Below are 53,632 nucleotides of genomic sequence, written 5' to 3'. Positions count from 1 at the left end.
CTATCCACATCGCAGCAAGCTTCATCTTCTACCTCAAAGAATGAGTCCTGAGCCTAATCCTTGTTTATTGAGATATGTTGTTTCTTCTTTTACGGACATCAATTGCTTTGCTATCCACATTCTGTCATCTGACAGATAAGAGAGAGATGAATCTCCATAATCGCCTGTATACAGGCTGTTCCAAACTTTTTTGATATCTTTGCGTAATCCGATGAATCCTGTTCGAACGTTAGCTTCTCCATGGTCCTTGAAGAGATAACCAAGCACGCCATCGAAATATGTAATTTTCTGATTAATTGAGTAATTTTTCTTCCATCGTTCTTCTTCTTTTTGAAAATATTTGAAGAAAATTTTTGTAAGTTTATCTAAATCTTTTTTATTATCGTTATTCACGAAATATATAATATGTAGGTGTGGTGTTTCATCTTTATGTCCGTGAATTTTATATATTCCAAGCCATAGGATATCAGCACGTTCAGCATCGCGTTTAATACCATTCAATCTGCGATTAATTTCATCATTCGCTTGCTCAAAGGTCATGGAATGATATTTCCCAGGGAGTGTTAAAGAAATAAAATATCCTGAGTCATATGGGGAAGGTGTTAATCCAGCTAATCGTGCAGATGCTTCCAGGCATTCAGATATGGCCCAATCCCTAGCTTTGTTGTTTTTCTTTTTTCGATTAATGGAATCCTGAACACTAAATCCATTATATTTTATCGACTTATATCGACTAGCTTTATCAGCATCGAACTTCTGCTGAACTTCATCATCATCTTTAGAAATGCTCAGAGCTTTACGTATGTTGATACGAGCTTTATTGGCTTTGGCTGATAACTTTTGTCCTGTGATTCCGTAATGCTGTCTTAATTCTGCATATGAAAGAGATACCAATTCGAAGGTATCAACGACTGATTTTTTCAGTCGAGGAAGCATTTTAAGGACATTCAAAGCCCATTCACAAGCATCGCAATTATCTGATAAACGGCTGTTTTCTTTGATTTTCTGATATAGCTTATAGCGATAGAATGGATGAAGAGCTTTTAACGTATCGTATATCTCAATACTGTTTTCATATATGTGTTGCTCTAATAAATCATAACTCAAAATACTCCTTACACCAAAAAGTTTACAAATGTGCAGGAGAGAGTGCTATTATAAAGTAATAACTCTCGTGCATATTTGTTTTGTGGTGAAATTATTATAGCAGAGATTGTTAAGGGATAGAGAAATCTATCCCTTTTTTTGTATCTCTTGGACATTATCCTTATGTATTAGGTGCCCTACTTTAATTAGGTGACTATAAGATTCTGCTATGAGAGAATTAATAACATTATCAAATGAATTATTAAGGAAGTGTTTGCTTAGCTCGTGAGAAAAAATCATTGATGCGTCTATGAGCATCTTTGACGCCATTCTGAAATCATCTGCATTTGCTTCATTCATTGATATTTTATCATTGAATAAAAACTTGGACATGGACGCATACGATACATGCGAATGTAGGTTTGATATGAAGCTATAGTTATAATATATGTATTGGCAGACAGGCTCATCAGATACTTCGTTATAAAAATCGCCAACACCAAATTTTTTATGAGATTTCACATCATTAATTATTTTATCAAGCTCAGATTTAAGTGTTGATAATGTTTCTGAATATCCAGAATACATATCTTTTAAAATGTCTCTTGTGAAAATATCTTTTATTCTCTTGTTTCTAAAGTTTATGTCATCTTTATTCCCCATTTCGGCGAAAGTGTCTTCATCTTTTAGAAGGCATATAAAAGCCAAAAAACATTCATGCATGGTTCGAATTAGTGAAAACGTATCAGAATTAATTCCCATCTTCATTAGTATGATGGAAGACTGCATGCTTTGAATGGATTTATATGCGAGTATTTTGGAAACTCTTTCTTTTGGGGAGGATTTCTCATTCAATAGGTTTGTTATTTTTGTGAACAACTGATTTGCGTCTAATAAAAACTTGAACTCGACTGCATATTTCTTTTGAATCCGATTGCTATTTTTTAAGGCTCCTTCGCAGAGGAAGCCTTTTTCGAGAAATGAATTTCCCTTTTTCATTATTCTTCTCCATATTTCTGTTATTCACGATATAAGATTTCTGATATTCCAGAACTCAGGATATAAGACACTATCAGCGACCTTCTTGAGATTCTCAACATCAATCTCATCGAGATAGACTGTATTACCTACAGACTTATTCTGACCTTCATGGCCCAAGAAGTTATCAATCCACACTTCACGCAAACCACCATTCCCACTATCTGAGATATTCCTCAGCTTGGTGGAAACGTTATGCCTAAAGCTATGGAAATCCACTCCACGAGGAACACCATGGCGAAGCTTGAACTTGGAAAAGGACTGTTGGAATTGTGGAGAACGCTTTTTATCTTTTCCTGAAAATTTCAGCTGATTAAAAAGATAATAGCTTTTTATGTTATTCACGAAATCAAGAAAGCCAGCGTTAATAAGAGCCTGTCCTATGGGAATGACACGTTCACCAGCCTCAGTCTTTGGGTTCCATTCTTCCCAAGGACGATTTTTACGTGCTGTATGCTCTCTGATAAGTATGCAAGTGATACCCCTAATTTCTTGGATATCTTCGATACGTATCCTGCAAATCTCTTCAAGACGCATTCCACAATACGAACCCAAGCCGACTATATATGCATAGGTTTTTCGGGAGATTGTTGTGCTATTCCATGATGAATTCATCAGGATGGAAAGCTGTTCATCATTCCATCGAATTCTTTTAATCTTGGCTTTAGCATCGAACTTCCAGCCAACGAATATGTTTCTATCTACTAACTCACGAAGGAGATAATATCTCCATATTGCTGACAATCTTGCGAAGTGATTTTTGATAGTTTTCTCTGAAATCCTTGGGAGTTTAGATTTTTGGCAATAAGCAACAAGCTCCTGAACCGTCCTAACGTCCTTTGAACTTTTGCCATAATTCTCAGGCATCTTTTCCATGAGTTCCCTGAACTTTCCGGAATCTTCACCTGTATAATCTCTGATATCGTGGTCCCCACATACTTCTATGAATCTCTGAGCCGTATTGCGGAAACCTCTTACATCAGAGTCATTCATCTTTTCTGAATGGGATTTCAGATACTCATCTACTGCAATAGAGAATATGGGAGACTTCTTCTTTTCAGGGGGCTTAACCCATCCTTGTATCTGACTGAATTGTTGAGCCATATTTTTAATAGAATTATATGCAGAAAAATCTTTATGTTCTTTCATGTATGAGAGAACAGTATCTAATTCAGGCTTTGCAACATTGATAATATTCTCAACTTTTTTATATTGCTGATAGTCTTCCATGCGTTGCATGAAGTGTTCAGCTTCAGCCAGTTTGTATTGAATCTTTAGCTCTTTGATATGAGCTTCATATGTTTCGATGATATCTTTTATCAAAGCATTATCAGGATAGCTTTCAGCTATCTTAACAGTCTCATCATAGAGATAGCTCTTACTCAATGTGTTTCTCACGATAGAAAAAAATTGGCTTGTCAATCCAAAAATTGCACATCCTCGAATTTTTGCAACTTCGACATCAGAAGTTTCAAGTGAGTGCCACATCTCATTTTTTTTGAGAATCTTCCTCAAATCGAGCGGAACCCATCTGCGGAGATTATAGGTGGTTCCGATTCGCACGAGTTTCATTGGCATATGAAGCTCCCTGAGAAGCTTCCTCACTGTAGATACCCACTGTAGAAGCTACAGCGGGTGAGGTTATGGGAACCTCAAAAAACCCAATGAAATCAGTGAGTTATAATTGGTGCGAACTGCGGGACTCGAACCCGCACGCCCATACGGGCTGGAGATTTTAAGTCTCCTGCGTCTACCATTCCGCCAAGTTCGCATATGCTTTGTATGGCCTATGCGGCTGTTCTTTAGCATGCTTCAGCTATTGCGCAAATCTTCGGTTCATCTGGCTTGTAGCAGGAGGGGGCCCTTCTGGCGGAGCCATGCTTCGGCCTGTGTTTTGTGTGGTGTAATGCTTCTCACACATTGCCAGAAGAGCGGACCGTGGTTCATGTGCTGGAGGTGGCTTAATTCATGGGCAATCAGGTAGTGCCTCACCAGTTCCGGTGCCATGATCACGCGCCAGGACAGCATGATCCGGCCTGTTGAGGAGCAGCTTCCCCACCGGCTGGACGTGTCTCGGATATCCACCCGGGTCGGGCGCAGGCCAGTGTGTTGGGCCATTGCCTGCACTTCTCTTTTTAATACGGTCGCGGCATGGCTGCGGAGAAAATCGGTCACGCGTCTGTTAATAAATGCCGCATCCCCACTCACCATCAGGCGGTCGTTTTCAAGCCATGCGCCTCCCAGTTGTTCTGGGGAGTGGACAATCCGGTAGGGTGTTCCTTCAATCAGAATTGTGTTGTTGGCTGAAAAAGACGGTGCTTTTTCAAGTTTCTTCAAACGCTCACTAATCCATCCGTGATTTTTCTGGACGAATGCAAGCGCCTGAGCAGAGGTGCAGCCTTGCGGGATGGTAACAATAAGCTTTTGCTCGTGTGGAGCAATGCGTAGGGCAAGGCGCCTTGCCCGCAAAGAGTGCTTCCAGATGACCTGCAAAGGCTCCTGAGCGGAAAGGTTAATTTCCGTCGGGAGTTGTCGCAGGCTCTGCTGGCCAGTCAACAATGTAATCCTCCAGTGCTCCTGCACGTCTTTCACTAATGCATCGCCCCGCAGCGGATGCGCCGGAGGTGATAACCGTGTTGGGGTCCCCTGTGATCAGGGGGTGCCATGCGGGCAGGTCGAGACCGTCAGACAGTCGTTTATAGGCACAGTCCGGCGGGAGCCAGTCCAGATCCGGGATCATGGTGGGGGTTAAGGTTACGCAGTCCTGCACTTTGCGGTGGCGTTTGAGGTAGTCTGTGCACTGGCAGGTTTTTACATCCAGAAGTCTGCATGCGACAGATGTATAGTGGAGTTCTTCCGTGTCATCATCACGGAGTTTGTGCAGGCAGCATCGGCCACAGCCATCACATAGAGATTCCCATTGTTCGGTTGTCATGTCCGCAAGGGGAGTGGTTTTCCAGAAGGGGGGAGGGGATGGAGGTGTCATTGTACGATGCTAAAGAGAAGTGAGAGAAAAAGACTTTGGCAGGCAGCATTTTTCAGGAGTGGCAACCAGAAAAAACGGAGCCTTGCCTGCCGACCTGCACCGAGTTCCCGTGCAGTAGCCGACCAACCCTGCTGCAAGGTTCTGATGGGTAATGATAACGGAAACAAAAGTAAGGGAAGAAGGAAAAGTCCCTGCAAAAACGGTGTAGTTTGCGCATGGAAAAACAAAGGCAGCGCTACGGAAAGGACTGTGCAAGGAAGCAGAAGAAAAAGTGTGGCCGCATAAAGCCATTGTTCCACACGCAGGAGAATACTCAGTCCCAGAAGCAGGGCGGTAGCCATCAGACTGGTTGTGAGAATCAGCAGGCCATGGAGGCACGTTGTATGTGCATCAGCAAGGCCCCAGTAATACGGAATCATACGTGGTGAATCCATTGCTGGAAGCGGTCACTCAGCTTTTCCAGATTGGCCTCCCAGAAGGTGTCATCGACCATAATGGCAGGTGGAACGTGGCTAAGGCGTGGGGCCAGAGCATTCAGTTCCGTTATGGAGGGGAGAGAGGGCCAGGCATTGGCAAATGCCTGTTGTTGTGCTGGCTGTTCCAGCCAGGAGACAAAAGCCAGAGCCGCAGGGTTACGTGCTGCGGCGGTGAGCACTCCCCAACCATATTGGACCAGAAAACGCTGCTGCCAGTGCAGGCCAAAACGCTGGCGGTCTGGTCCGGATATGCCAAGAATTTCCCCCGTGGGAACACAGCCCATAAGAGCGCCGCCCGAAGTCAGGATGTGTCCAGCTTCTTCCGGCGTGGACCACCAGACAATATAGGGTCTGAGCTGCTCAAGTTTGAGGAAAGCGCGATTAACCCCCTCGGTCGTTGCCAGAACAGAGTAGAGCGCATTGGCGGGCACGCCGTCGGCCAGCAGGGCAATTTCCAGTGTCAGGCGGGGGTCACGGCGGAGGCTGCGGCGGCCGGGGTGGCGCGCAACATCCCAGAAATCGGGCCAGTTGGGGGCTGCGTCAAACCGGGCGCGGTCCCATGCCATGGCGTAATCTATGGCGGCGGAGGGCTGGCCGCAATTGCTGAGGGAGCTATCGGTCTGGTGGCGTGACAGAAGCTTGAGGTTGCAGCCAATGCGCAGGCTGCTGCTTTCCATCATGGCAGCAGCCAGAGGACGGTGTGTCTGCTTTATAACGTGCTCCAGATCGCTGATCTGCCCGTTCCAGCCATGGGGTATAATGGTCTGGTGGGTAAGCTGTTCATAAGGTTTGAACAGGATTTTGCTCTGTATCCCGGCAATTTTGCCCGAAAAGGTCAGGATATGCAGGCTTCTGGCGGCTTTGCTCTGCGGAGCAGGGTGCCGGGCCATGGCAGAAGCTGGGAGCAGGGGTGCTAGGCAACCCAGCCCGGCCAGCAATGCGCGACGGCGCGATAAAACGCCAAGAGAAGGAGCCTGCCCTCGTTCCTGGGAGGACACTGCCTGCCTGTCGGGTGTGTTCAGGAAAGGGAAAGAGAACAGGGTAAACCTCATGCGTCGTTTTTGTTGGCCAGTTTTGCCAGCCTAAATCTAGCTGGTTTTTTTATCCATCGGAAAGGCTGTTGCGTTCCGTGTTTGCCAGGCCAGCAGGGCGGGGCGGCCGGCGCTGAGCTCGCGCTGTGTATGCACGGGGGGGCGGTTAACAGTTATTTCCGTTCCATCCCGCAGGCGCATGCGCATGGTAATGGTGTGACCAAGATGATGGGCGGATACAAGGGTGCATGGCAGGTCGCCTGCTTCGGCAGCATTATCAGCCTCTACCTGCCGAGGAAAGAGAACGGAAAGCCGGTCGGGCAGAATACAGATGCTCGCCAGATCATGCTCCGCCAGATCCCCATCGGCCATTGCCTCGACTGTTTCGCCCGATGGCAGCCGGAGTTCGGCTGTATCATCGTCAAGGCGCAGGACCTTGCCGGTCAGGATATTGGCGTCCCCCAATGCCAGCGCCACGGCAGGCGTGGCAGGGCGGTTGAGCAGGGTGGGGGCATCCGCCACCTGTAGCAAATGCCCCTGATCAAGCACGCCAATGGTGTTGGCGGCCATGAAGGCCTCGGTCCGGTCCGAGGTGAGGAACAGGGAGGTCAGGCCAATGGCCTGGCGGAGTCGTTCCAGAAACGCCAGCGAGCGTTTTGCAGCCTGTGGGGGCATACCCTTTAAAGGCTGGTTGAGCACAAGCAGGTCGGGGGAGGTAATCAGGGCGCGAGCCAGTGCTGCGCGAAACACCTGCTCGGTGGAGAGTGCTGGGGGTAAGAATGTGCGCACGGCATCCAGCCCTGTCAGGGCCAGAACCTCATCACGCCTGCGGTTGATCTCAGCGGGGGAGAGCAGGCCCGTGGCGCGGAGGGGGAACAGAATGTTGTCGGTCACGCTCAGGTGGTCGAACAGCGGCGCATGTACCCCCACTGTGGCAATGCCGCGCCGCCCCTGCGGTTTGTGGCCGACATCCACCCCGTATACGCATATCTGCCCCGATGCCCGGCTGCGCCCTGCCAGGGCTTCGGTCAGTGCGCTCAGGTCGTGCGTGGTGGGGCCGATTCCCAGCAGGGCCATGCAGCAGCCGGAACTCAGACGTAAGGCAAGTGGAGGAGCTTCGGGCAGGACAGTAAAATCCGTAAGCGCCAAAGCCGGGAGTGAGCCATGCGCTGGCGGCATGCAACTATGTCCTTTTTTGTGGGTTACAATGGTGTTGTAATTTAAAACGGTAAAGTCAACGAGGTTTGTTTCATGTCATCAGATAAAATCAAAGACGTTAAGCTGGCTGGCGAAGCCGCAGCCGACACCGCGCGTGAAGAACTGGAGGCCGTTAAAGCCCATATCGAGCGTCTGGTTACACAACATATTGTTCCCGCACTGGGCCGTGCAGGCGGCAAGGCAGGTGATCTGACAGAACAGGCAGTTGCCAATGCCCGCGAACTGGCGGATCATACGCGCAACGATCTTGCAAAGCGTACAAGCGGTCGTTCGTCCTGGTTGTCCATTGCCATTTCCGGCGTGGTGGGGTTTATCATCGGGCGCATGTCTCGCTGACGCTTTGCGCGTCATCTGAACGAAGGTAGCTCCAGAGCCCATGCGCATCTTTGATCTTGGTAAATCCGCCCTATCTGCCCAGTCCTCCCTGATGCAGCAGATGGCCATCCGTTACGGTCGTCAGGCCGCGTTTTTGATCATGGCTGCGGTGTTTGGCCTTTTTGCCCTGATCACGGGGCATGGTCTGCTCTGGATTCTGCTTGTGTTTGTTGGCCACTTTGGGCCGGTTGGCGCATCCTTTACCGTGTTCGGGCTGGATGTGCTGGCCGCCCTTGTGTGCGTTCTGTTTGGCCGCCGCTCCTACCTGACCACGGATGAAGTGGAAGCCCGGATCATGCGTGACCGCTGCATGACCCAGATGCGCGACTCCGTAACCATGGCTGCGGTTACGGCCACCGTTGCAACCGCCGTTGGCCGCGGTGGCACCCGCAAGGTGTGGGATATTGTGCGCGGTAAAAAGGACTGAATCTGTCCAGTCTAGGTTAAGCCATAGGTTCCATTCCAAATTTGCATTGGCGCGCTGGATTGTTTCTGTAAATGATGGCGTCAGTCTTTTGTGAGTGTGCAAACTTTTTGCATACTCGCTAGTGTGAGCAGTGAATGGAACTTGAGCATAATCCTGTTGTGGACAACGAGACCCGCCGGTCCTTCGGTTACCGGCTGGCTCGACTTGCGTCCATGTGGCGGCGGGAAATAGATGCCGATCTGCGGGTATTCGGCCTGACCGATGCCACGTGGCGCCCCATTTACTATCTCAACTTTTCATCCTCATCCATGCGCCAGACCGATCTGGCCCGTTCCCTGTCACTCGAGGCCCCTTCACTGGTGCGGCTTCTGGATGTGCTGGAAAAACGCGGCTACGTCGTGCGTGAGACAGATGAGGAAGACCGGCGTTCCAAGCTTGTCAGCATCACGTCGGAGGGGCGGCAGGTGGCCGCTCTGGTCAGCAGCGTGGCAGATCAGGTTACGGCCCGGCTTATGGCTGGTGTGTCCGACCCGGAGCTGGAACAGTGCTGCGGTGTTCTCGACCGGGTAGAGCAGGCTGCTCAGGCCCATAAAGAGAGTTCCGATGCTGAAAAAAGGGACGCACGGTAATGCTGGTGTCCAGGGCGGTGTCATGCTGACGGAATTTAATCTCTTTGGTGTCTTTATGGCACCGATTGTTGTGTATGCGCTGGCAGCACTCCCGCTGACCATGTGTATCCGGTTTGCGTTGTGGTGGAGTGGCCTTTTGGGCTGGTTCTGGCATATCGCGCTGTTTGAAGTTTCGCTTTACGTCTGCATTCTCTGTCTGCTGATCCTCTACGTCTGACCTGAAAAGGCTTTTGAGTCTCTGCAATGCCCCTTCTGCGCACCCTGATACGAGTTGTTCTGACCCTGGCGGTCGTCTCTCTTGCGATTGTTCTGGGGATCACTCTCTGGAACGTCTACATGATCGCCCCCTGGACCCGCGACGGGCGCGTGCGTGTTTACGTGGTCGATGTGGCCCCCGAAGTTTCTGGCACCGTGGTGCAGATTCCGGTGGTGGATAACCAGTTTGTCCATAAGGGCGATCCGCTCTTTGTGCTCGATCCGGTCCGCTTCCGTCTGGCTATCCGCGAGGCACAGGCCCGGCTGGATGGCGCATTGGAAGACCTGAAGCTCAAACGTAATGACGCCAAGCGCCGTATGGGCCTGGGTGGTATTGTGTCGGCCGAAGAGCAGGAAGTGTTCAACTCCAACGTGGCAACCCAGATTGCCGCAGTGGACGCAGCCCGCGCCGCACTGGACGTGGCCAAGCTGAACCTGCAGCGCTCGGTTCTGTATTCTCCCGTCAATGGTTATGTGACCAACCTGAACCTGCGGGTGGGCGATTACGCAGCCGCCAGTCAGGCACGTATGGCCGTGATTGATGCCGACTCCTACTGGGTTTACGGGTATTTTGAAGAAACCAAGATGTGGGGCGTGCATGTGGGCGATGTCGCCCGCGTCAAGCTCATGGGGTACAAGCCAATCCTCACCGGGCATGTTGTCAGCATTGCGCGTGGTATTAACGATACCAACGGCACGCCGGACAAGCTGGGCCTACAGGATGTGAACCCGATCTTTACATGGGTCCGTCTGGCCCAGCGTATTCCGGTGCGTATCCATCTTGACCATGTGCCCGATAGCGTCACCCTCGCGGCAGGTATGACAGCTACGGTCAGCGTGGGGCCAGAGCCAACCGGGCGCAGGGGTACGTTGACCACCTGGCTGCAAGATCATCTCTGAGCGTGGGCCAAGGATGAAGCGCATGAAGGCTCGCCGTCGCTTTGGGTTATGTGCCGCAACAAGCATGTTTCTCTCCGCCTGTACCGTTGGGCCCAATTATCAGCCTGACCGTATGAAGTTGCCTGCCCAGTTCAAGGAGGCAGCGGAGGAACATGTTGCCACCCCTGAAGAGATTGAGCGCACAAACAAGGAAATGGTCGAGTGGTGGGCCCTGTTCAAGGACCCCCTTCTCTCCCGCCTTGTGCAGGACGCCATAAAGGGGAACTACGACCTCCAGATTGCGGGGCAGCGTATTCTGGCCGAACGCGCCATGCGTGACCGTTCCGCCGCGCAATGGTACCCGCAGATGGATGCCAACATGGGGGGCGGGGATGTCCGCTACTCCCTGAACATCGATAACTGGCCGTTGCGTCCGGGTAACCCGGCCAACCGGCCAGAAGCTTCCATGCTGACCTACGGTGCCACGGCATCGTGGGAGCTGGACATGTTCGGGCGTATCCGGCGTGATGTGCAGGCCCGTGAACACGCAGTTGAAGCCACAATTGAAGCCCGCCGTGCGGTGCTCATGGGGCTTTTGTCCGAGCTGGCGTCGGATTACATGCTGCTGCGCGTAACGCAGTTGCAGATCCAGATCGCCACGGACAACATCCGCGTTGCCAAGGATGCCGTGGACCTGACCAACAAGCTGTATCTGGAAGGTGTGGGGAACACCTTGCAGATCGCGCAGGCTCAGGCGGAACTGGATGCCCAGATTGCAGCGCGCGAACCGCTTAAAACCCGTGTTTCTCAGGTCACGCATGCGATTGCGGTGTTGCTGGGTAAAATGCCGGGTGAGCTGGAAGACGAACTGAAGCAGCAGCGTCCGCTGCCTGTTGTGCCGGAGTTCCCGGCGGTTCTGCCTTCTGTTGTCATTGCCAATCGCCCGGATGTGCGTATGGCGGAGCGGCGTTACGCCGTCGCCACGGCCCAGATTGGCGTTGCCGTTGCCAATCTGTATCCGCATTTTGTGGTGCCGCTGACCTTCAACCCCAATGCCTCTGCCATGTATCAGGCGTTTCAGGTCAATGCCATGAGCTGGCAGTTCCTGCTTATGGCCAGCCTGCCGCTGATGCACGGTGGTAAAATGACGTCTGAAGTCCGCGCAACGCAGGCTTCGGCCGAGGCAGCACGCCTGACATACCGGCAGACAGTGCTGACGGCCTTTAAGGAGGTCGAAGACTCCATGGCGGCCTGGCATGATGATATTGAATATGCCGAGCAACTGCACAAAGCGGCGGAAGATAGCGCAACAGCCAGTGATCGTGCGCGTAAACTGTATGGCGCGGGGCTGGTTGGCTTTCTGGAAGTGCTGACAACCGAACGCACCACACTGAACGCGCAGAACATGGAAGCTCTGGCCCGGCTTGAACGCCTGCGCGATGCGGTGAACCTTTACACAGCCCTTGGTGCAGGGTGGAAAGGTGTGGCCCTTACCAACTCTACCCTGCCTGTGTCGCTTGAAACGCAGAATATTCTGGCAAGAGCCTTCTCGCAGTAAGACACCCTGGTTCGTATGCTTTAAAAAACCGCCCGGTTATATGCCGGGCGGTTTTTTGTTGTGGGTCGGGGCTAAGTATCGGGGCGTGATGCTTGTTCCCCCCCTCTTGTATCTTGCATGCAAGGGCAGAGTGCTGCGTAGAGTTGCGGGCCCGGATGTGCCTTGGCCTGTGGTTGCGTCAACCTTGCGTGGTGCGGGCGGTAAGCTGTTGGAATGCGGGGCGGGTGGCCTGCTCGTGCAGAAAACGCAGCATGGCTTTGCGTGCCAGCCCGGCATCCCGCCCCAGAGAGATCAATCCACCAATTTGGGAAGGGTGGCGGAGCAGGGAGCGCAGCAGCAGGCCGATTTGCAACCCGCCATCGGGGGACAGAACACAGGCCGTAATGGGGGGGAGGGAGCGTGTTGCCGGGTCGCACACAACCCGCAGCACGGCAAAGGGCAAACCTGCTTCATGGGCTGCACGGGCTAAAAAGCCACTTTCCATATCCAGTGCGGCACAGTGCGTAGCGGCAAACAGGTCGGCTTTGTGCTGGGCCTGCAATACGACCTGATCACTGTGGAGGAGAGGCCCGCTGATAACCCCGGCTTGTTCCCCGCCCAGAATATGGCGCAAGGTTGGCTCGCTCGGCCAGACATTGCCCCATGCCTGTACGGCACTGGGAATAACAATGGTCCCAGGTGGCAGAGCCGGGTCTAGCCCTGCTGCAAGCCCGAAGGATAACAGGCAGTCTGCCCCACATGCGGCAAGCCGGTTGGCCTCACGCTGTGCGCCAGCACTGGTGGCACCACTTGCGGCAATGGCTGCGTGGGGGAATACACCCCGGATCAACTGTGCTTCCGCTTTAAGCCCGACCAGAATGCCAGGGCGTGTTGGGGCGCGGTGCGTGGTGGTTGACTGTGTCATGGATCAGAACTCAGGCCTTGGTGGAGACGAAAAACAATCGGAGTAAGCTGGCAAAATGACTCCGGCCAGCACGCAGGGTTCTGAACCCTCACAGATGGCCGGCATGGTTGCCTGCAATATTCTGGCCCCGGATCTTTGCTGAACCGCAGAACATATGGCTAGGGGCAACACACTCCCCGCAACCCGGATAACGCGCAGCGGGGGCAGAACAACAGCCGTAGTTTCAGGACGGTGTTTTCAGGCCCAGTGCGTGTACGGCGCGCAGGCCCGAGCGCATGGCCCCTTCCAGCGTTGCGGGCAGGCCAGTGTTGGTCCAGTCCCCTGCCAATGCCAGATTAACCAGAGGAGTGGCCGAGCCGGGGCGGCGGCGGTTCTGCTCCGGGGTGGCGGCAAAGGTTGCGCGCTTTTCCCATACAATACGCTGGGCATCCGGTGCGGAGGGGAGGGGCTGCTCCAATACCGCATCACACGCGCTGCGTAGCTCGGACCAGATGGTACGGGCCAGTTCCTCGTGGTCATGCTTGGCGTAGCGGTTGGCCGCACTCACGGTCACAGACAGGATATTCCCGCGCAGGAACACCCATTCGGTCACGCCGCCAATAACCCCCATAAATCCGCATTGGGCAAAAGAACCAACAGGGCGTGGGGCCTCTGCCAGACGGAAATGCAGGTTCAGAATGCTCTCAAACGCATTGGGGGTTGTCAGCCCGGCCATGTGCTGGCTCAGCAGCCCTTCGGCAACCGGTGCCGTGGTGGCGACAATCACCTTATCATGCTCGGACAGGGCAATGCTGTCCTGCGCGGTATGGAGCGTGGTTACGCGGCCTTTGGCAACGTCCAGCCCCGTAATGCGGGTTTGTGTGCGGATCTCGGCGTTCATGGAGGCCAGATAAGCAACGGCGGGGTCCACGAGAGACTCGGAAAGACCGTCACGCGCAAACCACGGCACGCAGGCATGCCCCCCGAGCGAGAGCGATTCCCGCACCACAGCGCCAAGCAGTGCCGCGCTGCCTGTATCGCTCAGGGTGTTCAGGGCGGAAATGGAAAAAGGTTCAAGCAGTCTGCGGGTAAAGGCACCGGGCAGCAGGCAGTCGGCCACTGTTGTCTGGTCGCCTGCGCGGATCAGGCGGTAGAGGCTCTGCAACTCGGGCAGGCGCATGTCCGGCACGCGGCGGTGAGGCTGGAAAACCCATAGGGGCAGACGCCCGCGGGACAAATCCAGCGTCCAGCGTGCATCCTCGGCCAGATCAACAAACGGGAAAATCGGCTTGCCCGGTCCGCTGAGCGTATCCAGTGCTCCCGTTATGCCAAGGTAGCGGAATACCGTGCTATTGGCGGACAGGAGCAGGTGGTTGCCATTATCTATGCGGCAGTCCAGATGCCGGTCATGATAGGAGCGGGCGCGCCCGCCGCATGTCCGCCCGGCTTCATGCACGATCACACGCGTGCCGGTACCCGCGACTTCTACCGCAGCGGCAAGGCCAGCCATGCCCCCGCCAATAATATGCAAAATACCAGACATGCCGCGTTTTGCCGTTATCTCAGGACGTGTAGGAAAGGGCAAACCAACGGGCTTTGCCAAGAAGGGAGGTATGGGGGCGTGCGCGCAGCACGTCTGCACCCCAGCCACGCTTGCACAGCGCCTTGAGAATGGACTCGTAGCTTGCACCCATAATGCGGGCGGGGAGCATGGAGCGGGGCTGGCAGATTTTCATGGTGGCAAAGGCAGTGCGGAAGTGGTCCTGCGCACGGGCAGCCATAACGCGGGCGACCAGTTCCAGCCCCGGAGCGGACAGAGCCTTGATCGGGTCTTTGGGCACGTCAAAGCGTTCCAGCAGGTCAGCCGGCAGGTACAGCCGGCCACGGATTGCATCTTCGGGAATGTCACGCAGGATGTTGGTGATCTGCAAGGCTCGACCCAGATGGAAAGCTACGAGGTCACCATTTTTGGAGCTGTCGCCAAAAATGCGGACAGACAGGCGGCCCACGGCGGAGGCTACGCGGTCGCAATACAGGTCCAGCGTTTTTTCGTCCGGGGCAACAATGGCGGTCTGCGTGTCCATCAGCATACCATCAATCACGGCATCAAAATCAGCCTGCTGGAGAGAGAAAAAATTGATGGTCGCCAGCAGAACCCGGTCCAGCGGTTCGGTCGGGAGGACAGCCCGTTCCGCAAAAAGCTCGGCAATGCGCTGGTGCCAGTCTTCCAGACCTTTGGTGCGTTCGGCCAGCGGGGCCGTGCCATCTGCAATATCGTCCACTACGCGGCAGAAGGCGTAAATGGCGTACATGCCGTAACGCCGCATGGGCGGAAGGATGCGCATGCCAGCGGCAAAGGAGGTGCCTGCCTGTTTGACGGTGCTTTCCACCCAGGCAAGATCAGCCGGATCGCATCCGAGCGGGGTCGGTTTGTCGTGCATCTGGATGTTTACGGCTGTCACGCGCTTTTCACCTGTTTTTCGTCAAGATTGAAGAGAACGGGTTTCTTTTTACAGAACTTTCACCGTTCGGGAAGGTCATGCCCATGCCCGCAGGGCCGCAATGGCTGCATGCATGGCGTCCGTCCGGCGCAGAGCCACCCGCCCGGCCAGCGGGTCTTCGCGGCGCAGGCGCTGTGTCAGGCGGTGGGCTAGTTCTACAATGGCCGCACATTCCATACGGAAACGCCGGCCCTTGATATGGGCTGGCAGGGCGCTGGCCTGCCGGTTAAGGGCATCCACCCCGTCTAGCAGGGTGTTGAACACCCCGCGCATGGCAGGGCTGGTCTGGCCTGCAAGCAGGTCCTGGGCGGAGGTGCCGGCACGTTGCATCAGCTCTGTGGGCATGTAGCAGCGCTGGAGCCGCTCCAGATCCTTGGCGCAGTCCTGCAGGTGGTTCAGAATCTGCAAGGAAGTGCACAGTGCATCCGATGGGCCAAAGGCTGCCGGGTCTTCCCCATGCAGGCAGATCAGGTAGCGCCCGACCGGGTTGGCGGAATATTTGCAGTAATGCAGCAAGTCATCCCATGTGCGGTATTCATGGCCGCGTGAATCATCACGGAAGGCGATCAGCAGGTCTGTGGCGGTTTCGAACGGCACGTTGGTCTGTATGAGCGAAGCCCGCAGCCGTGCGGCACTGAGCGCATCGGCCCGGTTAATGGCGCTACGCTGGCCAAGGAGGACCTCCTCCATGGCATTCAGCCGGGTGACCTTGTCTTCGGGGGAGAGGGTTTCGCAGTCTGCTATGTCGTCAATAACACGGGCATAATCGTAATAGGCATGCACATGCGGGCGCAGTTTGCGGCTGAGAAGGAGGGAGCCTACGGGAAAGTTCTCGTCAGACGCACCCTTGCCGGATGAAACGTCAGCTTTTCCCCAGATGCGTGTATCGTCAGTCATGCCGTGCCGTGTTCAAAAAAAGGGACCCCAAGGGCAGCTTGGTGTTTACATGAGCCCGCCTGCCATGCCTATCCCTTAATGCCGGAGGGCAGGTAGCGGCAAAAAAACCTACCGCCCGGGTATCTGTATTTTCTGCTCTGCGTCCGGGGTGCTGGCCCGCCCATTGTTGGGAATGGCCTCGGTATAGGCCCGGTTCTTCCACACCACACCGCGCCCGCGGTGGTGGTTAAGGGCGGAGCCAAGGGTGGCTGCGGTATAAAAGGCGGCAATCAGGGGCAAGCCTAGCGCCCAGAGGGGTGAAAGCCGAAAACGTCTGAGCGTAGGCAAAAAGGACAGGGTGGAGGCAAGCCACACCCCGGCACCAATCCATTGCGCAGCGCCGTGGGCGCATAGGGCCAGTGCAAGAGGAGCCATCCAGACCACAAGCATGGCCACAACGGTTAGCACCAGCAGCAGGGGAGAAAAATTAAGCTGCACGTAGGCCGTGCGCGTGATCATACGCCAGATATCGGCAGCGGATGGGTAAGGGCGGATGGAACGGGCAAGGCAGGAATGGCCAAGGTAGAGCCGTCCCCCGGCCTGCTTGACGCATGTGGCCAGTGTGCAGTCATCAATCAGGGCTCCTTTTAAGGCTTCAATCCCCCCGATCTGGCGGAGCATGTCGCGCCGGAGCAGGATGCTGCCCCCCGCCGCCCCAGCGGTTTTATCCTTTGGGTTGTTGACTTTGGCAAAGGGGTAAAGCAGCGCAAAAAAGAAGACAAAGGCAGGTACCAGCGCCCGTTCGGCCAGTGTGATGCACTGAAGTTCCACCATTTCGGAAACCATGTGCAGCCGGTCGGCCTGTGCCTTGGCAACAAGGGTGGAAATATGGACGGGGTCGTGAATAATGTCGGCATCGGTCAGGAACAGGTAGCCACTGCCATGTGGGGTCTGTCGCTCTGCCTTGTGTACACCCTGTGCTACGGCCCATAATTTGCCGCTCCAGCCTGCCTCGGGGTTTGCACCGTCCAGCACACTCAGCCGGTTGTGGGTATCGGGCAGGGCTCTGGCCAAAGCCCCTGTGCCATCAGTGCTGCGGTCGTTGACTAAAATGACCGAGAGCGCGCCGGGGTAGTCCTGTTGCAGTAGGGAGCCAAGTGCCGCCTCGATAGACTCCGCCTCATCACGGGCGGGTACAACCACGGTAACATCGGGGGCAATATCCGCCGGTGCGTCTGCCATGCTGGCGGGCTGGAGTATGGGACCAGCCTGCCAGAAGTGTCCGTGGCAGAAAATAAGACCCATCCAGATTATGGCGCATAGAATAGCCAGAGCCAGAATCATGATGGACCGCCCCCTTATTTCAGCATGCCGTTATTGCGGAACCATGTAATGGCGTCTTCCACCGCCATGCGGGCGGGGCGCGGGGCATAACCCAGTTCGCTCATGGCTTTTGCGGAAGAGAAGAACATTTTCTTGCGGGACATGGCGAGCATCTCCCGCGTGACACGGGGCGAGAAGCCAAAAGCGCGGGACAGCCATTCGGACACAATAGCCACCGGCCAGATAACCTCCTGCGGCAGGCTGATCTTGGGCGGGGGCACATGCGCGATTTCAGACACCATGGCAAATAGGTCGCGCAGCAGATAGTTCTCGCCACCCAGAATGTATTTTTCGCCAATTCTGCCCCGTTCAAGGGCCAGCGCATGGCCTTCTGCCACGTCATCCACATGCACGATGTTAACGCCCGTATCCACGTAAGCGGGCATGCGGCCTGCCGCGCAGTCCAGAATCATCTGGCCTGTGGGGGTGGGTTTGATGTCGCGCGGGCCAACGGGGGTGGAGGGGTTCACAATAACCGCGGGCAGATTCTGCTCGCGCACAAGGCGCAGCACTTCCTGCTCGGCTCGGTATTTGGAACGTTTGTAAATGCCAATAACGGCATGTTCTTCTACCGGTGTGTTCTCGTCCGCAATGGTGCCATCACCAATCAGGCCAAGGGCCGCCACGGAGGAACAGTACACAATGCGTTCAACCCCTGCCTGCTGGGCTGCCAGCATAAGCAGGCGGGTGCCTTCCACGTTGGCGGTCATCATGGGGGCGGGGTCGGGTACCCACAGGCGGTAGTCGGCCGCGACATGAAAAACATACCGGCAACCTTTGACTGCACGCGCAAATGTGTCCGGCTGTGACAGGTCGCCTTCCACCAGCTCGGCCGGAATGTCGGCAATGTTGCTACGGTCGCTTCCTTCTCGCACCATAAGGCGCAGGGAATGGCCGCGTTCCAGCAGTGTGCGAGCCACGGCGGAACCGACAAAACCAGTTGCGCCGGTTACGAGCGTATGAGCAGTCATGAAGGATGCGCTCCCGGTAGAGGGCTGAAAGAAAAACAGGTGTTGGGCATTAAGCCCGAACGGCTGGTCTGTTTCTTTATCCTGACACCCGAGGTGGCGCCAGACCCCGTGGTAGTGTAAGGGGGCGGAACATTCACACATGCGCCCGGTTGGGCTTCGGGCGTGCCCATGGGCGTGACGGAGCCGCGAGCGTAACAGGCGGACAGAGCTGAGGCCTTGAAGAAGCTTACGGTTTTTCTCACTTTTCTTGGACTCGTGGTCGTTACGGCAGCAATGGCGTGGAGCGGTTTCGATTCTGTTTTACGTGCTGTTATGCGTATTGGTCTTGGCGGCTTTCTGCTTATGGTATGCTGCCAGCTGGCCGTGGATGGCCTGCTGGGCATGGCCTGGCATGCTGCTTTTCCTGAAATCGGGTACATGCGCCTGCTGCTGGCCCGCATGGTGCGTGATGCGGCTGCAACCTGCCTGCCGTTTTCGCAGGTTGGGGGCATTGTTATTGGTATTCGCGCGACCTGCTCGGGCCATGGCGTGCACCGCGCCACCGACCGGGAAGTAGAACTGCCCGAAGCCGCCTGCGCCAACCTTGTGGATATTACAACCGAGGTCATGGGGCAGGTGGCATTTGTGCTACTGGCCGTGGCCTGTCTTGTTGCGCACCAGCGTTCCAGCCCGTTTGTGGTGCCGGTGGTCGGGGGGACCCTGTTCCTGATCGCGGGAACCGCAGGTTTTATCTGGACCCAGACGCATGGCGGCAACCTGTTCCGCAAGTTCGGGGGGATGTTTACCCGCAGTCTGGCCTCCCAGTGGCGGGACAGCATCCTGGCTGGTGCGGATAACCTGCAGGAACGTATGGAAGCCGCCTGGAGCCGCCCGTGGCATATCTGCCGTTCTGCCAGCTACCATTTGCTCGGCTGGCTGGGTGGTGCTGGCATGCTGTGGCTGACAGCGCGTTTTTTGGGTGCGCAGCTGACGTTCCCCGGCGCTGTGGCGGTGGAAGGCGTAACCTGTGCCATTATGTCTGTCGGGTTTTTGGTCCCCGGTAGTCTGGGCGTGCAGGAAGGGGCCTATATGGCGCTCGGGCATGCGTTTGGCATAGACCCGTCCCTGTCCCTTGGTATTTCCCTGCTCCGCCGTGGGCGGGAAATTACCATTGGTATTCCCGTTCTGCTGTTGTGGCAGTTTATGGAAATGCGCGGTCTGCGCCAGAATGCACCCCAGCAGCCTGCAGCTCCGGCACAGGGCGAAAATATTGGGTATTCTGCCCCTTCCAACACAATCAAGGATAGCTGAGCCGTGGCGGAAGAGCATCTTCAGGTCGTGTTTGACACGCTTGTTGTGGTTGGGCCGGGGCTTATCGGTTCGTCCGTGCTGCGGCGTGCCAAAGTGCATGGTCATCTGGCCCGCAGACTGATCGCGGTGGACAACAGTGCGGATGTCTGCGCGCGGGTCATGGAACTGGGGCTGGCGGATGAGGCAACAACAGACGTCGTCGCTGCTGCCGCACAGGCGGATTGCGTTATGCTGTGCGTGCCGGTCGGGGCCATGGGGCCCGTTGCCGCGCAGGTTATTCCCGCCATGAAGCCGGGTGCAGTGCTGACCGATGTGGGGTCCACCAAGGTTTCGGTCACCGAGGCCATTTTACCCAGCCTGCGGGCTGATGTGCCCTATGTGCCTGCACACCCCATGGCGGGTACGGAGTTCTCCGGCCCGGATGCGGGGCTGGCGGACCTGTTTGAAAATCGCTGGTGCCTGCTAACTCCGCTGGAAGCCACAACGCCAGAAGCCCTGCAGCAGATCCGCGAATTATGGACGCGTTGTGGTGCCCGCCTGCGGGAAATGACCCCCGCCCACCATGACCGTGTATGCGCCATTGTGAGCCACCTGCCGCATCTGCTGGCCTTTACCATCTGCGGTACGGCTGATGATCTGGCGGAAGAAACCCGCTCGGAAGTGTTGGACTTGGCGGCTTCGGGCTTCAGGGATTTTACCCGGATTGCGGCATCCGACCCCATTATGTGGCGCGATATTTTTCTGGCTAACCGTGAGGCCCTGCTGGAAATGCTGGGGCGCTTTATGGAAGACGCTCAGGCCATGGCCCGCGCGATCCGCTGGGGAGATGCGGATTATATTGTGAACAAGATCGAGCGTGGCCGCGAGATCCGCAAAAGCCTGATTGAAAACCGGCAGGCCTGAGCCTGCTCAGGTTGGCTGGCCAAACGCCTTGATGCGCAGGGAATCGGAGCGTTTGTGGCTCCTGTCCAGCATGGGGTTGAGGGCGGTTGCCTTTTGCCATGCTTTAAGTGCGGCCTGACCATCGTTCAGGTGTTCTTCCACACTGGCCAGCAGGCTCCAGCTCTGGGCGTCCTCTGCATCACGCATCAGGGCCTCCCCCAAATCCGCCACAGCGCCCTTCAGGTTGCCAGCAACAAGGCGCATCTGGGCACGGGTGCGCCACAGAATGGCCTGATCGGGCTGAAGTGCTAGCGCGTCTCCCATATCGTCCACGGCATCATCCGGTTTTTCGGATATCAGGTCTTTTTCCGCACGGCGGACCAGAAGTTGCGTGGTGGGGGAAAGGTGCGCTGCCCGTAAGGCCTCAAGCCTTTCTTGCAGGGTATGGGCCTCTTCGGGCGTTGGGGCTTGGGCAAGCTGCTTGACCAACAGGGCAATCTGCTTTGCAGTGCCAGTGCCAGCTGCTGGAGCAGGCGCTGCCAAGGGGGTAGGCTGGGTTTTGGGCGCTGTATCCGCCCATGCAGCAGGAACAGCCGTAATGCTGAGGGCTGTGGACAGGCCTAAAAACAAAAACCCGTTCCTTCGGGGACCGAGGGAACGGGCTTTATGCATGATCATCATGATAAGCTTGCCCGTAAGGGCCAGACCAACCATGAATTAGCCCTGACGGGCCTTCATGCGGGGGTTCTTTTTGTTGATGACGTAAACCCGGCCACGACGACGAACCACACGGCAGTCTTTGTCGCGCACCTTGGCTGACTTCAGGCTATTTCTGATTTTCATGGCCCGTATTCTCCGTCGATGCCGCTCAATGCATAAATAAGTTGGCTCGGCACATACCGGCCCCGTGCGCCTGAGTCAATATTCCGCGCATTTTTCTTGCGGATTTTGCTGCCTATAGTGCGTTTTATCGCATGGATGCGGGCAGATTGGGTGCTTAAGCCGGGTCCAGTGCGAGTGTGAGCAGCGTGCTGGCCAGAGTGGAAAAATCGGCAGCACGGGGGGAACGGGGCCGCCAGGCCAGACCAATGGTGCGCCATGCGGCGCCATCTGCAAGGGGGCGGGCAGCAATTTTACGGTTTTTAAGAATACCCCCGTTAATGGCTAGTGCTGGCATGATGGCGATTCCCAAACCCAGTTCTACCATTTCCGCCATGCTGTGGAGCGACATGGCGGTAAAGGTGGGTTCGCTCTCCCCTTCCGCGCCACTGCGGCTGGGGCTCTGGCGGCAGATGGCCAGTGTCTGCTCACGCAGGCAATGCCCGTCTTCCATCATAACCATGTTGTATTCGGACAACCGCTCCACGGGCACGCTCTCCAGTGCCGCAAAAGGGTGGTTGGAGGGCATGATCACATAAAAGGGGTCCTGCCACAGGGGGTGGGTTTCCGTGCCATCACACAGGCAGGGCATGGCCAGCACCAGCATGTCCAGCTGCCCAAGGGAGAGCTTTTCCAGCAGGTGTTCTGTGGTGTCTTCTGTCAGGGACAAAAGCAGGCGGGGGAAGTGCTCGCGCAGGATATGCACCGTGCGGGGGATAAGGAACGGGCCAATGGTGGGAATAACCCCGAGTCGTAATGGGCCAGTCAAAGGGGTGCGGGCTGCGGCGGCTAGTTGGGGTACGGCCTCCAGCGCGGCTAGTGCCTGCCGGGCTTTGAGTGCGATCTCGTGCCCCAGAGGGGTAAAAACCACTTTTTTGCCCACGGTGCGGTCCAGCAACGGGGTATCCAGCTGGCGCTCCAGTGTCATAATCCCGGCAGACAGGGTGGACTGGGTTACGGCACAGGCTGCCGCGGCCCGGCCAAAGTGGCGCAGTTCGGAAAGGGCGATCAGGTAGCGGAGCTGCTGTGCGGAGGGGAGGGGAAGCATGGCCAAGTCCTACCTGAAAACCCGAGAATGGTTAATCGATACTTTCAATTGTTCTTATATAAAATATTCATTGGATTAAATGAAAAAGGCGGGCCATACATACCTGCACCGCCTGACCCAGCCTAAAGCATGGTCAGGCACTGTGCCAGAAACAAGGAGCAAACATATGCTGACCGTTGGCGATAAGTTTCCCAGCTTTGATCTGACCTCCGTTCCGGGTGGGCCTGAAGGCCTGAAGGGCGAATTCGTTCAGATTTCCGACAAATCCGATGCCGGTAAGTGGAAAGTGGTGTTCTTCTGGCCGAAGGACTTCACCTTTGTCTGCCCGACCGAAATCGTGGCTTTTGGCAAGATGTCCAAGGACTTCGCAGACCGTGATGCGGTTGTGTATGGCGTGTCCATCGACAGCGAGTTCGTGCACCTCAACTGGCGTCTGCACCACGCTGACCTGAAGGATCTGCCGATCCCGATGCTGGCCGACATCAAGCGCGAGCTGACCGAAGGCACGGGCGTGATGGCAAAGGACGCTGGCGTTGCACTGCGTGCAACCTTCATTGTCGACCCGCACGGTGTGATCCGTCATGTGTCCGTCAACGACCTGTCTGTTGGTCGTAACCCGCAGGAAATCCTGCGTATCCTTGACGGCCTGCAGAGCGATGAGCTGTGCCCGTGCAACTGGAAAAAGGGCGAAGACTTTATCAAAGTCTGAGTCTGACGCACTGCCCGGTTCGCGTTTGCGGGCCGGGGGTGGTTGCGGTGGCATACCTGCGTATTCTGCCGCAACCACCACTCTATCTTTCAGAGCTGTTTAGCCCGCTCCCAGCCAGTTTCTGGCTGTGCCTTGTGCTCCAGGTTCCATGTATTGGTCTGGCACAGATTTTTCCAAAATAAATCATAACGGAAAAAGCCATGTCTATAGATGCACTCAAAGACCGTATTCCCGATTACGCCAAGGACCTGCGCCTGAATCTGGGGTCTCTGGCAAGCGATATTACCCTGACCCCGCAGCAGCTTGGCGGCACGTTCATCGCCTCCGCCCTTGCTGCGCGCAATGATGATGTGACGCGTGCAATTGTGGCCCAGTTCCGCGATACGCTGTCCGAGCAAGCATTGGCTGCCGCGCAGTCTGCCAACGCCATTATGGGTATGAACAATATCTACTACCGCTTTGTGCATATGGCGGGTGGTGAATACGCCAAAATGCCAGCACAGCTGCGCATGAGCGTGATTGGCAACCCCGGCGTGGATAAAGCGGATTTTGAGCTGTGGTGTCTGGCCGTTTCTATCATCAACGGGTGCGACCTGTGCGTGACCAGCCACGAAAAAATCGTGCGTGATGCACTTGGCGCTGCTGCGGTGCAGACTGCGGCACGGATTGCTGCAACAGTGCATGCGGTAGCCGTAACATTGCAGGGCGCGGATGCCTTGCAGCAGTAAGCATTACCCAGCGTAAGGGCAGTGTATAAAAAAAACCGGTCGTTCTGGCGGCCGGTTAGAGGGGGAGTTTGTGGGGAGCGCACAAGGGCGCTCGGCGCCACTTTCTGATACGATTGATTTGTAAAGGAAAGTGGCGCGAGTGACGGGGCTCGAACCCGCGACCTCCGGCGTGACAGGCCGGCGCTCTAACCAACTGAGCTACACCCGCATTTTCCAACGCTCACCAGTTGTGTGCGTCGGTATGTGGGGCTTTATAACGATGTTTTTTTCTTTGGCAACAGGCATTTCATAAAAAAATGCAAAGAAGTGCATTTTTGCGCAGGCGGTCTTGTACGGTCGTATAAAATTGGCCGCACAAGAGCCGCTTCAACCAAAACGGTAGCCCGAGAGCGCCTTGCCCAGCACTGTATCGCTGTAAATCTGTTGGCCGTAATCCTGTCCGGCGGCACCGGCGGCCACCATCAGCGGGAGCAGATGCTCCTCGCGGGGGTGGCACAGGCGTGCACCGGGGGCCTGTGCCCAGTGGGTCAACTGCGCGGTGCGCTCTGGCGGCGGCGCACAGACGCTACGCGTCAGCCACGCATCAAATGCCTTTGCAGGCTCATCGGTTGTGGGGGAACCGCTCATGAAGTGGGGCAGGTTATGGTAGCTCAGACCCGTGCCCATGATCAGCACGTTGTCTGCCCGCAGGGGGGCCAGTGCTGCGCCAATGGCCAGATGCTCGGTCGGGTCCAGCGCCTTTTGTAACGAGAACTCCACAATGGGAATATCGGCCTGGGGAAAAGCCAGCATGAACGGGATGAACACACCGTGGTCAAACCCCCGTTCGGCATTTTCGGCACTGGCAAAGCCTGCCTGCTCCAGCAAGGTCCGCATGTGGGCTGCCAGTGCGGGGCTGCCGGGGGCGGGGTACTGCAGCGTGTACGTATGGGGGGGAAAGCCGTAATAATCGTAGATCAGGCCCGGTTTTGCACCGGACATGAGCGTGGGAACCTGCTCCTCCCAATGGCCGGAAACCACCACAATGGCATCTGGTTTTTGTGGGAGCGTGGCGCTTAGCCCGCGCAAAAAGGCGGCCATGTGGTCCCATGTCTGTGGCCAGTCCATAAAAAAGCATGGACCACCCCCATGGGGGATGAACAGGGTTGGCTGTTTGGGGTGCTTTGCGGCAGCAGGGGTGGGCATGAACATCACCATGACAGAATAAAAGGGTCGGAGGTGTTGTTCAGAGCATGGCGCAAAACTGGTGGGCTGATAATCCGCGCGATACGGAATATATTTCACACTCAGGGTGTGATGCCGGGTGTGCCGGTGCGCTGCAACAGGCACGGCGCACTATACGGCCATACCTGTTGCAGGTCAGGAGAAAGCGCGCCTTATTTGGCTTTTGCAGCTTCCAGAGCTTTGAGAATAAAGTTCCCGGCTTCTTCCTTCGTGCCCCAGCCAGTCACTTTAACCCACTTGCCTTTTTCAAGGTCCTTGTAGCGGGTGAAAAAGTGCTCAATGGCCTTGATCGTGATTTCGGGCAGGTCGTCCGTGGTTTCAACTTTGGAGAACTCGGGGTGCACCTTGTCGTGCGGGACGCAGATGATTTTTTCGTCCTGCCCGGATTCGTCTTCCATCTTCAGCACGCCAATGGGGCGGGCCCGGATCACGCTGCCCGGCACCACGTTTGTGGGGGTCAGGACCAGAGCATCCGTGGGGTCACCATCGGCTGCGAGCGTGTTGGGGATAAAGCCGTAAGCCGTGGGGTAGGCCATGGGCGTGAACAGGAAGCGGTCCACGAACAGAGCGCCGCTTTCCTTGTCAATTTCGTATTTGACAGAGGAACCCTGCGGGATTTCAATAACAACGTTAATGTCGAACGGCACGTCCTTGCCGGGAGAAAGTTTGGAAACGTCCATGAACACTGCTCCAACCGATAAACAAAGGGAATGCAGCAGACCCTATCCGCCCACCTGCGGCTTGCCAAGAGCCGGATTTTAAACGGGCGATATATGGATTTTCCTGCCTCAGACCCTTGCCAAATGGCTCTGGTTGCGTAATCAGATACTCGCCTGCGCGCCCGTAGCTCAATTGGTTAGAGCGGGCCGCTCATAACGGCTTGGTTGCGGGTTCAAGTCCTGCCGGGCGCAGGCTGTCCCAGCCGGCAGCGCAACCTGTAGCCGCTTCATTTTTTCAGTTTATTCCGCATAACGGGAGTTCATCATCATGGCATCCTATCAATACGTCTATGTGATGAAGGATCTCACAAAATCCTATCCCGGTGGGCGCGAAGTGTTCAAGGGCATCACCCTGTCCTTCATGCCGGGTGCCAAAATTGGTATTCTGGGTGTTAACGGCGCTGGTAAGTCCACCCTGCTCAAGATCATGGCGGGGATTGATAAGGAATACGGCGGCGAGGCCTGGGCGGCTGAAGGCGTGCGCGTTGGCTATCTGGAGCAGGAACCCCAGCTCGACCCCAAACTGACCGTGGGCGAAAACGTTGCTCTGGGCTTTGGCGACCTGAAAAAGGCAGTTGATCGTTTTAACGAGATTTCTGCCCGTTTTGCCGAGCCCATGGAAGACGACGAAATGAACGCCCTGCTGGCCGAACAGGCCGAACTGCAGGAAAAAATTGACGCAGGCGACGGCTGGGAGCTGGACCGCAAGCTGGAAATCGCGCTGGACGCCCTGCGCTGCCCGCCTGCTGACAGCTCGGTAGAAAAACTCTCCGGGGGGGAATGCCGCCGCGTGGCCCTGTGCCGCCTGCTGCTGGAAAAACCCGACCTGCTGCTGCTTGACGAACCAACCAACCACCTGGACGCAGAAAGCGTTGCATGGCTGGAAACAACCCTGCGGGATTACGCCGGCACGGTTATGGTCATCACCCATGACCGTTACTTCCTGGATAACGTGACCAACTGGATTTTGGAAATCGAGCGTGGTCGCGGTATTCCGTTTGAAGGCAATTACTCCTCCTGGCTGGAACAGAAGCGCAAGCGCCTGTCGCAGGAAGAAAAGGAAGAAAGCTCCCGCCAGCGTGCCCTTGCCGCCGAGCAGGAGTGGATTAACGCCAGCCCCAAGGCCCGCCAGAGCAAAAGCAAGGCCCGTATTGCCAAGTATGAGGAAATGCTGGCTGCCAGTGCGGAAAAAGTGGGTGGTGTGGCCGATATTGTCATTCCTCCCGGCCCCCGTCTTGGCGGCACGGTTATCGAGGCTGACAACCTGACCAAAGGGTTTGGTGACCGGCTGTTAATTGATAACCTCAACTTCAAACTGCCACCGGGCGGTATTGTGGGGGTTATCGGGCCAAACGGTGCTGGTAAGTCCACCTTGTTCAAAATGATTATCGGGCAGGACAAGCCAGATTCAGGCGAGCTGAAAATCGGGGAAACCGTAAAGCTCGGCTACGTTGACCAGTCGCGTGATGATCTGTCCCCCGATAAAACCGTGTGGGAAGAAATTTCAGGCGGGACGGATGTCATCTATCTGGGCAAGCGGGCCGTGCCGTCGCGCGCCTATGTGGGGGCCTTCAACTTCAAAGGGTCCGACCAGCAGAAAAAAGTTGGTGTTCTTTCGGGTGGTGAGCGTAACCGCGTGCATCTGGCCAAGATGCTCCGGCAGGAAAGCAACGTGATCCTGCTTGACGAACCGACCAACGATCTGGACGTGGATACCCTGCGTGCGCTTGAAGATGCACTGGCCGAGTTTGCCGGTTGCGCCGTGGTTATCTCCCATGACCGCTGGTTCCTTGACCGTCTGGCCACCCATATTCTGGCGTTTGAAGGTGATTCCCACGTTGAGTGGTTTGAAGGTAACTTTCAGGCTTATGAAGAAGACAAGCGCCGCCGCCTTGGCCCGGATGCGACCGAGCCAGGCCGCATTCATTACAAACCGCTTGCCCGTTAACGGCATGCCTGTGCGAAGGCTCCCCTGTGGAGCCTTCCTCTGTTACGGGGGCTGAGCGGTGGATTTACGCTCAGTCCGTACACCTCGCCTGCTTCTTCAGCCCGTGACATGGCGGGATATGGAAGATATGGCGCGCCTGAAGGCCGATGGCGGCGCTTTTGGTCAGATGCTAGGGGGGGTTTGCACCCGCCAGCAGGCCGAGCGTGAGATGGCGGATGACATTGCTTTTTGGGCCTGTCACCGTGTTGGTATTTTTACCATTCATGAAAATAATCAGTTTGTCGGCATGACCGGCATTCACGACCGGCCAGATGGTCGCGGGTTCGGGTTACGCTTTGCCCTGTTTGCCAGCGCAAGGGGGCGTGGCATTGCGCGTGAGGCTGCCAACGCGGCCCTTAACTTTGCGCATGATGCCGGTTTACACCGGGTTATTGCCGTTGCATCGGAAAGCAATGTGGCATCGCGCACCATTCTGGGCAGTATCGGGATGCATGTTTGCGAGACTTTCACCAGAAATGGGCAGACCATGATGGTGTATGAAAGCAAGCGGGCATAAAAAAAGGCACCCTCCTGGGTGCCTTTCTGCCAGACCGGCGGTTGCCCCGCCAGACCGGGCTTTAGCGGTTTAGTTGGTGGACTGGTTATGGCGGTCCAGCTGCTTCTGCAGGGCGGAAAGCAGTGTCGCGACACTCCCACCATTCCGGGCAATAAAGGAGGAGTAGTCATTGCGCTGGGTCAGGCGCAGGCTGGCTCCCTCACCAATAACGTCTACAACCTGCGGCTGCCCGTTGTCGTAACCGACAACCCACTGCATGGAAGCCGGGGGCTGCTGCGGACGCATCAGAATGGCGTTGACGGAATCTTCATTACCGGACTTGCTGACATCGCCAATGGTAAAGCTGACACCACGGTACTCGCCCAGCTTGTCGGTAATGGCATTGACCAGCACTTCATGGAAAAGGGCCAGATAATGCTGCCGCTGCTCAGGGGTGGCAATTTTCCAGTAACGGCCAAGGCAGTAGCGGCCAATACCATCAATATCCACATTCTTCTGAACCAGAGGAAGGACCTTGGTCTTTTTTTCAGACAGGGGAACAGGGCTGTTAACAATGGCAACAAGCTGCGTGCCAAAGCTCTGAATGAACTGCTTGGCGTTATCCGCTGCGCGGGCAGGCAGGGCAAACAGTCCGCTGGCGCATGTCAGGGCCAGAGTGGCAAGAACAATACGGCGACCAGAAAGGAGTTTCATGTTTGCGCTACCTTCTTGTTGTTAGTTATTGATACCAGTCTGGCACGGTGGCGCGGCGGTCATTCTTGATGGCCTCGGCCTGTGCCTTCCGCTGCTGCTGGTAAGCGCTGCGAATGGTGGCATATGGGTCCAGAGCATCGCGCTGGAGAGCATCCAGATCTTCCAGATGCTCGGAGCGGCCATGCACAACACCCATCATGTTATAGGCCCAGTTGAAACTGACAAGCCCATAACCGCGTGGCACGTAATCCCACGGGGAAAGGCCCTGATCAATGCCGTAACCAATCCCGTCACGGAAGGAGGACGGCCCCATGGGCAGGAACAGATAAGGCCCGGAGGAAATGCCCCAGTTGGCCATGGTCAGGCCTGCATCGTTGTCATGGTGGGGGAAGCCCGCCATTTTTGCAACGTCAATCAGCCCGCCAACACCCACGGTCATGTTAATGCACCAGCGCACGAACGAATCCCCTGCACGGCGTGGCTTGCCGGCCCCGACGTCGTTAAAAAAGACGGAGGGCTCGTTCATGGTCGTGATCATGTTGCCAAGCGAGTTACGTACGGGGCGCGGCACGGCCCACACATAGGCTTTGGCAACCGGGCGCAGGGCCCAAGTATCGAACTTCATGGTCAGGTTGAACATTTTGCGGTTCAACGGTTCATACGGGTCGTTTGCGGCCTTGTATTCGGCCAGGGCATCCGGGTCCGTGGGAACGGGGGCTTTAATGGAGCTACACCCCGTTGCGCCAAGCAGCACCAGACCAAGGCAGAGTGTTCCCAGACGGAAACGGCGATGTACCGAGGAACCTTCCCGCGCCTGATCGTGCTGATCCTGTGCGCGAGGGCGGAGCCATGAGCCGTTCCGTCCTGAAATCATTGCCACCTTTACCTTTGCCTTGTGACGTCCGCATGGCCTGCCGGGCAGACCTGTTTATTGCTGCCTTCTCTACCATGAGAAACGCAGGGTGCAATGGCAGGGCTTCTCTGCGTAGAGGGCAGGGGACAAAAATAGCCCTTTGCAAGTTACCTTTTTGCCGGGAAGAACAGATTTTTGCAATCTCTGTTGCCATAAAGTCGCACATCCTGCTCGGGATGTGATGGCCACAGGGAATCCGGCGTTACAGTCCGCGCTCGCGTTTGATTATGTCCCATGCGGCGTTGATTCTGGATATACGGACCGAGGCAACCTGCACCTCCTCGGGGCTGGCATTGCGGGCGGCCATGACATCCGGATGGTACTGCCGGACAAGTTTTTTCCAGTGTGCCCGCAGTTCCTCGTTGGAGAGGGAGGCACTCACCCCCATAACGGTATAGGCGTCATCTTCCCCCATGGCCGCACGGGCCCGGCCCTGTTCGGCCCGCTCCCATGCCCCGCGCCCTAGCCCGAACAGGGCATGCACACGTTTGAGAAAACGCAGCTCTTCGGGGGCAAGGGGTTCGTCCGCTGCCAGATCGGCACGGGCAATGGCAAACAGGATTCCCATCAGGTCTTCAAGCGGGGGTTTGTCAGTGCTGTAGGCCTGCCCGAGTTCACGGGCAAAGGCTTCGTAGTCGTCTGTTCTCTGGCGGGCCATGTCAAACAGGCGACCGATGTCGCGCATGTTCTCGTCCGGCACCCGGAAGCGGGTCTTGAAGGCGTTGATCTCCCGCCGGTTAACCGGGGCATCGCACTTGGCCAGTTTGGCGCACAGAATAACGCAGGTCAGCCCGTAAAGCTGGTCTTTTTTGCCCAGTGTGGCGGCCAGTTTGGCAGCGACAAAGGCTGCCGCTCCGTTGGGGTCTGGGCGCGCGCGGGCGGCCCATCGGTCGCTCCAGCCAACAGCGGGTGGTTGCAGCAATGTGCCGCTGTCTGCGGCATGGCCCAAAGCCGTGCCCAACGCCGCACCTAGTGGACCGCCAACGGCAAAGCCGGTTACGCCACCAAATATTTTGCCCCATATCGCCATAGGGGTCTTTTATCATGTTCTGGAGCGGAACCCTAGCCTATGCCGGGTGGGTGCCAGAGCTTGGCTGCAATGTGCCACTATCGCATTTGCTGCAAACGGTACCAGAAAGGACAAGGCATGCACACAAACACACCTCCTGAGCAGGTTCCTGCGCCGTCTGCTGTTGCCCTGATTGGCGCAGGGGCGGTCGGGCTTGTTGTGGCCGCAGCCTTTGCCCGCGCTGGGTGGGAGGTATGGGTCTGTGGTGCGCGCAGCCCGTTTGGCCGCCTTTATGTGCAGGAAGCCGGGCAGGGGGTGAAATACCCGGTCCGGCATGCCCGCAGCCCGGCCGAGCTTGGCCCGTGCACAGTGGCTGTTGTGGCGGTCAAGGCGCATCAGACGGGTGATGTGGCGGAGTGGATTGCGGCATTCAACCGGCCAGATGCGCGTATTCTGGCCGTGCAGAATGGTCTGGAGCACCGTGAGCGGATTGCCGCCTATGCGCCTGTGGCCGTGGCATTGCCCGCCATTGCCTATTTTAACGCCGAGCGGTCTGCTCCGGGGTGTTCGGTCCTGCGCCGAATCGGCCAGGCGGACCTGTGCCTTCCCGCAGAGGCACCTGTGCAGGATGTGGCTGCGGCTTTGCAGGCAGGCGGGCTGCGGGTTGTGCTTGCCGCGGATATGCTGAGCATGGTCTGGACCAAGCTGCTCACCAACAGTGCCGCCAACCCGCTGACTGCCCTGTGCGGCAGGCGTACGGGGGTTATGCGTGAACCGGCCTGTGCGGCCAATGCCCGGCAGATCATGGCGGAAGTGGTGCAGGTCGGGCAGGCCGAAGGGGCCGCCCTTACAGCGCAACATGCGGAGGACGCTCTGGCGTGGCTGCAGAGCGTGCCGCCAGAGAGTGCCACATCCATGTTGCAGGACCGGCAGGCAGGCCGCCCTCTGGAGTACGATGCCATAACCGGGGCCATTGTGCGCGCAGCAGACCGGCATGGTCTGGATGTACCGCTTAATCGCTTTGTTCTGGGCCTGCTATCGGCCATAAAGCCCATGCAGCCCTCATAAGCATGGCCCCCTCCAGCAGAGCATTGCCAACACCGAATTCAGGCGAGAACTCTCATGCAACGTACTTACAAAGTTGTGGATGTTTTTACAAAAGTGCCGTTTGCGGGCAATCCGGTTGCCGTCGTGCTGGATGCGCAGGGGCTGGATACACAGGCCATGCAGGCCATTGCCAGTTGGACAAACCTCTCGGAAACCACGTTTCTGCTCCCCGCACAAAGCGATAAGGCAGATTACCAGCTGCGTATTTTTACCCCCCGGAACGAGCTGCCGTTTGCAGGCCACCCCACACTGGGCAGTGCGCACGCTGCGCTGGAGGCAGGGCGCGCCGTGCCAAGGCAGGGGCAACTGGTGCAGGAATGCGGGGTTGGCCTTGTGACGCTGCACGTTAATGGCAGTGGGGAGGATCGCTCCCTGTCTTTTGCTTTGCCGCCCGCCCGGCACGTTACGCTGGATGCAGCCGATAGAGCGGAACTGGAAGCTATTCTGGGCGTGCCCGTGGACCATACGGCCCCACCGATGATGGTGGATGTCGGCCCGGTCTGGATTGTAGCGCGCGTGAGCAGTGTGGAGCAGCTTCTGGCACTTCGGCCGGATTTTGGGCGTTCGCAGGTTTTTGAGCAGCGCCTTGGCGCAATCGGGATCAGTGTTTTTGCAGCCCATGACCCTGACGGGGTGGATATTGAGGTGCGCTCCTTTGCTCCGTCGCAAGGTGTGAACGAGGACCCGGTCTGTGGTAGCGGCAATGGCAGCGTGGCTGTGTTCCGCCATGTGCGGGGTCTTCTGTCGTCTGGGCAGGGGGGGTATCTGGCCACGCAGGGGGGCTGTGTTGGGCGCGCGGGCCGTATTTTTGTGCGCGTTGGCGCAGATGGTGCGGTGGACGTGGGCGGGCAGTGCGTGACCACCGTGGAGGGCCGTCTGGCTGGCTAGTCGCGCAGGGGGCTCCGTGCCTGTGTGCGGGTAGTGCGTGGGTTAGAGTGGTTCTTTTAAGCTCTGGCTCTGTATGTGCTGTTGCAGCCATTCCACAGCATGGACCCGCAGGGCGGAAGCAAGGGACTGGTCGGGCACACGGGTTGCATCCACCTGTGTTACCAGCTGGACCAGCGTGACATTCTGGTGGGCAATCATGCGTTCCAGCACGGCCCAGAAGGCGGGCTCCAGTGCTACACTTGTGTCATGCCCGGCCAGTATCAGGCTGCGTTTGCGCAAATGTCTGCTCATGCCGTGGGGCTTTCAAGCTGAGTCATGGCCCAGTCTGCGGCGTCGCGCACAACCGGGTCGGGGTCTGTGGTCAGGGCGCGGGCATGGGGTAACAGGTGTGCCCTGCCGGAATTACCCATGGCAACCAGCACATTGCGGATAAAGCGGTTGCGCCCGATCCGCTTGATGGGTGAGCCTGAAAACAGGGTTCTGAACGCCGCATCGTCAAGTTGGCTCAGGGTGGCAAGGTCCGGGGCTATCAGGTCTGCTCTGGGCTGGAGTTTGATATTACTGGCCATTTTGGCAAACCTGTTCCACGGGCACACGGCAAGGCAGTCATCACATCCGTAAATATGGGTGCCCATCAGGGGGCGTAGGGGCAAGGGTATGGGGCCTGCGTGCTCTATGGTCAGGTAGGAAATGCACCGCCGTGCATCCATCTGGTAAGGGGCGGGAAAAGCCTGTGTGGGGCAGGCGTTCAGGCAGCGGGTGCAACTGCCGCATCCCCCGCCGGAAGGGGGGGAGGCAGGCAGGTCGAGCGTTGTGTAGATTTCGCCCAGAAACAGCCAGCTCCCGTGCTGGCGGGAGACAAGATTGGTATGCTTGCCCTGCCACCCCAGCCCCGCCTTGTGCGCCAGAGGTTTTTCGGCCACGGGGGCGGTATCCACAAAGACCTTGACCTCCGGTGTGGCCGGATGGGCCAGCCTGCCCTCGCGCACAACAAACTGGGCCAGATGTTTGAGCATGCCCTTGAGTACATCGTGGTAATCCCGGTGGCGGGCATAGACGGAAATATTGCCACAGTCGGGGTTTTGCAGGGTGGCCAGCGCATCGCCCTCCGGGGCGTAGGACAGGCCAAGGGCAATAACCGTGCGGGCTTCGGGCCACAGGGCCGTGGGCTGGCTGCGCTGCTCCGTACGGTCGGCCAGCCAGCCCATTTCACCGTGGTATCCGTTTGCCAGAAAATCCTGCAGGCGCACACGCACCTCCGGCCCCAGTGTGGCCGGGCAGAAGCCAATGGCGTCAAACCCCAGTTCCAGCGCCTTGTCCCGGATGCGCGCACTCAGGCGGCTGCCCGGATGCATGGTGCTGGTCTGGGGAGCTGGGGCGGAAGGTGTGGCCTCTGTCATGCGTAAAAGGCTGGTTCGGAGAGTACGGTCAGGGGGATGCGTGCTTTAGGGAATGGGCGGAATGTGGGGTTGTGGCATTTCATCTTCCGTCCAGTCCTGTGCTGCCCATTCGCTGCGCATGCGTGCGGCTGTGGCCTCCAGATTTTTGTCCATGATCGCCTGACGGATCTGGCGCATGAGCCGCTGGTAATAGGCAATATTATGCCATGTCAGCAGCATGGGGCCTAAAATTTCGTTCGCGCGGAACAGGTGGTGCAGATAGGCGCGGCTGTGGCGCGTACAGGCCAGACAGTCACAATGGGGGGAAATGGGGCGGGCATCCGTGGCGTGGCGGGCGTTGCGCAGGTTGAGTGTGCCCCGCTCTGTGTAAGCACGCGCGGTGCGGCCTGCGCGGGTGGGCATAACGCAGTCAAACATGTCCACCCCGCGCTGCACGCTGCCCAGCAGGTCGTCTGGCGTGCCAACCCCCATAAGGTAGCGTGGCTTGTCCTGCGGCATAAGCGGGGTTGTGGTGTCCAGCGTTGCAAACATGAGCTCCTGCCCCTCGCCCACGGCAAGGCCACCAATGGCGTAGCCTTCAAACCCGATATCGGTCAGGGCTTTTACGCTTTCAGCGCGCAGGTCGGTTTCCGTGCCGCCTTGCACAATGCCAAACTGGCCATAACCCGTGCGCTGCACATAGGCTTCGCGCGAGCGGGCAGCCCAGCGCATGGACAGGCGCATGGATGCGGCAATGGCCTCGGGTGGTGCTGGCAGGGCCGGGCATTCATCAAAACACATGGTAATGGTGGCATCCAGATCATGCTGGATGCCGGTCGAACTTTCTGGTGTCAGCCGGTGTTCGGACCCATCAATATGCGAGCGGAAGGTGACGCCATCCTGGTCCAGCCGCCGCAGCGCTCCGAGCGACATGACCTGAAAGCCCCCCGAATCGGTCAGGATCGGGCCGGACCAGTCCATAAAGCGGTGCAGCCCCCCAAGTGCCCGCACCCGTGCCGCGCCGGGGCGGAGCATAAGGTGGTAGGTATTGCCCAGCACAATGCCCGCACCGGTGGAGCGCACGGCATCCATGGTCATGGCCTTGACCGTGCCCACCGTGCCTACGGGCATAAAGGTGGGGGTAGCCACGGGGCCGTGGGCTGTATGCAGCATGCCTGCGCGGGCTGCGCCATCGGTGCTTTCACACGTCCAGTGGAAACGGCTCATCGGGTGGTCCTTGCTGGGTGGAACGGAGGTAGGGGGTTAGCGGGCATGGATGCTGCTTGCGCATTCAAGCAGGCAGGCATCGCCGTAGGAATAAAAACGGTAGCCGGTGTTCAGCGCATGGGCATAAACCGCCTTTGCACGCTCCTGCCCCGCAAAGGCACAGACCAGCATGAACAGGGTGGAGCGTGGCAGGTGGAAGTTGGTCATCAGCACATCCACCGCCCGGAAGCGGTAGCCGGGGCGAATGAAAATGGCCGTCTCCCCTGCAAAGGGGTGCACAATACCGTGCTCGTCAGCCGCACTTTCCAAAAGGCGCAGGGTTGTGGTGCCAATGGCAATAATGCGTCCCCCTGCCGCCCGTGTTGCGTTAATGCGCTCGGCAGTCTGGGGGGTGATGACCCCGTGTTCGGAATGCATGTGGTGGCGGGCAATATCATCCGCGCGCACGGGCAGGAATGTGCCTGCCCCTACGTGTAGCGTTAAGGTGCAGCGCTCGGCCCCTGTGGCGTCCACTGCGTCCAGCAGGTCTGGCGTAAAGTGCAGCCCGGCAGTGGGTGCCGCCACAGCCCCTTTGTAACGCTCAAAAATGGTGGCGTAGTCCTTGCTGTCCTGCGCCGTGGGGCCATTGGGGCGGTGGATGTAGGGCGGGAGTGCCAGCGCCCCCGCAGTTTGCAAGAACGTGTCAAACGCATCGCCCTCGCATGAAAAGCGCAGGTTGGCACCCCCGCCGGGTTCCAGAGCTACGACCTGCGCTGTCTGGTCCGAGTGGGCGAAGGTAAGCGTATCCCCCACCCTGAGCCTGCGGGCGTTGCGCACCAGAACATGCCATGTGCCATCGGGGCGGATCTGGTCGAGGGTAATGCCAATTCTGGCCTCCCCCCGCAGGGCATGCAGCTGGGCCCGAATAACCGCGGTATTGTTGGCCACCAGCAGGTCGCCCCTGCGCAGCAGGGTGGGCAGGTCGCGCACATGGCGGTCAACCAGCGTGTGCGGGACTGTTGCATCCAGCAGGCGTGCGGATTCACGCGGGCGGGCAGGCTCCTGCGCGATCAGGGATTCGGGGAGGTGGAAGTCAAAATCTTCGGTGCGGTTGCTCATGGTGTGCCGGGTTTACGCAATAGGGCAGCGCAATGCCAGAGGGAAAGGGAGGGCAGCCTCCACCAGGCAAGGGCTTGCGCTGATGGCTGCACAGGGCCAGATTCTACCCTACGCCGCCAGAACATTCCCAGTCTGGCGCACAGTTTATGATTTAAGGAGACGTTCCAGCATGTCCTATGCTCTGCTTGATGCTGCCCGTGTGGCCAAGGCTTCCGGTGTTTCGCTTGGTGTTCTTAAAACCAGTGCCGAAACATCCGAAACCCATGTTCGTAAGGTGGTCATGATTGAACGGATTGAAGCACTGGCCAGTGCAGCCGCCGACTCCGGTGAACGCGTGACCCTGACATCCGAAGAGTTCTGGCTGATCAGCAAGAACTGGTAAGAGGGAGCTACCGGCATGGCATTTGTTCTGACAAGTCCGGCTTTTGCCAATGGGGATGTTCTGCCTCAGGCTCAGGTCTACAATGGTATGGGCCAGAGCGGGCAGAACCTCTCCCCCGCCTTGCAGTGGCATGGCGCGCCGCAGGGGACCAAAAGCTTTGTGGTTACGGTCTATGACCCCGATGCCCCCACAGGCTCGGGCTGGTGGCACTGGGTTGTAGTGAATGTGCCCCCAACCGTAACATCCCTGCCTCAGGGAGCGGGCTCGGGCAAAGCTGGCCTGCCCGATGGGGCTTTGCAGGTCCGCACGGACTTTGGCGTGCCCGGTTATGGCGGGGCCGCACCGCCAGCAGGGCGGGTGCACCGGTACGTGTTTACGGTTTATGCGCTGGATGTGGCCACGCTGGACGTAACAGCAGATGCAAGCCCTGCTCTGGTCGGGTTTATGGTGCACCACCACCAGTTGGCTTCGGCCAGCCTGACTGCCCTGTACGGTAGCAGCAAACATTAACCCCCTGTGTATGGCTGGCCCGCGTGTTGCGGGCTGGCCACTCAGGCGTTTGGCGGGGGGAGTTTTGCGGGTCTGCGGGGCGTGTGCACCGCCAGATCATGCAGGACATCCGCCTGCGAAACCAGCACTGTGCTGGTGGCAACGCTCCCAGCCGGCATGACCAGAATATCCGGCCCTTTGTTCAGGAACCGGATGGATAGCTCGTTCCACCGGGGCAGAATGAAGTGGCGCAGCATTTGCGCTAGCGCGCAGCGGTCCATGGCGGTATGGGCCCTGCTGCGGGGTGTATAAACAGTGTTCAGGTAATCGTTCATGAACGCCGCAATGGCTGGCAGGCGTTCGGGTTCGCCAAAATAGGCGGTGTCCGTGCCAATGCTCCACGGTGTGCCGCTGTGCTGGCGACCATTCTGGTCGAACAGGGGCAGATCAAACCCGTAAGAGGCCGTGTTTTTGAGCGTGCGCAGCAATGTGGCCGTATTGGCGGGAAAATACCCGGCACAATCCCCCGTGAGCACAGGGCAGCGGAAGTGGGCCACAATGTCGGGCAGGATTAAGTAACGCAAGGCGGGTTCAAGGGCTGTGTCCTGCTCGGCTGCGGGGCCGTGGCCAAAGCTCAGGCGCAGGCTGGTGGCGTAGAGTTCCAGCCAGTCGGCAATGGTGCGTAAAAAAGCCAGCTGCTCGGCATTGGGGTTGGCAACGCCAATGCAAAGCTGCACAGGCCCGAAGGAACGATCCTGCCGGTATGCCTGAAGCAGGGACAGGATAAGGCCGGGCAAAAGGTGGAAGTGTGCACTGTCGCACGCAAAGACCAGACACAGGGCAGGGGGGACTTCCGCCGTGCCAAACTGCCACTCCCAGCGGGAAACACCCGTGCGGTCGGGCACGGCACGGCTGGCAAGCTGGCGGCATTCCTGCGCCCCCAGCCAGGAAAAAATACCAGTATTGTCCGGCGCTGGCATGGCCCCTTCCTGCAAGGCCAGACGGCGGGCAATGGCATAGTGGGCATCGGCCTCGGCCATAAGCCCGGCCAGCCAGCTTGTGTGGCCCATGGCGGTTTCTGTCCACCAGCTCAGGCCGTTCAGGCGGGCTTCTGTTTCCAGCAGGCGTAGGTCTTTGGTGGTGTTGAGCCGCTGGTAGGCGTTTTCGAACAGCATGGCGTAGATCTGGCGGATGTCCGGGCCATTGCTGGCGGCCAGCCGCATGGGCACCAGCAGGGTATCAAACCGCTCGTCAAAACTGGGCAGGTCGTGCTCGTACAGCATGTCGGGGATCAGGAGCAGCGCATCCTCACCTTGCCGCAGGCGGGTCAGGAGTGCGGGGAGTGTGTCCGAAAAATCATGTCTGGGGTAGCGCTCACGCAGGGCGAGGGCCAGCAGGTCTGCCGCGCGGTCATGGTCGTGCAGGCGCAGGGCTATAAGGGCCTGCAACCACACCAGATCGGCTATCTGGGCAAAAGACTGCGCATAGGCGGCAAATTGCGCGCCCAGTTCCCCCTGCCCGAACTGGCAGCAGAGCTGGGCCAGACCAATACACGGAGCAATGGCCGAAGGGGTAATGCTGAGTTTAAGCACCTGTTCGCGCACGTCGTCCACCGTGGCCCATGGGCTGAGTGCGTGGCGGAAGGCCCCGATCTCCAGCAGCTCGGTCACGTTTTCGATCAGGTTTTCCAGAGCGCGGGACGGGCATACTCGGAGTGTGACCCGCCGGGGGGCCGCATGGGTCCACAGGGTGAGTGTGTCGGCCCGGATTTCGGCCTGTAGCTGCTCCACGGGCCATGTGTGCGGGCCAAGCCGCAGTTCATGGCCGGTGCAGGTGGGTTGCCCCACAAAGGTCTGGCCATCATGCCAGGTGCTGCGCAGCAGGGTGCGGAGCAGGTCAGCATTTTCGGGGGGGATGAGCAGAAAATGCTCCCATGTGGCGCACAGGGGAACAACATCAAACTGGGTAGGGCTGCGGCTGGAAAGATACGCATTGCCAGCCCTGAGTGCGACCAGAGGGCGCGTGTGGGCCGCCGTACCCAGTGGCTGGGCGCGCACAAAGGCTCCGCCGGGGGTAAGCGTGTTGTGCTGCATGTCCAGCGCAACAGGGGCGGTTGTGCGGCTTGTGCCCATTGTGGGGCAGAGCGGGTGCAGGCGCTGGCCGGTAAAGCCAACCAGAGCGCCATGAAAGGAGAGAAGATAAAACGCCATGCCTACCCCGTTGCTACTAGCGGCCTGCCCGGCACCACACATGTTAAACGCTTGTTGGGAACAGTGCGCCTGTTCAGGCCACCGCATCAAGCAGGGCAGGCAGGTAGTGTTCGAGTTTAACGCGTACGGGCATAAGGTAGGCCGATCCCTTGTCCTGCCCAAGTTCACGCAGGACAGTCTGGGCAAAGGCTATGTTGGATTCAAGCGTTGTGGAAAAATCCTTGGGGAACACAATGTGGTTTGTGGTTTCCCAGTATGAGCGTGAACGCGGGCCAATAACGGGGGACAGACCCCAGAACACGTTTTCGCCCTGCAACCATTCGCGGCACAGGTCGAACAGTTTGTAGTCAAAGACCGGCTGGGTGAAAAAACCGCAGGCTCCGGCTTCCTTTTTGCGGGCTACGTCCTCCAGTTCCTTCCACGGTGCGCGGCGGTAGGGGTCGAACGCGGCATAAACATTCAGGTGCGGCGCTTCCTTGCGGTAGCGGCGGATAATGCTTTCCGTGCTGTTGGGGTATGTGCGCATGGACAGGTCGGCCGGAGGGTCCCCGTGCACGACCAGAATTTCCTCCAGCCCGTCCTGCTCGGCTCCGGGCAGGGGGGCGTGGGGGGCAATGTCTATGGCGCGGATATGTGGAATAACACGGGGGAAGACCGGGCGCAGCTGGGCTGCGGCATCCCAGCTGCGCAGGGGAAAGCGCATGAGGTCGGGCACATTGAGCGTATCCGCTGCGGGAAAAACCGTCTGAACGGTTTTTACGTCCTGTTCCAGAGATTCGGCGGAGCGGGGGATCAGTTCAACGCACAGGCGGTTCAGGCTCATTCGGTTTTTCCCTCGATCTGCATCTGGGCCGCGGTGAGTGTGTTTTTGAGCAGGCAGGCAATGGTCATGGGGCCAACACCCCCCGGTACGGGTGTAATGCGCCCGGCAACCTTTACGGCCTCGTCAAATGCCACATCCCCCACAAGGCGGCTTTTACCGGTTGCAGTCTGGGTGCGGGTAATGCCCACGTCAATAACCGTGGCCCCGGGTTTGATCCAGTCGCCCCGCACCAGCTCGCGGCAGCCGGTTGCCACAACCAGAATATCCGCCTCGCGGGCAAGGGCTGCGGTATCGCGCGTGTGAATATGGGCGATGGTGACCGTGCAGCCTTCTGCCAGCAGCAGCAGCGCCATGGGTTTGCCCACAAGGTTGGACGCGCCAATAACCACGGCGTGCTGGCCCTTCATGTCCCCCAGCTGGTCGCGCAGCAGCATCAGGCAGCCCAGCGGGGTGCAGGGCACAATGCCGGGCAGGTTTACGGCCAGACGGCCTGCATTGACCTCGCCCAGACCATCCACATCCTTTTCAGGCAGAATGGCGTTGGTAATGCGGCGTGCATCCAGCCCGTTGGGCAGGGGGAGCTGCACCAGAATGCCATGAATTTCCGGGTCGTTGTTCAGCCGCCCGATCAGGGTCAGCAGTTCGGCCTCGGACGTGGTTTCGGGCAGCATGTGCATAAAGGAGCGCATGCCGGCATGGTGTGTCTGGATCGCCTTGTTTTTAACGTACACCTCGCTCGCCGGGTCGTTGCCCACCAGAATAACGGCCAGTCCGGGGGTTACGCCGTGCTGGTCGTGGAAGGCCAGAACATCCTCACGGATCTGCTGGCGCACGGTTGCGGCAAAAGCCTTGCCATCAATCAGGCTGGCCTGATGTTCGGGGGGGAGGGTGTGGGATGTGCTGCTCATCAGTTCTGTGCCGGTCCGGTCGCGTAAACAGGTGGGAAAAAGGTCAGGCGGGCATACGCAAAAAAACGCCTGCCGACAATGTTTGCAACCCTTGCCCGCCCACTTTGCCAAGGGGCCGGGAAGGGCCTGGGGGGCTAGGGGTTCTGGGGCGGGAGGTCCTGCCTGTAGGGGGTTAATGTGCTCAGGGCCTGTGCTTCTGCCAGTATGGCGGGGCGTTCGGCCTGCAAAAAACGGTCCACCGCATTGCGCAGGCCGGGGCTTTGCAGCCAGTGGGCGGAGTGGGTGAGGGTTGGCTCGTAGCCACGCTGGATTTTGTGCTCCCCCTGCGCGCCGGCTTCGACCCGTTGCAGGCCGTGGGCAATGGCAAAATCTATGGCGCGGTAATAGCAGAGTTCAAAATGCAGGAAGGGCCAGTTGCCTTCGCACCCCCAGTTGCGGCCATAGAGCGTATGGGTGCCCATCAGATTCAGGGCCGCGGCCACGGGGGTTGAACCGTTGCGCGCCAGCATAAGCACAACCCGCTCGCCCAGCCGTTGTGCCATAAGCGGGAAGAACTCGGCACTCAGGTAAGCGCTGCCCCATTTGCGGTCGATCGTATTGCGGTAGAACTGGTAAAACGCCTGCCAGTCCGCCTGCGTTATGCTGGCGCCTTGCAGGGTTTCAAACGTCAGTCCCGCAGCGTTGGCATCGCGCCGTTCGCGTTTGATGCTCTTGCGCTTGCGGGCGGAGAGCGTGGCCAGAAAATCGTCAAACGTTGCGTAGCCTCTGTTGTGCCAGTGGTATTGCAGGCCAAGGCGGGGCAGCCAGCCCTGCTGGTGCAGGGCCGTACTTTCCGCTTCGGTGCAGAAGGTCACATGGGCGGAGGACAGGCCCGTATCCGCACAGATCTGGCGCAGGGCATCAGCCATAACGGCCGTGGTCTGCGGTGGGGCATCGGGGTGGAGGAGCACTCGGGGGCCGGGTACGGGGGTAAAAGGGATGGCAATCTGGAGCTTGGGGTAGTAGCGGCCCCCCGCGGCTTCAAACGCGCGGGCCCAGCCCTGGTCAAAGACGTATTCGCCCCATGAATGGCCTTTAAGGTAGGCGGGGCAGACAGCGGCCAGTTGCCCATCGGGGCTATGCAGGCACACATGCCGTGGCACCCACCCGCTTTGTTGGCCGGTGGAGCCGCTGTCTTCCAGTGCGCTTAAAAACGCATGACTGACAAAAGGGTTATCCGGCCCTGCGCATTGCGCCCATTCCGCAGCGGGAATGTCGTGAATGCTGTTGTGCAGGGTAACGGACCAGTCAGCCATGAGTTTTTTTCCGCTTGGTCAGGCGATCTCGAACAGGCCTTCCACTTCCACCGGGGCATCCAGCGGCAGGGAGGGTACGCCAACGGTGGAGCGGGCGTGGCGTCCGGCATCCCCAAAGACGGCCACAGCCAGATCAGACGCCCCGTTCATGACGGAAGCATGGGCTGTAAAATCTGGCGTGCAGGCAATAAAGCCGCCCAGACGCACTACACGCTTGACGCGGGAGAGGTCACCCACAGCCGCTTTAACCTGTGCGATCACGTTGATCATGCTGTAACGCGCGGCTTCCACCGCTGTTTCCACACTCACGGCGTCCCCCAGCTTGCCGGTGGCGAACAGCTTACCATTGTGCAACGGCAACTGGCCTGAAACCACAAGGAGCGAGCCTGTTTGCACACAGGCAACATAATTGGCCACGGGGGCTGCGGGTGTGGGCAGGTCAATACCCAGTTCGGCCAGACGGGATTGGGGAGTGCTCATGGCGTTGTGTTCCGTTCCTTGTAAAAAACCGGGACCTAGCAGACCAGGCGCAGGTTGCGCCGTGGGCGTGTGGGTTGCGTATCATCTCCATCCGGCAGGTCCAGCGGGAGCAGCGGGTCCGGTTCGGACGTGCTGTCCTGATGGGGGCCGTCGGGCAGGCGCCTGTCCAGATAGGTGTCGGACAGGGCCCTGAAGGCATAGTCCAGCATGGAAGTGGCGTAGGAGGCAACCGGGTCACCCTCTACCGTGCCAGCCGGACCAAAGCAGGAATAGGCAAAGTTTTCCACATAGGCTTCCAGCGGCGCGCCGTATTGCAGGCCAATGCTTACGGCATCCCCAAAGCTTTCCATCAGCCCGCGCACCATACCACTTTCCCGCGTGGGGGTCAGGGACAGCTCACCCAGTGTGCCGTCTTCATACTCCCCTGTGCGCATGAACAGGCGGTGCCCGCCAATGGTGGTTTTTTGCGTAAAGCCGCCATGCCGTGCGGGCAGAATCCGCCGCATGCCCCGCTCGAGCCGGAGCTTTACGGGGGTGGGCAGGGTTTCTGGGCGTGCGGGCATGCGGTCCGCAAAGCCGGTCAGTGCGCGGTACATGGCCAGATGCGCCTTGGGGCCGGGCTGGGGCAGCACAGTCTCGCCCGCAAGGGCTGCGGCCAGTGCGGTTTCTACCGTAAAGCCGCGTATGTCCAGTCGTTGCCGGGTGCTGTTGGCCAGCCGTCCATCGGGCCGGAGCATGGAAAAAACAGGGGCCAGACCGCATGCTTCCACACCAAGCAGGCCATCTACGGGGTTGGGGGTGGAAAACCCTGTTTCGATCGGGGCCAGAGGGGCATCGGTTTCTACCGCGGCTTCGTTCCAGACCGCGCGCAGGGTCTCGCCTAGCCCGGGTAGTACGGTGCGTACGGGCGGCAGGGGCAGGGACTCCGGGCCGCGTCCTGCATGGGCAGTCAGTGTGGCCAGTGCGGTAATGGCACAGGCGGCGGCACGGCCATCTTCGCTATCATAATCCAGACCAACACCGGCAAGGCAGGCATCCATGTTGGTCAGCAGGATGTCTCCCGCAGTGGCGGCCTGCATGGGTGGGGCATCTGTGCCAGCGGAGGGGGTGGGCACAAACAGGTCGGGCAGTAGCAGGTCGCCATTGCGCTGGTCGGCCATGTTGAGTGCCGTCTGGCGCAGTACCGCGCAGATCAGCTTGAGTGCGGCAACAAAGGTGCGCGCGGCAAACCCTTCCCCGGGGGAGACAAAGGCTGCCAGGTTGACCACAAAGCCCGCAGGGCGGTCGAACGCGCAGTGCCACACGGCTTCCACCGGTGCGGCCTGGCGCGTTAGCAGCAGCCATACCAGTGAGCGGGCAGAGGCCTCGTCCAGCGCAAGGGCCGTAATCCAGCGTGACGCAAGAGTAGGCAGGTCAAGCGGGCCGTCGCCCGGCATAAGCTGGGCAAGTGCGGACGCGGCATCCACATCCCACTCTGCGGGCAGCGTTACGGAGCGGAGCGGTGCGTCCGGGTCTGCTGCGGCGTCCAGTGTGCTCATCAGCACACCGTTCCAATGGCGTCTGGCTGTTGTCATGGATGGCATGTTACCGCTGCGCACACACACCGCGTAACCCGACAAAACACGTCCGGCACCCCGTTATCACCCTGCAAAATGAGGATATGGGGGATAACTTTTGCATCCTCCCGCTCGCGCGCGGTTGATCGGGGAGTTTGCGATAAAACATGGACCGCGGGGTGCGCGGAGTCCTATCATCGCTTCCATGGCAAATTTCGGAACATGGCTGCATACGCGCCGGAAGGGTCGGCTGTTTGGCAAGGATGCCGATGGCCGCTGTTATTACGAATCCACCGGCCCGGCCCGCAAGGGTGGGGGCACGGAGCGCCCCGAGCGCTGGGTTATCTACCTGAAAGGGGAGGATGCCTCCGCCGTGCCGCCGGAATGGTGGGGCTGGCTGCACCACACGCTTGATGCCCCGATTGCCGAGGCAGAGCGCAAGCCTTGGCAACTGCCCCATCAGGCCAACATGACCGGCACTGCACAGGCCTATCACCCACAGGGCAGCCTGTACGCAACGGGCCAGCACCCGCCCGCAACCGGTGATTATGAGGCATGGACACCCGAGAGTGTTCCCAAGGCGTGATTTGCGGCACATTCCCTGTTAGAGTGGTTTGTCTTATCAGGGAGTGTACGTAGTTCATGGCATCGGCAATGGCGGAAAAATCACGGCGCAGTCTGGCGGAGCTTCTGACTGGCGCAGCCGTGCTGGTGGTTCTGGCAGGCATGCTGGCCGCAGCAGTGGTCGGCGAAGGCCGCAAGACAGATACGGTTGGCTACCAGCTTGGGGCCGACTTCTCGCACGTAGACGGGTTGAGTGTTGGCTCGGACGTGCGGCTGGCCGGGGTAACGGTTGGCACCGTGCAGAGCGAAAGCGTAAACCCGCAGACCTTCAAGGCGCATGTGGTTTTTACCGTGCGCCCGGACATTCATCTCTCGGCTGATACAGCGGCTATTATTACCAGCGACAGCCTGCTTGGTGGCAAATACATTGCCCTCTCCCCCGGTGGCGATGACAAAACCCTGCCCGCAGGTGGCACCATCAGCCAGACACAGGGTTCGATCAGTCTGGAACAGCTCCTGAGCAAGTTTATTTTCTCTGTGACCGACACGCTGACCCGCGCCAACAAGGATGCCGCAGCCGGGCAGAATGAGGGCAATGGCGCAAATCTGCCCTGAAACAGACATAAAAACGGTTTAGCAAGACGAACATGATTAAGGCGGACACAATGACGGCGTTGCGCATATGGCCGCAAGAAGACGGGCAACCCGTTACGTGCCAGGAAAAACTGCGCATGCTGGAAGAAAACTGGCAGGAAGTGCAGCAGGTGCTGGCCGACGCGTTTGAGGATGCGGTGCTCATGGGGGTAAGTGAACAGGTTATGCGTGAGCGTCTGGCAGAGCTTGTTACCTCTCTTTCCTCTCCCAAGGTGGCAGGCGCATGATGTTGCTACTCCGTGGGCGGTGTGCCCGTACGCTGGCCGCGGGTCTGCTTGGGCTGGCTGGATATGGTGGTGTAGCCTGTGCCACGGGTACGCCACTTGCTCCCCCGGCGGTTTACCCGGCTGGCACATGGCAGGGTAAGGGGACGGCAGTTGTGCGCGTGCTGGACCGGTTGGACGCCCATGTGGAGGTCTTGTCCGTGCCGGTTGGGGGCGAGGCCATACATTACAAAAATCTGGATATTCTGGCCCGCCGCTGCCTCCAGCGCCCGCCAACCCGGGCACCCGATGCCGCCGCCTGGCTGGAAATACAGGATACACACCCCGGAGGGGCTACCTTTAAGGGCTGGATGCTGGCCGCCGAGCCCGGGCTCGGGGTGCTGGAAAGTTCGGTTTATGATGTGCGGATGGTCAAGTGTGCCGGGGATGACATGGCTCCCTTCCTGCCCGCCTTGCCCAAACCCGTAGCCCCCCCACCCCTGCCAGAGGCCGCCCCGGTTGATGAGGGTGCCGGCATGGGCCAGGGCTCGCAAACCCTGCCGGTCCAGCCAACTCCGCCGGGCCTTGTGGCGCCACCTGCTGCCCCGCGCCCTGCCGCGCCGGATAATGCCAACCCGTTCCAGCCGGATAGCGATGGGGCCTATTAAGGGTAAGGCTGCGGGTTAAAATCATATTTATTGCGTAGCGCAACACACGGCATGCGGGTTTTGCCCAGCGCTGCAAACAGACAATCAAGAGGTGCGTTGTGTTTGGTTCCTCCTTTGCGCAGGATAGCCGTTTTAAAATTCCCCCTTTGAGCCAGACAGCTTTTCTGCTGGATTTTGATGGTACTCTGGTGGACATAGCCCCAACGCCCGAAGCCGTGGTGGTTCCCCCCGATTTGCGGGAAACCCTGGGCCGCCTGCGTGCGGCCTGTGGGGACGCACTGGCGATTATTTCTGGCCGCCCGATTGACCAGATTGACCAGTTTTTGGGTGATGTTCCATTTGCGGTTGCAGGGGAACATGGCGTGGCCATCCGCCATCGCCCCGGTGGTCCCATTGAGCGCGCGGTGCTGCCGAGCATGCCGCAGCGCTGGCTTGTGCAGGCATCCGACCTGCTGGCGACCCTGCCGGGTACTCGGCTGGAGCATAAGCAGGGTGGTTTTGTGCTGCATTACCGTGCAGCGCCCGAAAAAGCAGAAATATTGCGCCAGACAGCCGAGCGTTGGGTCAGGGAATCTGATGGGGCCTTTACGCTCCAGCCAGCAAAAATGGCATGGGAAATCCGCCCGACCGGGGTGGATAAAGGCTATGCGGTTTCCCTGCTGATGGAAACCGCACCCTTTGCGGGGCGTAAACCTGTTTTTGTGGGGGACGACGTAACGGATGAGGACGGCATGGCCGCAGTCCACCGTATGGGCGGTGCCTTCTTCCGTATTCCAGCAGATTTTCCAACACCTGCGGTGTTCAGGGCCTGGCTGGCGTCCCTTGTTGCTGGAAGGGGGTAAGCATGCAGAGGCTGGTCATTGTTTCCAACAGGGTACCAGCAGTACGTGACCGTAAACAGCCAGCAGGTGGTCTGGCTGTGGCACTTAGGGCTGCTGTTCAGGACCACCCCTGTCTGTGGTTCGGGTGGTCCGGCCAGCAGATAGGCGGAGACGGCGCGGACAGAACACTCAGCGTGGACACGGTAGGCAACGTAACCTACGCCACCATAGGGCTGACCCATAAGGAATATAACGGGTTTTATCAGGGGTATTCCAACGGTATTCTTTGGCCGCTGTGCCATTACCGGGCCGGGCTCATGAACTATAGCCGGCATGACCAGCAGATTTACGCCAGTGTGAACACCCTGTTCGCGACCAGACTGGCCCCCATGCTTAAACCCGATGACATGGTCTGGGTGCATGATTACCACCTGTTCCCGCTTGGCAAGGCCCTGCGTGATTTAAAAGTCAAAGCGCGGATCGGCTTTTTTCTGCATATCCCTTTTCCGCCATGGAGCCTGATGCGCTCTTTGCCAGAGGCCCCGGCCCTGATGCGCGACCTGCGTGCCTATGATGTGATTGGCGTGCAGACCGAAGATGACGCGCGGAATATGAATGAGGCCTTTGCGGTTCTGGGTATTCCTGCCAAGGCGCGGGTGTTCCCCATTGGCATTGATCCGGACAGTTTTGCAGCCTGTGCGCATGAGGGGCAGAGCCTGCCACAGGTGCAGCGCCTGCGCCAGGACCTGCGCGGTCTACCGCTGATTATTGGTGTGGACCGCATGGATTATTCCAAAGGTCTGCCGGAGCGACTGCGCGGGTACGATACATTCCTTAAACGCTACCCTGAATACAGGGGTAAGGTTACGTATCTCCAGATCACGCCGGTTTCACGCGGGAGCGTGCCGGAATACCAGAGCCTGCGGGCCGAACTGGACCAGATTGTGGGGCATATTAACGGCACATACGGCGCGTTTGACTGGACCCCCGTGCGCTACCTGACTCACCCGCTCCCGCGGGAGCTGCTGGCGGCTTTCTTCCAGCTTTCCAGTGCGGCACTTGTAACCCCCCTGCGTGACGGGATGAACCTTGTGGCCAAGGAGTATGTGGCAGCCCAGATCCCCGAGAACCCCGGCACGCTCATTTTGTCCCGTTTTGCCGGGGCTGCGGCAGATATGGAAGATGCCCTGCTGGTCAACCCGCATGATTCGGATGAAATTGCAGCAGCCCTGCATAAGGCGTTAAGTCTATCCGGCTCCGAGCGCCGGGTGCGCTGGGAGCGCCTGCGGGCGGAAGTATGGCGTGTTACGGCGGCCAGCTGGGCGCGGTCGTTTATTGCGGCGATGTCTGAGGTAAGAACAGCATGAAAAAAACCATGCGGCTGAGCACGGTTGCGCTTTTTATGATTCTGGCCGGTTTTGCCGCACTTGGCGTTGCCTGGTGGACGCAGCATAGGCTTGGAATTATGCCGTGTGAGCTGTGTCTGTGGGAACGCTGGCCCTGGCGGGTGTTGATTGTTCTGGGGGTTGTAGCCCCTGTATTGCCTGCCCGCATGGGGCGCGGTGCTTTGTGGGCATGCGTGCCTGTTCTGCTAGCGGCGGAAGGTCTTGCAATCTGCCATGCGGGCGTTGAGTGGAAGTGGTGGCCAAGCCCATTCCCTGCCTGCCATGCGGCCCATGTTGTAGGGCGTACACTGGCTGAGCGCTGGGCTTCCATGCCGCTGGTGCCATCCAAACCGTGTGATGCCCCTACATATCTGATCCCCGGCCTGCCTGTTTCCATGGCTGTTATGGGGGCAGTGTTTGCACTGGTTGTGCTTGCCGGGTTGTGTGTGGGTATGGGTCGGATTAAAAAAAGCAACTGGATTTAAGGGCTTTTCAGGTTTTTCCCGAATATTTTCCGCATATTCCATGCGGTGTTGAAAAGCCTTGCGTTCAAAAGCAGATGTCTGGTGCAGAGTGTATGCAGTGCGCGTTACTCTGAATACTGGTTTTTCACGATCATGGCTGTGCCTGCATGATAGTTTTTGCAAGTGTGTGCAGGCGTGCGCTGGCTTTTGGGCCAAGCTGGGCGATTTCCTCGTAACTGAACCACCTTACTTCCCGTGCATCATCCCCCGCAATGGGGGTGGTCAGGGCTGGTTGTGGTTCGGTGCAGAGCACGGCAAGAATAAGGTAATGAAAAGCCAGTGTGCCATCGGGCGCATAATGCAAGCTATCAAACACATCCACCAAAGATGTTGCATGGGCCTGTAAGGAAGTTTCTTCCATAAGCTCCCGTTCCGCAGCGCGGAAAAAGGTCTCTCCTCCTTCCACCTTGCCACCGGGAAAGCCCCATAAGCCTGCATCGGGCGCATTGGCCCGCCGGACAAGCAGAAAATTACAGCCACGGCGCACAATGGCCAGCACGCCAACGCGGGGTAATACGGGTAGGGGGGGAGCGTTCATGGCCCTGTAGTGTAGGGGGGTGTGCATGCAGGTCAACCCATCTTTGCTGCAAAACACTGCATCTCTATTCAGATGCGGTGTTTAATGGGTAAGGTGTGGCAATGGTGCCGTAACAGGCCTGTTGGTGCAGAACATAGTCAAGGAGAGTAAACGTGACGGCGGAATTTATAAAAATTGAAGGTATTCCCAAACCGGCCTCGCGTATTGCCCTGGGTACATGGGCCATGGGTGGCTTTATGTGGGGCGGCCCTGATGATGCCAATGCCGCAAAAACAATAGATAAAGCACTCGATGTTGGCATAAACCTGATTGATACCGCACCGGTCTATGGGTTTGGTCATTCGGAGGAGATTCTGGGCAAGGCGCTGGAAGGGCGGCGTGACCGGGTGGTGCTGGCAACCAAGGTAGGCTTGGACTGGCAGGATGGCCACGTATTCCGCGATAGCAGAAAAGCACGGATTGAAGAGGAACTGGACGCATCGCTCAAACGGTTGCGCACAGACCATATTGATCTTTATCAGGTGCACTGGCCGGACCCCAAAACCCCGTTTGAGGAAACCGCGCGTGCACTGGAAAAAAGTGTGCAGAGCGGCAAGGTTCGCGCCCTCGGGCTAAGTAATTTCTCCCCCGAACAAATGGATGAGTTCAGGAAGTTCGCACCGGTTGCGGCTATTCAGCCACCTTATAATCTGTTTGAACGGGAGATTGAAAAAGACATTCTTCCTTATGCCGTAAGCAATAATCTGGTTGTTCTGGCCTATGGTCCGCTCTGCCGGGGGCTGTTGTCGGGTAAAATGGCAGCAGATCACGTGTTTACGGGGGATGACCTGCGTAAGGTGGACCCCAAGTTCCAGCCGCCTCGCTTCGCACAGTATCTGAACGCGGTGGAAGGGCTTAAAACCATTGCCGAGCAGCACGGCAAAAGCCTGCTGGCTCTGGCTATTCGCTGGGTGCTGGACCGGGGCCCAACCATTGCCCTGTGGGGGGCCAGAAAGCCCGAGCAGATTACCGGCGTGCAGGATGCCTTTGGCTGGACACTCAGCAAGGACGATATGGCCGCCATTGATGCCATTCTGGACAAAGCTATTACCGACCCTGTGGGGCCGGAATTTATGGCACCTCCCGCCCGCTCATAAAACCGGACCTGTGTCCTTGCCTATGGTGGGGGTACAGGTGCTGCCATGCAGGGGAGGGGGCATCTCTCCCTCTCCTGCATGGGGGATTGTGGAATTGTGCGGGGTCGTTGCCGCTGCTCTCTTGCATAGGGGAGCAGAGTTGCCCATCTTGTGGGCATGGGTGCTTCATCTTCTTCCGCCGCGCCGCCCGCGCGTGGCAAAAAACGGGCTTCTCTGAGCGAGCGGGCAGCAAGCCTGCCGCCTGTTACGTTTGTGCCGGAGCAACAGCCCGCCCGCCCGCGTTTGCGCCGGATGGAGGTTGTCTCCGAATATGAACCGGCAGGAGACCAGCCACAGGCGATCAAGGAGCTTGTCGCGGGGGTGGAAGGGCAGGAGCGCGATCAGGTTCTGCTCGGGGTTACCGGCTCGGGTAAAACCTTCAGTATGGCTAAGGTGATCGAGGCCACCCAGAAGCCCACCCTTATTCTGGCACCCAACAAAACACTGGCCGCGCAGCTTTATGGGGAGATGAAGCAGTTCTTCCCCAACAATGCCGTGGAGTATTTTGTCAGCTATTACGACTACTATCAGCCCGAAGCCTATGTGCCGCGTTCTGATACATATATTGAAAAAGACAGCCAGATTAACGAGCAGATTGACCGTATGCGGCATGCCGCCACGCAGGCGCTGCTTGAGCGTAATGATGTGATTATTGTTGCCTCTGTCTCGTGCATTTACGGTATTGGCTCGGTCGAGACTTACTCCCGCATGGTGGTCAAGCTGGAGTTGGGGGGCGAGATTGACCGCGACAAGCTGATCAAAAGTCTGGTGGAACTGCAATACCGCCGGAACGATGCAGCCTTTGCGCGCGGGGCGTTCCGTGTGCGGGGGGAAAGTGTGGATATTTTCCCTGTCCAGAACGAAGACAGGGCCTGGCGCGTCTCCCTTTTTGGCGATGAAGTGGACGGCATTATAGAGTTTGACCCGCTGACAGGTGATAAAACGGCTGATTTGCAGGAAATTACCATTTACGCCAACAGCCATTACGTTACGCCACGGCCCACGCTTAATCAGGCCATAAAAGGCATAAAGCACGAACTGCGCACCCGGCTGGATGAGTTTACCCATGCAGGTAAACTGCTGGAGGCCGAAAGACTGGACCAGCGCACTACGTTTGATCTGGAAATGCTGGAAACAACAGGTGTGTGCAAGGGAATTGAGAATTACTCACGCTACCTCTCCGGGCGCAAACCGGGCGATCCCCCGCCAACCCTGTTTGAATACCTGCCAGAAGATGCCTTGCTGATTGTGGATGAAAGCCACGTGACCGTGCCCCAGATTGGCGGCATGGAGCGTGGAGACTTTGCCCGTAAATCCATTTTGTCAGACTTCGGGTTTCGGCTTCCGTCCTGTCTGGATAACCGGCCGCTTAATTTTGCGGAGTGGGACAAGTTCCGCCCCCAGACCATTTTTGTCAGCGCCACACCCGGCCCGTGGGAAATGGAGCGCACAGGCGGTGTGTTTGCAGAGCAGGTTATTCGCCCCACGGGCCTGATCGACCCTGTAACGGTGATCCGCCCTGTGGAACATCAGGTGGACGACCTGCTGGCCGAGTGCCGCGAGACCATAGCCAAGGGCAGCCGCGTGCTGGTAACCACCCTGACCAAGCGCATGGCCGAAGACCTGACCGATTACATGAACGAAGCCGGTATTCGGGTGCGTTACCTTCATTCCGATGTGGATACGCTGGAGCGGATCGAAATTATCCGTGACCTGCGTATGGGCGCGTTTGATGTGCTGATCGGCATTAACCTTCTGCGCGAAGGGCTGGATATTCCCGAATGTGCGCTTGTGGCCATTCTGGATGCGGATAAAGAAGGCTTTTTGCGCTCGCGCACATCGCTCATCCAGACCATAGGCCGTGCTGCGCGTAACGTGGATGGGCGCGTGCTGCTGTATGCCGATAAAATGACCGACTCCCTGACCTACGCGGTGGAAGAAACCGCGCGCCGCAGGGAAAAGCAGATGGCGTGGAACGCAGAGCACGGCATTACACCCCAGAGTGTGCGCAAGCATATTGGGGATATTGTAGGCTCCGTGTTCGAACAGGATTACGTGACCGTCGCCCCGGATGAAGATAGCGGGGTG

At 58.0% G+C, this 53,632-nt stretch carries 58 protein-coding genes and 3 tRNA genes (1 of these 61 running past the window's edge); 26 read left to right on the top strand and 35 right to left on the bottom strand.

Features of this window, described 5'->3' with window-relative positions; all coding sequences use genetic code 11:
• Window positions 1-33: 33 nt before the first annotated feature.
• From HK20_RS12790 to HK20_RS07160, 9 genes are all read right to left on the bottom strand, one after another.
• Window positions 34-1,107 (bottom strand): replication endonuclease, encoded by a 1,074-nt coding sequence (locus HK20_RS12790; protein WP_143296465.1) that lies wholly within the window; start codon window positions 1,105-1,107, stop codon window positions 34-36.
• 126 nt (window positions 1,108-1,233) lie between these two features.
• Window positions 1,234-2,085 (bottom strand): DUF5677 domain-containing protein, encoded by an 852-nt coding sequence (locus HK20_RS07195; RefSeq protein ID WP_086646392.1) that lies wholly within the window; start codon window positions 2,083-2,085, stop codon window positions 1,234-1,236.
• Window positions 2,086-2,109: 24 nt separating this feature from the next.
• Complete coding sequence (locus tag HK20_RS07190; RefSeq protein ID WP_086646391.1) at window positions 2,110-3,702, bottom strand: DUF6538 domain-containing protein; 1,593 nt, start codon at window positions 3,700-3,702, stop codon at window positions 2,110-2,112.
• A gap of 107 nt (window positions 3,703-3,809) precedes the next feature.
• Window positions 3,810-3,895, bottom strand: a tRNA-Leu gene (locus tag HK20_RS07185).
• A gap of 65 nt (window positions 3,896-3,960) precedes the next feature.
• Window positions 3,961-4,680, bottom strand: coding sequence for a M48 family metallopeptidase (locus HK20_RS07180; protein WP_233129116.1), 720 nt, complete (start codon window positions 4,678-4,680; stop codon window positions 3,961-3,963).
• Window positions 4,637-5,110 (bottom strand): YcgN family cysteine cluster protein, encoded by a 474-nt coding sequence (locus tag HK20_RS07175; protein WP_086646389.1) that lies wholly within the window; start codon window positions 5,108-5,110, stop codon window positions 4,637-4,639. The genes HK20_RS07180 and HK20_RS07175 overlap by 44 nt, the downstream gene beginning before the upstream one ends.
• Window positions 5,107-5,529, bottom strand: coding sequence for a hypothetical protein (locus HK20_RS07170; protein ID WP_086646388.1), 423 nt, complete (start codon window positions 5,527-5,529; stop codon window positions 5,107-5,109). Before HK20_RS07170 ends, HK20_RS07175 begins: the two co-directional genes overlap by 4 nt.
• The gene (locus HK20_RS07165) at window positions 5,526-6,638 is read right to left on the bottom strand and encodes an extracellular solute-binding protein (protein ID WP_086646387.1); all 1,113 of its coding nucleotides are present in this window, start codon (window positions 6,636-6,638) and stop codon (window positions 5,526-5,528) included. The genes HK20_RS07170 and HK20_RS07165 overlap by 4 nt, the downstream gene beginning before the upstream one ends.
• A gap of 36 nt (window positions 6,639-6,674) precedes the next feature.
• Window positions 6,675-7,796 carry an ABC transporter ATP-binding protein gene (locus HK20_RS07160; RefSeq protein ID WP_233129115.1) on the bottom strand — a complete coding sequence of 374 codons (1,122 nt, stop codon included), beginning with the start codon at window positions 7,794-7,796 and terminating at the stop codon, window positions 6,675-6,677.
• Window positions 7,797-7,868: 72 nt separating this feature from the next.
• Here HK20_RS07160 and HK20_RS07155 point away from each other — a divergent pair, with 72 nt between their 5' ends.
• From HK20_RS07155 to HK20_RS07130, 6 genes are all read left to right on the top strand, one after another.
• Window positions 7,869-8,171: a hypothetical protein gene (locus HK20_RS07155; protein WP_086646386.1), complete on the top strand. Its 303-nt coding sequence runs from the start codon at window positions 7,869-7,871 to the stop codon at window positions 8,169-8,171.
• 40 nt (window positions 8,172-8,211) lie between these two features.
• Window positions 8,212-8,637 (top strand): phage holin family protein, encoded by a 426-nt coding sequence (locus HK20_RS07150; RefSeq protein ID WP_086646385.1) that lies wholly within the window; start codon window positions 8,212-8,214, stop codon window positions 8,635-8,637.
• A gap of 134 nt (window positions 8,638-8,771) precedes the next feature.
• The gene (locus tag HK20_RS07145) at window positions 8,772-9,266 is read left to right on the top strand and encodes a MarR family winged helix-turn-helix transcriptional regulator (protein WP_086646384.1); all 495 of its coding nucleotides are present in this window, start codon (window positions 8,772-8,774) and stop codon (window positions 9,264-9,266) included.
• Window positions 9,267-9,288: 22 nt separating this feature from the next.
• Window positions 9,289-9,483 carry a DUF1656 domain-containing protein gene (locus HK20_RS07140; RefSeq protein WP_025827705.1) on the top strand — a complete coding sequence of 65 codons (195 nt, stop codon included), beginning with the start codon at window positions 9,289-9,291 and terminating at the stop codon, window positions 9,481-9,483.
• A gap of 26 nt (window positions 9,484-9,509) precedes the next feature.
• Window positions 9,510-10,421, top strand: a complete 912-nt coding sequence (locus tag HK20_RS07135; protein WP_086646383.1) for an HlyD family secretion protein — start codon at window positions 9,510-9,512, stop codon at window positions 10,419-10,421.
• A gap of 22 nt (window positions 10,422-10,443) precedes the next feature.
• The gene (locus tag HK20_RS07130) at window positions 10,444-11,958 is read left to right on the top strand and encodes an efflux transporter outer membrane subunit (protein WP_179290169.1); all 1,515 of its coding nucleotides are present in this window, start codon (window positions 10,444-10,446) and stop codon (window positions 11,956-11,958) included.
• A 178-nt stretch (window positions 11,959-12,136) separates the two neighbouring features.
• On the opposite strand, the gene HK20_RS07125 is transcribed toward HK20_RS07130, so the two are convergent.
• The 6 genes from HK20_RS07125 to hpnA all read right to left on the bottom strand — a co-directional run bounded on the left by HK20_RS07125 (window position 12,137) and on the right by hpnA (window position 18,572).
• The gene (locus HK20_RS07125) at window positions 12,137-12,862 is read right to left on the bottom strand and encodes a hypothetical protein (RefSeq protein ID WP_086646381.1); all 726 of its coding nucleotides are present in this window, start codon (window positions 12,860-12,862) and stop codon (window positions 12,137-12,139) included.
• A 223-nt stretch (window positions 12,863-13,085) separates the two neighbouring features.
• A complete protein-coding gene (gene hpnE / locus HK20_RS07120; protein WP_086646380.1) occupies window positions 13,086-14,384 on the bottom strand; it encodes a hydroxysqualene dehydroxylase HpnE in 1,299 nt (432 codons plus the stop codon).
• A 19-nt stretch (window positions 14,385-14,403) separates the two neighbouring features.
• The gene (hpnD, locus tag HK20_RS07115) at window positions 14,404-15,282 is read right to left on the bottom strand and encodes a presqualene diphosphate synthase HpnD (RefSeq protein WP_086646413.1); all 879 of its coding nucleotides are present in this window, start codon (window positions 15,280-15,282) and stop codon (window positions 14,404-14,406) included.
• Between the two features lie 96 nt (window positions 15,283-15,378).
• Window positions 15,379-16,239, bottom strand: a complete 861-nt coding sequence (gene hpnC / locus HK20_RS07110) for a squalene synthase HpnC (RefSeq protein ID WP_086646379.1) — start codon at window positions 16,237-16,239, stop codon at window positions 15,379-15,381.
• A 108-nt stretch (window positions 16,240-16,347) separates the two neighbouring features.
• Entirely contained in the window at window positions 16,348-17,562 is a 1,215-nt protein-coding gene (locus HK20_RS07105) for a glycosyltransferase (protein WP_086646378.1), read from the bottom strand.
• A 14-nt stretch (window positions 17,563-17,576) separates the two neighbouring features.
• Complete coding sequence (gene hpnA, locus HK20_RS07100) at window positions 17,577-18,572, bottom strand: hopanoid-associated sugar epimerase (protein ID WP_086646377.1); 996 nt, start codon at window positions 18,570-18,572, stop codon at window positions 17,577-17,579.
• A 216-nt stretch (window positions 18,573-18,788) separates the two neighbouring features.
• On the opposite strand from hpnA, the gene HK20_RS07095 reads away from it, so the two are divergent.
• Both HK20_RS07095 and HK20_RS07090 read left to right on the top strand, forming a co-directional pair.
• On the top strand, window positions 18,789-19,862 hold the full coding sequence (locus tag HK20_RS07095; RefSeq protein ID WP_086646376.1) for a lysylphosphatidylglycerol synthase domain-containing protein: 1,074 nt from the start codon (window positions 18,789-18,791) through the stop codon (window positions 19,860-19,862).
• Between the two features lie 3 nt (window positions 19,863-19,865).
• The gene (locus tag HK20_RS07090) at window positions 19,866-20,765 is read left to right on the top strand and encodes a prephenate dehydrogenase/arogenate dehydrogenase family protein (RefSeq protein ID WP_086646375.1); all 900 of its coding nucleotides are present in this window, start codon (window positions 19,866-19,868) and stop codon (window positions 20,763-20,765) included.
• Between the two features lie 6 nt (window positions 20,766-20,771).
• Here the strand turns inward: HK20_RS07090 and HK20_RS07085 are convergent, their stop codons facing one another.
• The 3 genes from HK20_RS07085 to HK20_RS07075 form a co-directional block, all read right to left on the bottom strand.
• Complete coding sequence (locus tag HK20_RS07085; protein ID WP_086646374.1) at window positions 20,772-21,458, bottom strand: M48 family metallopeptidase; 687 nt, start codon at window positions 21,456-21,458, stop codon at window positions 20,772-20,774.
• Between the two features lie 3 nt (window positions 21,459-21,461).
• Window positions 21,462-21,587, bottom strand: a complete 126-nt coding sequence (gene ykgO, locus HK20_RS07080; protein ID WP_003625637.1) for a type B 50S ribosomal protein L36 — start codon at window positions 21,585-21,587, stop codon at window positions 21,462-21,464.
• 154 nt (window positions 21,588-21,741) lie between these two features.
• Entirely contained in the window at window positions 21,742-22,671 is a 930-nt protein-coding gene (locus HK20_RS07075; RefSeq protein ID WP_086646373.1) for a hydrogen peroxide-inducible genes activator, read from the bottom strand.
• A gap of 166 nt (window positions 22,672-22,837) precedes the next feature.
• Here HK20_RS07075 and HK20_RS07070 point away from each other — a divergent pair, with 166 nt between their 5' ends.
• Both HK20_RS07070 and HK20_RS07065 read left to right on the top strand, forming a co-directional pair.
• A complete protein-coding gene (locus tag HK20_RS07070; protein WP_086646412.1) occupies window positions 22,838-23,380 on the top strand; it encodes a peroxiredoxin in 543 nt (180 codons plus the stop codon).
• A 200-nt stretch (window positions 23,381-23,580) separates the two neighbouring features.
• A complete protein-coding gene (locus HK20_RS07065) occupies window positions 23,581-24,108 on the top strand; it encodes a carboxymuconolactone decarboxylase family protein (RefSeq protein ID WP_086646372.1) in 528 nt (175 codons plus the stop codon).
• 131 nt (window positions 24,109-24,239) lie between these two features.
• Here the strand turns inward: HK20_RS07065 and HK20_RS07060 are convergent.
• The 3 genes from HK20_RS07060 to ppa form a co-directional block, all read right to left on the bottom strand.
• A tRNA-Asp gene (locus HK20_RS07060) sits at window positions 24,240-24,316 on the bottom strand.
• Between the two features lie 158 nt (window positions 24,317-24,474).
• Window positions 24,475-25,293, bottom strand: a complete 819-nt coding sequence (locus HK20_RS07055; RefSeq protein WP_086646411.1) for a class III extradiol ring-cleavage dioxygenase — start codon at window positions 25,291-25,293, stop codon at window positions 24,475-24,477.
• A gap of 191 nt (window positions 25,294-25,484) precedes the next feature.
• Window positions 25,485-26,012: an inorganic diphosphatase gene (gene ppa / locus HK20_RS07050; RefSeq protein ID WP_086646371.1), complete on the bottom strand. Its 528-nt coding sequence runs from the start codon at window positions 26,010-26,012 to the stop codon at window positions 25,485-25,487.
• 157 nt (window positions 26,013-26,169) lie between these two features.
• On the opposite strand from ppa, the gene HK20_RS07045 reads away from it, so the two are divergent.
• The 3 genes from HK20_RS07045 to HK20_RS07035 all read left to right on the top strand — a co-directional run bounded on the left by HK20_RS07045 (window position 26,170) and on the right by HK20_RS07035 (window position 28,555).
• A tRNA-Ile gene (locus HK20_RS07045) sits at window positions 26,170-26,243 on the top strand.
• Window positions 26,244-26,319: 76 nt separating this feature from the next.
• A complete protein-coding gene (gene ettA / locus HK20_RS07040) occupies window positions 26,320-27,999 on the top strand; it encodes an energy-dependent translational throttle protein EttA (protein ID WP_086646370.1) in 1,680 nt (559 codons plus the stop codon).
• 58 nt (window positions 28,000-28,057) lie between these two features.
• Window positions 28,058-28,555: a GNAT family N-acetyltransferase gene (locus tag HK20_RS07035; RefSeq protein ID WP_086646369.1), complete on the top strand. Its 498-nt coding sequence runs from the start codon at window positions 28,058-28,060 to the stop codon at window positions 28,553-28,555.
• A gap of 69 nt (window positions 28,556-28,624) precedes the next feature.
• Here the strand turns inward: HK20_RS07035 and HK20_RS07030 are convergent, their stop codons facing one another.
• From HK20_RS07030 to HK20_RS07020, 3 genes are all read right to left on the bottom strand, one after another.
• Complete coding sequence (locus tag HK20_RS07030) at window positions 28,625-29,248, bottom strand: phospholipid-binding protein MlaC (protein ID WP_086646368.1); 624 nt, start codon at window positions 29,246-29,248, stop codon at window positions 28,625-28,627.
• A 25-nt stretch (window positions 29,249-29,273) separates the two neighbouring features.
• A complete protein-coding gene (locus tag HK20_RS07025) occupies window positions 29,274-30,122 on the bottom strand; it encodes a VacJ family lipoprotein (protein WP_086646367.1) in 849 nt (282 codons plus the stop codon).
• Window positions 30,123-30,363: 241 nt separating this feature from the next.
• The gene (locus HK20_RS07020; RefSeq protein WP_086646366.1) at window positions 30,364-31,191 is read right to left on the bottom strand and encodes a TerB family tellurite resistance protein; all 828 of its coding nucleotides are present in this window, start codon (window positions 31,189-31,191) and stop codon (window positions 30,364-30,366) included.
• Window positions 31,192-31,308: 117 nt separating this feature from the next.
• Between HK20_RS07020 and HK20_RS07015 the strand changes: the two genes are divergently transcribed.
• Entirely contained in the window at window positions 31,309-32,238 is a 930-nt protein-coding gene (locus HK20_RS07015) for a ketopantoate reductase family protein (protein ID WP_086646365.1), read from the top strand.
• Between the two features lie 54 nt (window positions 32,239-32,292).
• The gene (locus tag HK20_RS07010; RefSeq protein WP_086646364.1) at window positions 32,293-33,165 is read left to right on the top strand and encodes a PhzF family phenazine biosynthesis protein; all 873 of its coding nucleotides are present in this window, start codon (window positions 32,293-32,295) and stop codon (window positions 33,163-33,165) included.
• A 42-nt stretch (window positions 33,166-33,207) separates the two neighbouring features.
• On the opposite strand, the gene HK20_RS07005 is transcribed toward HK20_RS07010, so the two are convergent.
• From HK20_RS07005 to queA, 4 genes are all read right to left on the bottom strand, one after another.
• Complete coding sequence (locus tag HK20_RS07005) at window positions 33,208-33,456, bottom strand: ribbon-helix-helix domain-containing protein (RefSeq protein ID WP_086646363.1); 249 nt, start codon at window positions 33,454-33,456, stop codon at window positions 33,208-33,210.
• Window positions 33,453-34,520 carry a tRNA epoxyqueuosine(34) reductase QueG gene (gene queG / locus HK20_RS07000; RefSeq protein ID WP_086646410.1) on the bottom strand — a complete coding sequence of 356 codons (1,068 nt, stop codon included), beginning with the start codon at window positions 34,518-34,520 and terminating at the stop codon, window positions 33,453-33,455. Before queG ends, HK20_RS07005 begins: the two co-directional genes overlap by 4 nt.
• A gap of 90 nt (window positions 34,521-34,610) precedes the next feature.
• Window positions 34,611-35,771 (bottom strand): tRNA guanosine(34) transglycosylase Tgt, encoded by a 1,161-nt coding sequence (tgt, locus tag HK20_RS06995; RefSeq protein WP_086646362.1) that lies wholly within the window; start codon window positions 35,769-35,771, stop codon window positions 34,611-34,613.
• A gap of 36 nt (window positions 35,772-35,807) precedes the next feature.
• Entirely contained in the window at window positions 35,808-36,869 is a 1,062-nt protein-coding gene (gene queA, locus HK20_RS06990) for a tRNA preQ1(34) S-adenosylmethionine ribosyltransferase-isomerase QueA (protein WP_086646361.1), read from the bottom strand.
• Window positions 36,870-37,038: 169 nt separating this feature from the next.
• Here queA and HK20_RS06985 point away from each other — a divergent pair, with 169 nt between their 5' ends.
• Complete coding sequence (locus HK20_RS06985; protein WP_086646360.1) at window positions 37,039-37,251, top strand: hypothetical protein; 213 nt, start codon at window positions 37,039-37,041, stop codon at window positions 37,249-37,251.
• Window positions 37,252-37,266: 15 nt separating this feature from the next.
• Window positions 37,267-37,761 (top strand): kinase inhibitor, encoded by a 495-nt coding sequence (locus HK20_RS06980; RefSeq protein ID WP_086646359.1) that lies wholly within the window; start codon window positions 37,267-37,269, stop codon window positions 37,759-37,761.
• Between the two features lie 41 nt (window positions 37,762-37,802).
• Here the strand turns inward: HK20_RS06980 and HK20_RS06975 are convergent, their stop codons facing one another.
• From HK20_RS06975 to HK20_RS06950, 6 genes are all read right to left on the bottom strand, one after another.
• Window positions 37,803-39,950, bottom strand: a complete 2,148-nt coding sequence (locus HK20_RS06975; protein WP_086646358.1) for a hypothetical protein — start codon at window positions 39,948-39,950, stop codon at window positions 37,803-37,805.
• Window positions 39,951-40,023: 73 nt separating this feature from the next.
• Complete coding sequence (locus HK20_RS06970; protein ID WP_086646357.1) at window positions 40,024-40,773, bottom strand: methylenetetrahydrofolate reductase; 750 nt, start codon at window positions 40,771-40,773, stop codon at window positions 40,024-40,026.
• A complete protein-coding gene (locus HK20_RS06965; protein WP_086646356.1) occupies window positions 40,770-41,681 on the bottom strand; it encodes a bifunctional methylenetetrahydrofolate dehydrogenase/methenyltetrahydrofolate cyclohydrolase in 912 nt (303 codons plus the stop codon). The genes HK20_RS06970 and HK20_RS06965 overlap by 4 nt, the downstream gene beginning before the upstream one ends.
• Before the next feature lie 134 nt (window positions 41,682-41,815).
• The gene (locus tag HK20_RS06960) at window positions 41,816-42,976 is read right to left on the bottom strand and encodes a GNAT family N-acetyltransferase (protein ID WP_086646355.1); all 1,161 of its coding nucleotides are present in this window, start codon (window positions 42,974-42,976) and stop codon (window positions 41,816-41,818) included.
• Between the two features lie 18 nt (window positions 42,977-42,994).
• Entirely contained in the window at window positions 42,995-43,456 is a 462-nt protein-coding gene (locus HK20_RS06955) for a RidA family protein (protein ID WP_086646354.1), read from the bottom strand.
• A 35-nt stretch (window positions 43,457-43,491) separates the two neighbouring features.
• Window positions 43,492-45,039, bottom strand: a complete 1,548-nt coding sequence (locus HK20_RS06950; protein WP_369823040.1) for a vitamin B12-dependent ribonucleotide reductase — start codon at window positions 45,037-45,039, stop codon at window positions 43,492-43,494.
• A 178-nt stretch (window positions 45,040-45,217) separates the two neighbouring features.
• Between HK20_RS06950 and HK20_RS06945 the strand changes: the two genes are divergently transcribed.
• The 7 genes from HK20_RS06945 (at window position 45,218) to HK20_RS06915 (ending at window position 49,792) form a co-directional block, all read left to right on the top strand.
• Window positions 45,218-45,598, top strand: coding sequence for an NADH:ubiquinone oxidoreductase subunit NDUFA12 (locus HK20_RS06945; RefSeq protein ID WP_086646353.1), 381 nt, complete (start codon window positions 45,218-45,220; stop codon window positions 45,596-45,598).
• A 56-nt stretch (window positions 45,599-45,654) separates the two neighbouring features.
• Complete coding sequence (mlaD, locus tag HK20_RS06940; protein ID WP_086646352.1) at window positions 45,655-46,191, top strand: outer membrane lipid asymmetry maintenance protein MlaD; 537 nt, start codon at window positions 45,655-45,657, stop codon at window positions 46,189-46,191.
• 50 nt (window positions 46,192-46,241) lie between these two features.
• The gene (locus HK20_RS06935; protein ID WP_086646408.1) at window positions 46,242-46,457 is read left to right on the top strand and encodes a hypothetical protein; all 216 of its coding nucleotides are present in this window, start codon (window positions 46,242-46,244) and stop codon (window positions 46,455-46,457) included.
• Window positions 46,454-47,101 (top strand): DUF2155 domain-containing protein, encoded by a 648-nt coding sequence (locus HK20_RS06930; RefSeq protein WP_233129114.1) that lies wholly within the window; start codon window positions 46,454-46,456, stop codon window positions 47,099-47,101. The genes HK20_RS06935 and HK20_RS06930 overlap by 4 nt, the downstream gene beginning before the upstream one ends.
• Before the next feature lie 98 nt (window positions 47,102-47,199).
• Window positions 47,200-47,943, top strand: a complete 744-nt coding sequence (otsB, locus tag HK20_RS06925; RefSeq protein WP_086646351.1) for a trehalose-phosphatase — start codon at window positions 47,200-47,202, stop codon at window positions 47,941-47,943.
• A gap of 2 nt (window positions 47,944-47,945) precedes the next feature.
• A complete protein-coding gene (locus HK20_RS06920) occupies window positions 47,946-49,289 on the top strand; it encodes a trehalose-6-phosphate synthase (protein ID WP_086646350.1) in 1,344 nt (447 codons plus the stop codon).
• On the top strand, window positions 49,286-49,792 hold the full coding sequence (locus HK20_RS06915; protein WP_233129113.1) for a disulfide bond formation protein B: 507 nt from the start codon (window positions 49,286-49,288) through the stop codon (window positions 49,790-49,792). The genes HK20_RS06920 and HK20_RS06915 overlap by 4 nt, the downstream gene beginning before the upstream one ends.
• A 130-nt stretch (window positions 49,793-49,922) precedes the next feature.
• On the opposite strand, the gene HK20_RS06910 is transcribed toward HK20_RS06915, so the two are convergent.
• A complete protein-coding gene (locus HK20_RS06910; RefSeq protein WP_369823039.1) occupies window positions 49,923-50,405 on the bottom strand; it encodes an NUDIX hydrolase in 483 nt (160 codons plus the stop codon).
• A gap of 116 nt (window positions 50,406-50,521) precedes the next feature.
• Here HK20_RS06910 and HK20_RS06905 point away from each other — a divergent pair, with 116 nt between their 5' ends.
• Window positions 50,522-51,505 (top strand): aldo/keto reductase, encoded by a 984-nt coding sequence (locus HK20_RS06905; RefSeq protein ID WP_086646348.1) that lies wholly within the window; start codon window positions 50,522-50,524, stop codon window positions 51,503-51,505.
• Between the two features lie 156 nt (window positions 51,506-51,661).
• Window positions 51,662-53,632: the 5' portion of an excinuclease ABC subunit UvrB gene (gene uvrB / locus HK20_RS06900; protein WP_198943889.1), read on the top strand. The gene runs 321 nt beyond the window's last position; only the first 1,971 of its 2,292 coding nucleotides appear in the window; it begins with the start codon at window positions 51,662-51,664; its stop codon lies beyond the right edge, outside the window.

The sequence above is a fragment of the Acetobacter sp. DsW_54 genome (assembly GCF_002153575.1).
Taxonomy (GTDB): domain Bacteria; phylum Pseudomonadota; class Alphaproteobacteria; order Acetobacterales; family Acetobacteraceae; genus Acetobacter; species Acetobacter fabarum.
The sequence above is the reverse complement of the archived record's forward strand: the minus strand, read 5'-3'. Positions and strand labels throughout refer to the sequence as shown.

Coding starts and splice junctions, on each gene's coding strand:
- HK20_RS07195 (WP_086646392.1), bottom strand. CDS start 2,085: ATGAAAAAGGGAAATTCATTTCTCGAAAAAGGCTTCCTCTGCGAAGGA.
- HK20_RS07190 (WP_086646391.1), bottom strand. CDS start 3,702: ATGCCAATGAAACTCGTGCGAATCGGAACCACCTATAATCTCCGCAGA.
- HK20_RS07175 (WP_086646389.1), bottom strand. CDS start 5,110: ATGACACCTCCATCCCCTCCCCCCTTCTGGAAAACCACTCCCCTTGCG.
- HK20_RS07170 (WP_086646388.1), bottom strand. CDS start 5,529: ATGATTCCGTATTACTGGGGCCTTGCTGATGCACATACAACGTGCCTC.
- HK20_RS07165 (WP_086646387.1), bottom strand. CDS start 6,638: ATGAGGTTTACCCTGTTCTCTTTCCCTTTCCTGAACACACCCGACAGG.
- HK20_RS07160 (WP_233129115.1), bottom strand. CDS start 7,796: ATGCCGCCAGCGCATGGCTCACTCCCGGCTTTGGCGCTTACGGATTTT.
- HK20_RS07155 (WP_086646386.1), top strand. CDS start 7,869: ATGTCATCAGATAAAATCAAAGACGTTAAGCTGGCTGGCGAAGCCGCA.
- HK20_RS07150 (WP_086646385.1), top strand. CDS start 8,212: ATGCGCATCTTTGATCTTGGTAAATCCGCCCTATCTGCCCAGTCCTCC.
- HK20_RS07145 (WP_086646384.1), top strand. CDS start 8,772: ATGGAACTTGAGCATAATCCTGTTGTGGACAACGAGACCCGCCGGTCC.
- HK20_RS07140 (WP_025827705.1), top strand. CDS start 9,289: ATGCTGACGGAATTTAATCTCTTTGGTGTCTTTATGGCACCGATTGTT.
- HK20_RS07135 (WP_086646383.1), top strand. CDS start 9,510: ATGCCCCTTCTGCGCACCCTGATACGAGTTGTTCTGACCCTGGCGGTC.
- HK20_RS07130 (WP_179290169.1), top strand. CDS start 10,444: ATGAAGGCTCGCCGTCGCTTTGGGTTATGTGCCGCAACAAGCATGTTT.
- HK20_RS07125 (WP_086646381.1), bottom strand. CDS start 12,862: ATGACACAGTCAACCACCACGCACCGCGCCCCAACACGCCCTGGCATT.
- hpnE (WP_086646380.1), bottom strand. CDS start 14,384: ATGTCTGGTATTTTGCATATTATTGGCGGGGGCATGGCTGGCCTTGCC.
- hpnD (WP_086646413.1), bottom strand. CDS start 15,282: ATGCACGACAAACCGACCCCGCTCGGATGCGATCCGGCTGATCTTGCC.
- hpnC (WP_086646379.1), bottom strand. CDS start 16,239: ATGACTGACGATACACGCATCTGGGGAAAAGCTGACGTTTCATCCGGC.
- HK20_RS07105 (WP_086646378.1), bottom strand. CDS start 17,562: ATGATTCTGGCTCTGGCTATTCTATGCGCCATAATCTGGATGGGTCTT.
- hpnA (WP_086646377.1), bottom strand. CDS start 18,572: ATGACTGCTCATACGCTCGTAACCGGCGCAACTGGTTTTGTCGGTTCC.
- HK20_RS07085 (WP_086646374.1), bottom strand. CDS start 21,458: ATGGTTGGTCTGGCCCTTACGGGCAAGCTTATCATGATGATCATGCAT.
- ykgO (WP_003625637.1), bottom strand. CDS start 21,587: ATGAAAATCAGAAATAGCCTGAAGTCAGCCAAGGTGCGCGACAAAGAC.
- HK20_RS07075 (WP_086646373.1), bottom strand. CDS start 22,671: ATGCTTCCCCTCCCCTCCGCACAGCAGCTCCGCTACCTGATCGCCCTT.
- HK20_RS07070 (WP_086646412.1), top strand. CDS start 22,838: ATGCTGACCGTTGGCGATAAGTTTCCCAGCTTTGATCTGACCTCCGTT.
- HK20_RS07065 (WP_086646372.1), top strand. CDS start 23,581: ATGTCTATAGATGCACTCAAAGACCGTATTCCCGATTACGCCAAGGAC.
- HK20_RS07055 (WP_086646411.1), bottom strand. CDS start 25,293: ATGCCCACCCCTGCTGCCGCAAAGCACCCCAAACAGCCAACCCTGTTC.
- ppa (WP_086646371.1), bottom strand. CDS start 26,012: ATGGACGTTTCCAAACTTTCTCCCGGCAAGGACGTGCCGTTCGACATT.
- ettA (WP_086646370.1), top strand. CDS start 26,320: ATGGCATCCTATCAATACGTCTATGTGATGAAGGATCTCACAAAATCC.
- HK20_RS07030 (WP_086646368.1), bottom strand. CDS start 29,248: ATGAAACTCCTTTCTGGTCGCCGTATTGTTCTTGCCACTCTGGCCCTG.
- HK20_RS07025 (WP_086646367.1), bottom strand. CDS start 30,122: ATGATTTCAGGACGGAACGGCTCATGGCTCCGCCCTCGCGCACAGGAT.
- HK20_RS07020 (WP_086646366.1), bottom strand. CDS start 31,191: ATGGCGATATGGGGCAAAATATTTGGTGGCGTAACCGGCTTTGCCGTT.
- HK20_RS07015 (WP_086646365.1), top strand. CDS start 31,309: ATGCACACAAACACACCTCCTGAGCAGGTTCCTGCGCCGTCTGCTGTT.
- HK20_RS07010 (WP_086646364.1), top strand. CDS start 32,293: ATGCAACGTACTTACAAAGTTGTGGATGTTTTTACAAAAGTGCCGTTT.
- HK20_RS07005 (WP_086646363.1), bottom strand. CDS start 33,456: ATGAGCAGACATTTGCGCAAACGCAGCCTGATACTGGCCGGGCATGAC.
- queG (WP_086646410.1), bottom strand. CDS start 34,520: ATGCATCCGGGCAGCCGCCTGAGTGCGCGCATCCGGGACAAGGCGCTG.
- tgt (WP_086646362.1), bottom strand. CDS start 35,771: ATGAGCCGTTTCCACTGGACGTGTGAAAGCACCGATGGCGCAGCCCGC.
- queA (WP_086646361.1), bottom strand. CDS start 36,869: ATGAGCAACCGCACCGAAGATTTTGACTTCCACCTCCCCGAATCCCTG.
- HK20_RS06985 (WP_086646360.1), top strand. CDS start 37,039: ATGTCCTATGCTCTGCTTGATGCTGCCCGTGTGGCCAAGGCTTCCGGT.
- HK20_RS06980 (WP_086646359.1), top strand. CDS start 37,267: ATGGCATTTGTTCTGACAAGTCCGGCTTTTGCCAATGGGGATGTTCTG.
- HK20_RS06975 (WP_086646358.1), bottom strand. CDS start 39,950: ATGGCGTTTTATCTTCTCTCCTTTCATGGCGCTCTGGTTGGCTTTACC.
- HK20_RS06970 (WP_086646357.1), bottom strand. CDS start 40,773: ATGAGCCTGAACCGCCTGTGCGTTGAACTGATCCCCCGCTCCGCCGAA.
- HK20_RS06965 (WP_086646356.1), bottom strand. CDS start 41,681: ATGAGCAGCACATCCCACACCCTCCCCCCCGAACATCAGGCCAGCCTG.
- HK20_RS06960 (WP_086646355.1), bottom strand. CDS start 42,976: ATGGCTGACTGGTCCGTTACCCTGCACAACAGCATTCACGACATTCCC.
- HK20_RS06955 (WP_086646354.1), bottom strand. CDS start 43,456: ATGAGCACTCCCCAATCCCGTCTGGCCGAACTGGGTATTGACCTGCCC.
- HK20_RS06950 (WP_369823040.1), bottom strand. CDS start 45,039: ATGCCATCCATGACAACAGCCAGACGCCATTGGAACGGTGTGCTGATG.
- HK20_RS06945 (WP_086646353.1), top strand. CDS start 45,218: ATGGCAAATTTCGGAACATGGCTGCATACGCGCCGGAAGGGTCGGCTG.
- mlaD (WP_086646352.1), top strand. CDS start 45,655: ATGGCATCGGCAATGGCGGAAAAATCACGGCGCAGTCTGGCGGAGCTT.
- HK20_RS06935 (WP_086646408.1), top strand. CDS start 46,242: ATGACGGCGTTGCGCATATGGCCGCAAGAAGACGGGCAACCCGTTACG.
- HK20_RS06930 (WP_233129114.1), top strand. CDS start 46,454: ATGATGTTGCTACTCCGTGGGCGGTGTGCCCGTACGCTGGCCGCGGGT.
- HK20_RS06920 (WP_086646350.1), top strand. CDS start 47,946: ATGCAGAGGCTGGTCATTGTTTCCAACAGGGTACCAGCAGTACGTGAC.
- HK20_RS06915 (WP_233129113.1), top strand. CDS start 49,286: ATGAAAAAAACCATGCGGCTGAGCACGGTTGCGCTTTTTATGATTCTG.